The 55,952-nt window shown below is 55.7% G+C and carries 56 protein-coding genes, 2 tRNA genes, 1 other RNA gene and 3 pseudogenes (1 of these 62 running past the window's edge); 32 read left to right on the plus strand and 30 right to left on the minus strand.

The features are described 5' to 3' along the window. Positions 1-106, plus strand: a pseudogene (locus tag VPK24_RS18355) (IS630-like element ISAtsp7 family transposase); the annotation flags it as partial. On the opposite strand, the gene VPK24_RS18360 reads toward VPK24_RS18355, so the two are convergent. From VPK24_RS18360 to VPK24_RS18375, 4 genes are all read right to left on the minus strand, one after another. Further along, entirely contained in the window at positions 59-457 is a 399-nt protein-coding gene (locus tag VPK24_RS18360; protein WP_393015563.1) for a DUF3368 domain-containing protein, read from the minus strand. The pseudogene VPK24_RS18355 and the gene VPK24_RS18360 sit on opposite strands and share 48 nt — an antisense overlap. Then, on the minus strand, positions 454-705 hold the full coding sequence (locus VPK24_RS18365; protein WP_190529399.1) for a UPF0175 family protein: 252 nt from the start codon (positions 703-705) through the stop codon (positions 454-456). Before VPK24_RS18365 ends, VPK24_RS18360 begins: the two co-directional genes overlap by 4 nt. Positions 706-905: 200 nt before the next feature. Beyond that, a complete protein-coding gene (locus tag VPK24_RS18370; RefSeq protein WP_190534191.1) occupies positions 906-1,514 on the minus strand; it encodes a hypothetical protein in 609 nt (202 codons plus the stop codon). 218 nt (positions 1,515-1,732) lie between these two features. Next, entirely contained in the window at positions 1,733-2,296 is a 564-nt protein-coding gene (locus VPK24_RS18375; RefSeq protein ID WP_393015566.1) for a hypothetical protein, read from the minus strand. Positions 2,297-2,803: 507 nt separating this feature from the next. Between VPK24_RS18375 and VPK24_RS18380 the strand changes: the two genes are divergently transcribed. Further along, complete coding sequence (locus VPK24_RS18380; RefSeq protein WP_393015568.1) at positions 2,804-3,838, plus strand: Npun_R2821/Npun_R2822 family protein; 1,035 nt, start codon at positions 2,804-2,806, stop codon at positions 3,836-3,838. A gap of 9 nt (positions 3,839-3,847) precedes the next feature. Here the strand turns inward: VPK24_RS18380 and rnc are convergent, their stop codons facing one another. Both rnc and rnpB read right to left on the minus strand, forming a co-directional pair. Beyond that, positions 3,848-4,708, minus strand: a complete 861-nt coding sequence (rnc, locus tag VPK24_RS18385; protein WP_393015570.1) for a ribonuclease III — start codon at positions 4,706-4,708, stop codon at positions 3,848-3,850. Positions 4,709-4,732: 24 nt separating this feature from the next. Beyond that, an RNA gene (gene rnpB / locus VPK24_RS18390) (RNase P RNA component class A) lies at positions 4,733-5,255 on the minus strand. Positions 5,256-5,518: 263 nt separating this feature from the next. Here rnpB and VPK24_RS18395 point away from each other — a divergent pair. The 4 genes and pseudogenes from VPK24_RS18395 to VPK24_RS18410 all read left to right on the plus strand — a co-directional run. Beyond that, positions 5,519-6,343 (plus strand): annotated as a pseudogene (locus VPK24_RS18395) (Npun_R2479 family HD domain-containing metalloprotein); the annotation flags it as partial. A gap of 394 nt (positions 6,344-6,737) precedes the next feature. Then, complete coding sequence (locus VPK24_RS18400; RefSeq protein ID WP_190355013.1) at positions 6,738-6,983, plus strand: hypothetical protein; 246 nt, start codon at positions 6,738-6,740, stop codon at positions 6,981-6,983. Positions 6,984-7,000: 17 nt separating this feature from the next. After that, on the plus strand, positions 7,001-7,630 hold the full coding sequence (gene ruvA / locus VPK24_RS18405; RefSeq protein WP_099533227.1) for a Holliday junction branch migration protein RuvA: 630 nt from the start codon (positions 7,001-7,003) through the stop codon (positions 7,628-7,630). Positions 7,631-7,799: 169 nt separating this feature from the next. Continuing rightward, positions 7,800-9,227: a WGR domain-containing protein gene (locus tag VPK24_RS18410; RefSeq protein WP_393015573.1), complete on the plus strand. Its 1,428-nt coding sequence runs from the start codon at positions 7,800-7,802 to the stop codon at positions 9,225-9,227. Positions 9,228-9,433: 206 nt separating this feature from the next. Here VPK24_RS18410 and rpmA read toward each other — a convergent pair whose 3' ends face one another. Both rpmA and rplU read right to left on the minus strand, forming a co-directional pair. Further along, positions 9,434-9,706, minus strand: a complete 273-nt coding sequence (gene rpmA, locus VPK24_RS18415) for a 50S ribosomal protein L27 (protein ID WP_099533229.1) — start codon at positions 9,704-9,706, stop codon at positions 9,434-9,436. A 124-nt stretch (positions 9,707-9,830) separates the two neighbouring features. After that, on the minus strand, positions 9,831-10,169 hold the full coding sequence (gene rplU / locus VPK24_RS18420; RefSeq protein ID WP_099533282.1) for a 50S ribosomal protein L21: 339 nt from the start codon (positions 10,167-10,169) through the stop codon (positions 9,831-9,833). Between the two features lie 576 nt (positions 10,170-10,745). Here rplU and VPK24_RS18425 point away from each other — a divergent pair. Together VPK24_RS18425 and VPK24_RS18430 are read left to right on the plus strand one after the other, a co-directional pair. Beyond that, positions 10,746-12,458, plus strand: coding sequence for an adenylate/guanylate cyclase domain-containing protein (locus VPK24_RS18425; RefSeq protein WP_393015575.1), 1,713 nt, complete (start codon positions 10,746-10,748; stop codon positions 12,456-12,458). Beyond that, positions 12,455-14,008, plus strand: coding sequence for a protein kinase domain-containing protein (locus VPK24_RS18430; RefSeq protein ID WP_393015576.1), 1,554 nt, complete (start codon positions 12,455-12,457; stop codon positions 14,006-14,008). Before VPK24_RS18425 ends, VPK24_RS18430 begins: the two co-directional genes overlap by 4 nt. Before the next feature lie 190 nt (positions 14,009-14,198). On the opposite strand, the gene VPK24_RS18435 is transcribed toward VPK24_RS18430, so the two are convergent. Next, the gene (locus VPK24_RS18435) at positions 14,199-14,660 is read right to left on the minus strand and encodes a DM13 domain-containing protein (protein WP_393015577.1); all 462 of its coding nucleotides are present in this window, start codon (positions 14,658-14,660) and stop codon (positions 14,199-14,201) included. Between the two features lie 330 nt (positions 14,661-14,990). Then, entirely contained in the window at positions 14,991-16,169 is a 1,179-nt protein-coding gene (locus tag VPK24_RS18440) for an acyltransferase family protein (RefSeq protein ID WP_393015579.1), read from the minus strand. A gap of 303 nt (positions 16,170-16,472) precedes the next feature. Here VPK24_RS18440 and sipA point away from each other — a divergent pair, with 303 nt between their 5' ends. The 3 genes from sipA to VPK24_RS18455 all read left to right on the plus strand — a co-directional run bounded on the left by sipA (position 16,473) and on the right by VPK24_RS18455 (position 17,972). Continuing rightward, on the plus strand, positions 16,473-16,718 hold the full coding sequence (gene sipA / locus VPK24_RS18445) for a regulatory protein SipA (protein WP_099533234.1): 246 nt from the start codon (positions 16,473-16,475) through the stop codon (positions 16,716-16,718). Between the two features lie 91 nt (positions 16,719-16,809). Continuing rightward, complete coding sequence (gene coaD / locus VPK24_RS18450; protein ID WP_099533235.1) at positions 16,810-17,319, plus strand: pantetheine-phosphate adenylyltransferase; 510 nt, start codon at positions 16,810-16,812, stop codon at positions 17,317-17,319. Continuing rightward, entirely contained in the window at positions 17,277-17,972 is a 696-nt protein-coding gene (locus tag VPK24_RS18455) for a DivIVA domain-containing protein (protein WP_190355007.1), read from the plus strand. The genes coaD and VPK24_RS18455 overlap by 43 nt, the downstream gene beginning before the upstream one ends. 75 nt (positions 17,973-18,047) lie before the next feature. On the opposite strand, the gene VPK24_RS18460 is transcribed toward VPK24_RS18455, so the two are convergent. Beyond that, entirely contained in the window at positions 18,048-18,689 is a 642-nt protein-coding gene (locus tag VPK24_RS18460) for an ABC transporter ATP-binding protein (RefSeq protein WP_393015640.1), read from the minus strand. Positions 18,690-19,646: 957 nt separating this feature from the next. Beyond that, positions 19,647-20,888 carry an FtsX-like permease family protein gene (locus VPK24_RS18465; protein ID WP_393015581.1) on the minus strand — a complete coding sequence of 414 codons (1,242 nt, stop codon included), beginning with the start codon at positions 20,886-20,888 and terminating at the stop codon, positions 19,647-19,649. A 151-nt stretch (positions 20,889-21,039) separates the two neighbouring features. On the opposite strand from VPK24_RS18465, the gene VPK24_RS18470 reads away from it, so the two are divergent. Then, complete coding sequence (locus VPK24_RS18470; protein WP_393015583.1) at positions 21,040-21,555, plus strand: hypothetical protein; 516 nt, start codon at positions 21,040-21,042, stop codon at positions 21,553-21,555. Between the two features lie 56 nt (positions 21,556-21,611). On the opposite strand, the gene VPK24_RS18475 is transcribed toward VPK24_RS18470, so the two are convergent. Continuing rightward, positions 21,612-21,983 carry a hypothetical protein gene (locus VPK24_RS18475; protein ID WP_393015584.1) on the minus strand — a complete coding sequence of 124 codons (372 nt, stop codon included), beginning with the start codon at positions 21,981-21,983 and terminating at the stop codon, positions 21,612-21,614. A 429-nt stretch (positions 21,984-22,412) separates the two neighbouring features. On the opposite strand from VPK24_RS18475, the gene VPK24_RS18480 reads away from it, so the two are divergent. Together VPK24_RS18480 and ruvX are read left to right on the plus strand one after the other, a co-directional pair. Beyond that, positions 22,413-23,189 (plus strand): hypothetical protein, encoded by a 777-nt coding sequence (locus VPK24_RS18480; protein ID WP_393015586.1) that lies wholly within the window; start codon positions 22,413-22,415, stop codon positions 23,187-23,189. A gap of 58 nt (positions 23,190-23,247) precedes the next feature. Further along, positions 23,248-23,691 (plus strand): Holliday junction resolvase RuvX, encoded by a 444-nt coding sequence (ruvX, locus tag VPK24_RS18485; RefSeq protein ID WP_393015588.1) that lies wholly within the window; start codon positions 23,248-23,250, stop codon positions 23,689-23,691. Between the two features lie 110 nt (positions 23,692-23,801). On the opposite strand, the gene VPK24_RS18490 is transcribed toward ruvX, so the two are convergent. From VPK24_RS18490 to VPK24_RS18500, 3 genes are all read right to left on the minus strand, one after another. After that, complete coding sequence (locus VPK24_RS18490; RefSeq protein ID WP_393015590.1) at positions 23,802-24,848, minus strand: hypothetical protein; 1,047 nt, start codon at positions 24,846-24,848, stop codon at positions 23,802-23,804. Next, on the minus strand, positions 24,826-25,797 hold the full coding sequence (locus VPK24_RS18495; protein ID WP_393015592.1) for a 2OG-Fe(II) oxygenase: 972 nt from the start codon (positions 25,795-25,797) through the stop codon (positions 24,826-24,828). The genes VPK24_RS18490 and VPK24_RS18495 overlap by 23 nt, the downstream gene beginning before the upstream one ends. Before the next feature lie 221 nt (positions 25,798-26,018). Further along, complete coding sequence (locus VPK24_RS18500; RefSeq protein ID WP_099533244.1) at positions 26,019-26,663, minus strand: histidine phosphatase family protein; 645 nt, start codon at positions 26,661-26,663, stop codon at positions 26,019-26,021. A 178-nt stretch (positions 26,664-26,841) separates the two neighbouring features. Here VPK24_RS18500 and VPK24_RS18505 point away from each other — a divergent pair, with 178 nt between their 5' ends. Beyond that, the gene (locus VPK24_RS18505) at positions 26,842-27,213 is read left to right on the plus strand and encodes a DUF1818 family protein (RefSeq protein WP_099533245.1); all 372 of its coding nucleotides are present in this window, start codon (positions 26,842-26,844) and stop codon (positions 27,211-27,213) included. Between the two features lie 92 nt (positions 27,214-27,305). Here VPK24_RS18505 and VPK24_RS18510 read toward each other — a convergent pair whose 3' ends face one another. Both VPK24_RS18510 and VPK24_RS18515 read right to left on the minus strand, forming a co-directional pair. Continuing rightward, positions 27,306-27,761, minus strand: coding sequence for a VOC family protein (locus tag VPK24_RS18510; protein ID WP_393015595.1), 456 nt, complete (start codon positions 27,759-27,761; stop codon positions 27,306-27,308). Between the two features lie 25 nt (positions 27,762-27,786). Then, positions 27,787-28,293: a TIGR02652 family protein gene (locus VPK24_RS18515; RefSeq protein ID WP_099533247.1), complete on the minus strand. Its 507-nt coding sequence runs from the start codon at positions 28,291-28,293 to the stop codon at positions 27,787-27,789. 139 nt (positions 28,294-28,432) lie between these two features. On the opposite strand from VPK24_RS18515, the gene VPK24_RS18520 reads away from it, so the two are divergent. The 4 genes from VPK24_RS18520 to VPK24_RS18535 all read left to right on the plus strand — a co-directional run bounded on the left by VPK24_RS18520 (position 28,433) and on the right by VPK24_RS18535 (position 32,615). Then, entirely contained in the window at positions 28,433-28,987 is a 555-nt protein-coding gene (locus VPK24_RS18520; RefSeq protein WP_190355003.1) for a gamma carbonic anhydrase family protein, read from the plus strand. A 147-nt stretch (positions 28,988-29,134) separates the two neighbouring features. Next, on the plus strand, positions 29,135-29,248 hold the full coding sequence (locus VPK24_RS18525) for a photosystem II protein Y (RefSeq protein WP_099533248.1): 114 nt from the start codon (positions 29,135-29,137) through the stop codon (positions 29,246-29,248). 143 nt (positions 29,249-29,391) lie between these two features. Then, positions 29,392-30,843 (plus strand): bifunctional folylpolyglutamate synthase/dihydrofolate synthase, encoded by a 1,452-nt coding sequence (locus VPK24_RS18530; protein ID WP_393015596.1) that lies wholly within the window; start codon positions 29,392-29,394, stop codon positions 30,841-30,843. 347 nt (positions 30,844-31,190) lie between these two features. Continuing rightward, the gene (locus VPK24_RS18535) at positions 31,191-32,615 is read left to right on the plus strand and encodes a type IV pilus twitching motility protein PilT (RefSeq protein ID WP_393015598.1); all 1,425 of its coding nucleotides are present in this window, start codon (positions 31,191-31,193) and stop codon (positions 32,613-32,615) included. Between the two features lie 152 nt (positions 32,616-32,767). On the opposite strand, the gene hflX is transcribed toward VPK24_RS18535, so the two are convergent. Next, complete coding sequence (hflX, locus tag VPK24_RS18540; RefSeq protein ID WP_449283925.1) at positions 32,768-34,558, minus strand: GTPase HflX; 1,791 nt, start codon at positions 34,556-34,558, stop codon at positions 32,768-32,770. Positions 34,559-34,963: 405 nt separating this feature from the next. Here hflX and VPK24_RS18545 point away from each other — a divergent pair, with 405 nt between their 5' ends. Both VPK24_RS18545 and VPK24_RS18550 read left to right on the plus strand, forming a co-directional pair. Next, positions 34,964-35,269: a hypothetical protein gene (locus VPK24_RS18545; RefSeq protein ID WP_393015602.1), complete on the plus strand. Its 306-nt coding sequence runs from the start codon at positions 34,964-34,966 to the stop codon at positions 35,267-35,269. A gap of 172 nt (positions 35,270-35,441) precedes the next feature. Continuing rightward, the gene (locus tag VPK24_RS18550; RefSeq protein WP_393015604.1) at positions 35,442-35,972 is read left to right on the plus strand and encodes an AAA family ATPase; all 531 of its coding nucleotides are present in this window, start codon (positions 35,442-35,444) and stop codon (positions 35,970-35,972) included. A gap of 134 nt (positions 35,973-36,106) precedes the next feature. Here VPK24_RS18550 and VPK24_RS18555 read toward each other — a convergent pair whose 3' ends face one another. Further along, positions 36,107-36,721, minus strand: coding sequence for a hypothetical protein (locus VPK24_RS18555; protein WP_393015605.1), 615 nt, complete (start codon positions 36,719-36,721; stop codon positions 36,107-36,109). Positions 36,722-36,891: 170 nt separating this feature from the next. Next, complete coding sequence (locus VPK24_RS18560; protein WP_393015606.1) at positions 36,892-37,701, minus strand: carbon-nitrogen hydrolase family protein; 810 nt, start codon at positions 37,699-37,701, stop codon at positions 36,892-36,894. Positions 37,702-38,780: 1,079 nt separating this feature from the next. Here VPK24_RS18560 and dnaA point away from each other — a divergent pair. Together dnaA and leuD are read left to right on the plus strand one after the other, a co-directional pair. Beyond that, entirely contained in the window at positions 38,781-40,199 is a 1,419-nt protein-coding gene (gene dnaA / locus VPK24_RS18565; protein ID WP_393015608.1) for a chromosomal replication initiator protein DnaA, read from the plus strand. 292 nt (positions 40,200-40,491) lie between these two features. Further along, positions 40,492-41,085 (plus strand): 3-isopropylmalate dehydratase small subunit, encoded by a 594-nt coding sequence (gene leuD / locus VPK24_RS18570; protein ID WP_393015641.1) that lies wholly within the window; start codon positions 40,492-40,494, stop codon positions 41,083-41,085. A 260-nt stretch (positions 41,086-41,345) separates the two neighbouring features. Here leuD and VPK24_RS18575 read toward each other — a convergent pair whose 3' ends face one another. Continuing rightward, positions 41,346-43,568 (minus strand): recombinase family protein, encoded by a 2,223-nt coding sequence (locus tag VPK24_RS18575; protein ID WP_393015610.1) that lies wholly within the window; start codon positions 43,566-43,568, stop codon positions 41,346-41,348. Between the two features lie 232 nt (positions 43,569-43,800). Here VPK24_RS18575 and VPK24_RS18580 point away from each other — a divergent pair, with 232 nt between their 5' ends. The 3 genes and pseudogenes from VPK24_RS18580 to VPK24_RS18590 all read left to right on the plus strand — a co-directional run. Next, complete coding sequence (locus tag VPK24_RS18580) at positions 43,801-45,288, plus strand: proton extrusion protein PcxA (RefSeq protein ID WP_393015612.1); 1,488 nt, start codon at positions 43,801-43,803, stop codon at positions 45,286-45,288. 34 nt (positions 45,289-45,322) lie between these two features. Next, complete coding sequence (gene ylqF, locus VPK24_RS18585; protein ID WP_393015614.1) at positions 45,323-46,297, plus strand: ribosome biogenesis GTPase YlqF; 975 nt, start codon at positions 45,323-45,325, stop codon at positions 46,295-46,297. 119 nt (positions 46,298-46,416) lie between these two features. Further along, positions 46,417-46,581 (plus strand): annotated as a pseudogene (locus VPK24_RS18590) (secondary thiamine-phosphate synthase enzyme YjbQ); the annotation flags it as partial. A gap of 15 nt (positions 46,582-46,596) precedes the next feature. Here the strand turns inward: VPK24_RS18590 and VPK24_RS18595 are convergent. Both VPK24_RS18595 and VPK24_RS18600 read right to left on the minus strand, forming a co-directional pair. Next, the gene (locus VPK24_RS18595; protein WP_393015615.1) at positions 46,597-47,355 is read right to left on the minus strand and encodes a HEAT repeat domain-containing protein; all 759 of its coding nucleotides are present in this window, start codon (positions 47,353-47,355) and stop codon (positions 46,597-46,599) included. Positions 47,356-47,366: 11 nt separating this feature from the next. After that, a complete protein-coding gene (locus VPK24_RS18600) occupies positions 47,367-48,017 on the minus strand; it encodes a thylakoid membrane photosystem I accumulation factor (RefSeq protein WP_393015617.1) in 651 nt (216 codons plus the stop codon). Between the two features lie 131 nt (positions 48,018-48,148). Here VPK24_RS18600 and VPK24_RS18605 point away from each other — a divergent pair, with 131 nt between their 5' ends. Next, a complete protein-coding gene (locus VPK24_RS18605) occupies positions 48,149-48,391 on the plus strand; it encodes a hypothetical protein (protein WP_393015619.1) in 243 nt (80 codons plus the stop codon). 88 nt (positions 48,392-48,479) lie between these two features. After that, the gene (locus VPK24_RS18610; RefSeq protein WP_099532097.1) at positions 48,480-49,463 is read left to right on the plus strand and encodes a GntR family transcriptional regulator; all 984 of its coding nucleotides are present in this window, start codon (positions 48,480-48,482) and stop codon (positions 49,461-49,463) included. Between the two features lie 139 nt (positions 49,464-49,602). On the opposite strand, the gene VPK24_RS18615 is transcribed toward VPK24_RS18610, so the two are convergent. After that, positions 49,603-50,067, minus strand: coding sequence for a hypothetical protein (locus VPK24_RS18615; RefSeq protein ID WP_393015620.1), 465 nt, complete (start codon positions 50,065-50,067; stop codon positions 49,603-49,605). A 169-nt stretch (positions 50,068-50,236) separates the two neighbouring features. Here VPK24_RS18615 and psb28 point away from each other — a divergent pair, with 169 nt between their 5' ends. Then, positions 50,237-50,578: a photosystem II reaction center protein Psb28 gene (gene psb28, locus VPK24_RS18620; RefSeq protein WP_393015642.1), complete on the plus strand. Its 342-nt coding sequence runs from the start codon at positions 50,237-50,239 to the stop codon at positions 50,576-50,578. 99 nt (positions 50,579-50,677) lie between these two features. Next, complete coding sequence (locus tag VPK24_RS18625) at positions 50,678-51,196, plus strand: MogA/MoaB family molybdenum cofactor biosynthesis protein (protein ID WP_393015622.1); 519 nt, start codon at positions 50,678-50,680, stop codon at positions 51,194-51,196. Positions 51,197-51,450: 254 nt separating this feature from the next. Here the strand turns inward: VPK24_RS18625 and VPK24_RS18630 are convergent. The 3 genes from VPK24_RS18630 to murA form a co-directional block, all read right to left on the minus strand. Further along, positions 51,451-51,531: transfer RNA gene (locus VPK24_RS18630), tRNA-Leu, on the minus strand. A gap of 14 nt (positions 51,532-51,545) precedes the next feature. After that, entirely contained in the window at positions 51,546-52,409 is an 864-nt protein-coding gene (locus VPK24_RS18635) for a M48 family metallopeptidase (RefSeq protein ID WP_393015624.1), read from the minus strand. 59 nt (positions 52,410-52,468) lie between these two features. Further along, positions 52,469-53,815, minus strand: coding sequence for a UDP-N-acetylglucosamine 1-carboxyvinyltransferase (gene murA / locus VPK24_RS18640; RefSeq protein ID WP_393015643.1), 1,347 nt, complete (start codon positions 53,813-53,815; stop codon positions 52,469-52,471). Between the two features lie 400 nt (positions 53,816-54,215). On the opposite strand from murA, the gene VPK24_RS18645 reads away from it, so the two are divergent. Both VPK24_RS18645 and VPK24_RS18650 read left to right on the plus strand, forming a co-directional pair. Further along, positions 54,216-54,299, plus strand: a tRNA-Leu gene (locus VPK24_RS18645). Positions 54,300-54,313: 14 nt separating this feature from the next. Next, the gene (locus VPK24_RS18650) at positions 54,314-55,090 is read left to right on the plus strand and encodes a TrmH family RNA methyltransferase (protein WP_393015626.1); all 777 of its coding nucleotides are present in this window, start codon (positions 54,314-54,316) and stop codon (positions 55,088-55,090) included. 188 nt (positions 55,091-55,278) lie between these two features. Here VPK24_RS18650 and VPK24_RS18655 read toward each other — a convergent pair whose 3' ends face one another. Both VPK24_RS18655 and VPK24_RS18660 read right to left on the minus strand, forming a co-directional pair. After that, on the minus strand, positions 55,279-55,848 hold the full coding sequence (locus VPK24_RS18655) for a biopolymer transporter Tol (RefSeq protein ID WP_393015628.1): 570 nt from the start codon (positions 55,846-55,848) through the stop codon (positions 55,279-55,281). A 28-nt stretch (positions 55,849-55,876) separates the two neighbouring features. Further along, on the minus strand, positions 55,877-55,952 hold the end of the coding sequence (locus tag VPK24_RS18660) for a Ycf66 family protein (RefSeq protein WP_393015630.1). 1,121 nt of this gene lie beyond the right edge of the window; the window shows 76 of its 1,197 coding nt (coding positions 1,122-1,197); its start codon lies beyond the right edge, outside the window — the gene reads right to left on this strand; its stop codon occupies positions 55,877-55,879.

Raw genomic sequence — 55,952 nt, forward strand, 5'->3', positions numbered from 1 at the left:
AACAGAAACTATAGAGGTGTTGGAACAATTAACGAGACTAGCAGCCCGACTAGTGGATTTACAGTGCCTGAGAAACTGGTTTACTAAGTGCTGTTATTGTACCTAGTGATTGCGGCAAGGGCTGTAGTCCGAGCCGAACAGCTTCTTGTCGTCCCAATCGTTCATCAATGAGCAAATCATCGGCTTTAATCTCAAGTGCTAAAGCAATAGCATTGGCTTCTCCTGCATCTAGTCCTCGTTCCTGTTGCAACTGGTTGGCGAGTTGAACATCGGTGAGGGATTGAGTTTGAATCCAGTTCGATTGAAGAGTGGCTGAGATTTTGGGGTCGCTGGCAACTGCTAATTCACTGGCAACAACATCAGGAATAATCACCGTTTGGTAAATGGATTCTAGCAACCAAAGATGATCAATAAGGGCAAGATTGCAAAGGGCCGAAGTATCACTGACAACAATCATAGCCAGCCCCGATCGCGCAGGTGCTGAACATCTTGCTCAAGGTCTTCTACGTCGTAATGAACGCAAATGCCGCGATTTGCCAGCAGCTTTTGAAAGCTCATGATTTCTATCCCGGCAATTTTGCTGGCGCGACCGAGGGAAATTCGCTCTTGTTGAAACAGAGCAATGGCAATTTCTCGAAGCCAGTCGCTCTGGTTAAAAGTTTCTGCCTGACTAAGGCTATCAGGTAGGTTCAGAGTAATTTGCATCGAATTTTCCTCACGGATCATCTGCGGTCTGATTTACCTTTGTATGCTAGCCTAAGCCGTCTTTAGTCTGTAGAGTAAGTATTATTTACCTACACCTAATAGTCGATATAGTCGATCTCTAGAGCAATTTGATCGCATTGCGAGAAACAGCGATCATTGTTTTGAGCATGGATACCGTTTGGCTAGATAGTGATGGCCTGCTAACTACTCCTTTCGGGCAAGGCTTTCTGAGTGGCAATCTGAAAGTCAATACTGCTATACATCTCAAGCCTGCGCTGAAAATTGTTATAGTCTGCAATGCAGTCATTTAACTTATGAAGAATTTTAGATTCCACGAAATATTCAATCGAATATTTATTTTCACGATGTTTGTAAATTGAGATTTCTTGAACAAAAATTGTAATTGCTTCATATAAAATTTTGAGATCTTCTAAAGACTCAACTTTGGTTAAGCGAATTGCAAGCGAACGAAATTCAGAACAAATTTCTGGTGCTTTTTCTTTAGGAATTCCATGATCTTTATAGTAAATTCCCAATAATCTTGCCAAAGATTGAGATTGTTTCGCAGTTTCCTGAATCTTGAATTGGGCTTTCTCGATGGGGGCAAGGAAGCGATCAAGCAATAACTGCTCAACAAACTGATCTCGTAAGTTGGAGTTGTCAATGATTTGCAGCTCCATCATCTCCTTACGAAATTTCATGATCTTTCGCTCATGAGACTGCTGCTTTTTCTGACGTAGTAACCCAATAATTCCACCTAGCATACCGCTGCTACCACTCACAGCCGAAAATGCTTGAACCGGGTTCATATCAGATCTCCAATAAATCTTATCTGCACTGAATTTTAATCAGAAGACCGCCTTAGACCGCAAGCAAATGTGGATTATTAGACAGTCAATCGGGTGAGTATTACCCACCTACACCTAATAACCCATCGCTAAAGCAATTCGATCACACCTTGGGAAGTGGCGATCATTGTTTTGAGCATGGGTAGCATTGGGCTAGATAGCAGTGAGCAGTGCTCGCCTTACTCGCCCTTGCGCTGTTCTACTGACTCGCGCAAATTAACAAAGTCTCTGCCCGTTTCAGTTGTCCACACGTACTCTGACAAATTTTCACCGTGCTCAGGAATTCTGCCAATAACATTGGCTTTCACCTCTATATAACCAATGACACGAAGATAACGAAGTTCGCGATCTAGAATTCCATTAGGCTTTTTATGATATTTGCCAAAATCACCTGAAGCTATTTTCTTTAAGCTTGTGTACGTACCAGAACCCATTGAGAGTAATAATAGATTGTCGATCTTGTCCTCATTAGACTCAATCTTGGCTTGGGCCTCTGTCAAATTATCCTCAGTTGTCTTTAACCTCGAACTGATATCGCTCAGCGCAATCTGTTGTTCATCTCTACTGAAATTAGATTTTGTTACGTCCTCAAGCCGAAAAGAAAAGATTAAGAGAGTTGTGATGGCAATAATAGCGAGCAGGAGACCTGTAGCAAATTGGGTGGTTAGTAGCTTGACGAGTAAAACTGCGTCAACTATAGCTACTCCAATAAAAACTGCCCATGACTTAGTTGATGAAATCATTACTGCTTCATAGCCTCTTCTGCTAGATTGAATCAGTTCCTTCTATTTACTTTTTGGCCCTACCAAGTACGATATCAGACCAAGAGCAAACACCGAATTAGGAGTTGGCAGGATGGGCAAACTCAACCTGATCGCTAAAGCAATCTGATCACGCTATGGGAAGCGGCGATTATTGTTTTGAGCATGGATGCCATTGGACTAGATAGCAGTGGCTAATGCCTGCCCTACTTGCTGTAACGCCTGATTTTGCAATTCTAGTAGCGTCATCACAGCCCTCCCAACAACTCTCTATCAATTGTAATCAATTCTAGAGTGCTGCTGCCCTTGGTCTCAGGAGATCGACCAATCATTATCTCACATCACTTTGTAGGGACACAGCCCCCGAATGGCCAGCGCGGTGATCCCAGGGGCGATCGGTTAAACCTGAATAAGTCGCGATCGGGTGGCTTCCACGGAGTAGCGATCCCAAACGCGATCGAATTCACAAAGACCCGGGGGGGAATTTTTATGGATGGTCTCTACACATTAGCCAACGATGTGGTTCTGGATCAGCTCATTGCCTTTTTGAACAGCGTTGAAGCCAACGGCGGCCGCTTGGCCGATGGCAGTCCTTATCCGGTGCTGGTTTGTCCCTATGACCATCGGATTGATCGCCTGAAAACCGTCTTGGCCGACTGGCCCCATGTGCAAATTTTGGAAGATTGGGACTTAATCGCCCGCTGGGATCAATTTTCCAAATCCGTCATTGAAGCCACCCCCCTGGCCTTGCAGCTTTATGAGCAAGAACCGAATCTTTATGGGCGCACCATGGGCGGGCGACGGCGGTTGGCGGCCTTCGATGGCCCATTCGATCGATTCATTTATCTGGACGCGGATACCTTAGTGCTCCAGCCCCTCGCGCCCCTGTTTGCGGCCTTGGAAACCGCCGATTGGGTCACCTACGATTTTCAGTACAAAGACCCCGCCCATGTGTATCGGGTGGCGAGTCCTCTGTTGCAATCGCTGTTTTCACCGGAGCAAATGCAGCAATCGCTGTTTTGTTCGGGGCTGTATGCCACCAAGCGAGGCGTGTTGACCCTCGATCGCTGCGATGAATTGTTGAAACAGCTTCAGGCCGGCGAGTCAGATGTGCTCTATCCCCGATCGGCCGATCAGGCACTGTTGAACTATTTGGTGATGCGATCGAACCTCAAGGTTCATAACTGTGCGCACCATTGGCCCAAAGAACAGGTCACGGGCAATAGCGTCACTTCAAAACATTTTGTGGAGCGATCGGGGCAAGTGTTCGATCGCGATCGCCCCCTGCTTTATTTGCACTATATCGGTCTATCGTCGTCCCTATTTTCCAGGATTTGCGCGGGCGAAAACATCACCTTTCCCTATCGCGACACCTTCTTGCACTACCGCTATCTCAAGCATCCGCAGCAGCGCCCCCGATTGGTCGGTCGCCCCCGGGCCCATAATGCGCCTCCGAGTTTGTGGGAGCGGGCCCAGCGGAAATTCAAGCAGAAATTTAAACAATGGATGCGCAAGTCAGCCTAATGTTCGCGATCATTCGCGATCGCCGGGCGAATCACCAGGTGAATTGCTTGATTGATCGCCCGGTAAATGGCCTGGCAAATTGCTGGGTAAATCACCGGGTAAGTCACCGGGTAAGTCACCGGGTAAATCACTGGGCAAATCATCCCGATCGCACAGCCATAAAAAGGCTTCCTGGGCTGCGGCCTGTTCCGCCAACTTGCGCGATCGACCGCGGCCTTGGCCCAAACAACGGCCATGGAACCAAACCTGGGCCTCAAAGCGCTGCACATCCCCATGGACGGCGCTCAGTTCCCGCACTCGATATTCCGGCAAGGATTTGTAGCGCCCTTGGGTCCATTCCTGAAGGGCTGCCTTGTAGTTTTGGCGGGCCGGGTCGTTGCGCACCTGGTGGGCGATCGCTCGAAAATGGTCATCGAGCCAAGGCCGCACCAAATCCAGCGATCGCACCGAAAGATATAAGGCTCCGATGGTTGCTTCCAGGGCATCGGCCAAGCGCGATTGTCGCCCTTCCAGATCTCGGGCCGCGCTGCCGCCCATGATCAGGTAGCGCTCCAGATTATAGGTGTCGGCAATTCGCGCCAGCATCCGATCGCTCACCAAAATGGCCCGCGCCGCCGCCATTTCGCCCACGGGCCAATCGGGATAGGTTTCCCACAGCAATTCGGCCGCCGCCGTCCGCACGATCGCATCCCCCACGAATTCCAACTGTTCGTAGTTGGTTTGGGAATCCGCCGTGGGGTGAGTCAGGGCCCGATCGAGCAACACCCAATCGACAGTTGCACCCTCATCCAACCCCATACGCGATAACAGGGCTTCGAGATCCCGTTGTCGGCGGGGATAGCTTAATACGGTTGATGCCAACGAACCCATGAACGCTTTTGGACAACAAATTAAAGGGAGAGGCAGGACGTAAGCCGGGTTCTGTCCTCAATTGGCCTTGGAGCACAGCAAGCCGCACGCCAAGGGCCAATCAATGGGCGGTTATCTATCTGGGACGATCGTTACCGATCGCCTCAAGCGGTTCTCAAAGCGGGACAGGAAAAAGACCAACCCTTGCCCCTCACCTTGCTTCCGGCCGGGGTTTACCGAGCCAGCACCTCTCGATGCTGCTGGTGCGCTCTTACCGCACCTTTGCACCCTTACCGAGCCAGAGCCGTTAACAATTCAGTCACCGAAAACAATCTTCTGCCGCAGCAAAGTGGGACAGTTTGGGTGGGGAATTTTTAAGCGGCTCGGTGGCTCGGCGGTATTTTTCTGTGGCACTATCCTCACGATCGCTCGCACTGGGCGTTACCCAGCAAGCCTGGTCTTTCGGAAGCCCGGACTTTCCTCAGATGACGACCGATCGCCCCTTGAACCGGCCACAGCCAGCCCAAGCGAGATTAGGCTCATCATCCGCAACCGCCTCGCCTACACTCTCCGTCCATCCAGTTTATCGCTTGGTTGCAAAACTGACTCGTGACCCTGACTCGTGGCCCCGAATGAATGCCCGTCCCCCGTGGATCTCGCACCCCCCAGGGCGATCGCCGTTGCCCCCAAACTGGTTCCCAAAGTCTTAGGCTAGGGCCGCGCTGATGGGCAAACCGTTACTCAACAACGGCAAGCCACTCTCAGACTCAGTTACAATCGACTCGGATTCCAACGGATGCGCTGCGATCGCCTCCCGCGACCCCCTCGCCTATGTTGTTTAACGCCACGGAAATTCTGATTGATGCATTTGTCGATCGCCTCAAAGAGGGCTATCGGCGTACCTACGGCGGCTGGAAACCGGAGTACGAAGACATCATTGGCTGGGCCGGCAACATGGCCCTTGAAAATATCGCCAACAGTGACGCGCTTTACCACGACGTGGAACACACCATCCTGGTCACCCTGGTGGGCCAGGAAGTGATCCGGGGCAAACATATTCGTGAGGGGGGCGTGTCGCCAGAAGATTGGCTGCATTTCATCATCTCCCTGCTCTGTCACGACATTGGCTATGTCAAAGGGGTTTGTCGCCTAGACAATGGCCGCTACTACGCCACCGGACGTGGAGATGAGTTGGTGAAGCTGCGGCCGGGGGCCTCCGATGCCAGCCTCACGCCCTACCATGTCGATCGCGCCAAAATGTTCATAAAGGAACGCTTTGGGGGTCACAAATTAATTGACTCTGAGGCGATCGAGCGCAACATTGAACTCACCCGCTTTCCGGTTCCCAAGGAAGAAGATCACCAAGATACCTTGAACTATCCGGGCATGGTGCGGGCTTCAGATTTAATTGGTCAATTGTCCGATCCGCGCTATCTAAATAAAATCAGCGCACTTTATTACGAATTTGAAGAAACTGGCACCAATCAATATTTAGGCTATGCCCACCCGGGTGATCTGCGCAAAAACTATCCCAAGTTCTATTGGAATGGTGTTTTTCCCTATGTGAAAGATGCATTGGAATATTTGCGCCTGACTCAGCAGGGCAAGCAAGTGATTGCGAATCTTTATTCCAATGTGTTTGTGGTGGAGCATGAACCGGAAGATTCCGTGGTTCCGCCCGATTCTGGCGATCGCAAGGATGATCAAAGCAGTCAGCGCAGTGGCGATCGAACCCCTGACCGCAACCCTGACCGCAATCCTGACCGCAATGATGATTTAAATCAGAATTTAGATCATGCCCTGAATGGCGATCTCACTGAACTGAAACGAGAAGAACGCACTGAAGAAGCCCTAGAGGCGTTGAATAGTGCTGCAAAAATTCCGGTGATTCAAACCTAAGCTCAAGCCTGCCTAAGCTCAAGCCTGAAACCATCCGGGAGTTCTGGCCCCAATGGGTGGCGAAACTCCCTCGAACCCGCTAGGACGATTAGGGTAGGATGGCCCCAATCGATCGCCCTAGCAATAGCCCTAACAGAGGAGGTGAATTGCAATGTTTGTCGGTACGCGCATATTCATGGGTGTGGTGTCCTATCTAATCGTGTTGCAGTTGTTGTCACCGGCTTTGCAAGAATGCCCAGATGGCTCCTGCCTGTGGCGGCCGCTGCTGTGGGCTTCTGAATGCTGGCGGCCCAACAATTGCTATGCGCCCTGCGATGCCTATGAATACCGGAGCTGTGGCCCCACGACGGTGACGGAGCGGCCCCGATCGGTGCGGCCGGTGATGGTGGGTAAATAGGCGCGAATGAGGCGCGAATGATTGGATCGTTACGTGGTCAGGTTTTGGCCCTTCAGGTGCAGGGCAATCGGGCGATCGGGCTGTTGGATGTGGCTCAGGTGGGCTATGAAGTGCAACTGTTGCCCCGATCGACCATGGAATGGATGATTGGCGAAACGGTACAGGTTTTCACCCATTTGCAACTGCGAGACGATCGATGGTTGCTGTTCGGGTTTGCCACGGTGGCGGAGCGGGATCTGTTTCGTCAACTGATTGCCGTGAATGGTGTGGGGCCGCAGTTAGCGATCGCCCTGCTCGATCGCCTGGAATTACCGGTGCTGATCCAAGCGATCGTCAGCGGCAACGCCAACCTGCTGGCGAAAACCCCCGGCATTGGCCCCAAAACCGCCGGCCGAATTGCCCTAGAACTGAAAACCAAGTTGGCGGAATGGCGCGATCAATCGGGGCTATCCACCACGCCCGCGGCCGGGCCGGTGGGGCTGGTGCGGGAAGATGTGGAAATGACCCTTCTGGCTTTGGGCTACAGCGATCGGGAAGTGACCCAAGCCCTGGAGGCCGTGGGCCAGCAGACCGCCCTCAGCAAGGAAGGCGATCCGGAGCGGTGGATTCGCGAGGCGATCGCCTGGCTGAGTCAATCGGCCCTTTGAGGCATTTGAGGCGATCGGGTAGCGCGATCGGGTAGCGCGATCGGGGAATTCGGTCATCCTGCCGTCCAAATTGCCCCCCATTGGCAACCGGTTGATCAACCCATCCACAGAAGCTAGGTTGGAGCAAGTCTCCCCGATCGGGCAGATTTCCACTCTCCCTCAGCCCCCCATGAGCCATTCCGTCACCTACCTGGAACTGTCAGAAGCCGACGGCGGATCCCACAAGTTCTATGAAGTCACGGTGCAAGACACCACCGTCAGCATCCGCTACGGCCGAATCGGGGATTCTGGACGGCTGCAAACCCAGGACTATCCCACCCCCGAAAAAGCCCAGGCCGCTGCCCAAAAAAAGATTCAAGAAAAACTGCGCAAGGGCTATGAACCCGCCGTGCAAGGGGGCCGGCCCAAGCGTTCCGTCACGCGCCGCCAGGTCACCAGCAGCCGTTCCACCGCCCGATCGGCCCCCGTGCTGTGGCAATTCAACTCCGGAGCCGCCGCCTTTGGCATTTTCATCGGCCCCACCGCCTGTTGGGTAGGCAATCAATCGGGCCAAGTGTTTGCCCTTGACCTGGAAGGCCAAGTTCTCAATCAATTTCAGCTACCTGACGGTGTGAAATGTTTGGTAGCCGATGATCTGTGGTTCTATGCCGGGTGCGATGACGGAAATGTCTATGACTTGTCGGGAAAACTGCCGCGACTGGCCTATGAAATTGAAGAAAATATCGATATTTATTGGCTCGATATCTATGACGGATGGCTAGGCGTTTCCGATCAAAATGGTCAGGTGGCGCTGTTTCACCCGGAAGATGAAGAGTGCAATTGGACCAGGCTTTCCACGGGCCAAGCCGGTTGGATGGTGCGTTGTGATGACCAAGGGATCTACCACGGCCACAGCAATGGCATCACCTGCTATGACTTTTTGGAAGGGCGCGTGCAATGGCAACAATCCACCAAAGGCTCTGTGCTATTTGGTTGGCAAGGGTGCTCCACGGTTTATGCAGGCACGAGCAGTAAATTGGTTTATGAATTCAGCAAACAGGGTGAATTATTAACCCAATGCCAGTGCGACTCAGCGGTTTATTCTTGCGCGGCTGATGCGGAGGGGCAATATATTTTTGCGGGGGATAATTGCTCGTCAATTTATTGTTTCGATCGCACCGGAACGCGGCTTTGGAAGTTAGCGAGCGGCTGCGGATCGGCCCTGTCTATGCAGTGGCACGATCGCCGGTTGTATTTGGTGACGACCAATGGCTATTTGGCTTGTTTGGATGTGAGTCCCGAGGCGATCGAGGCGGCCCAGCAGGGGCAAATTCCCGCACCGGCTGAAATTCTTGCACCCCAAAGGGCAGGCACGGCGGTTTCGGATGTGGTGGAACGGGTCAGCAGTCCCGGCGAAGGCATCGTGGTGCAATGTGTGCGCGATCGGGACAAGTTGCGAGTGCGGGTTTTGTCCCCTGGTTACCATGCCGATTGGAATGTGCAGTTTCCCCGCAATGTGCGCGAAGAGGGCGCTAAGTATGTGGTGAGCGAGTTGCGGGAATCGGCTCGGGGACAGTTTTATCGCGTTTGCGGGGAAATTAAGCGGCTGGTGGACTAGGAGCCGTGGCCTCACGCCCCAAGTTCCTGCTCTGTCGCTGCAAATGGGAGCAGCAATCGATCCAGCCATAACTTAAGGGACGATCGAGCCTTGGATCCAGAGTTCAAAAAATCCACCCAATGATGGCTGAATGTTCTGATCTTGGATCGCTCGATCGCCCCTCAAAGGCCAATCTAATTAGCGATGCTGAGAGACGGAAAAAGTCCCTAGGCTTCGACAGCAGCAGCAGCAGGATAAACGCTGACCTTTTTGCCGCTCTTGCCGCGACGCTCGAAGGTCACCACACCATCCACCAAGGCGAACAGGGTGTCATCGTTGCCGCGACCCACATTGTTGCCGGGGTGGAACTGAGTGCCCCGTTGACGCACCAGGATGTTTCCAGCGCGGACGATTTGACCGCCGTAGCGCTTCACACCCAAGCGCTTGGAATTAGAGTCGCGACCGTTACGAGTACTACCTGTCCCTTTTTTATGAGCCATGACGAGCTACCTCTAAAAACTTCGGTTGAATTTCGCTACTGTGGGGGCTGCCACTCGATCGCGCCTTGGCCCATGTAACCACCAGCGGGCTGATGGAGACGAACCAAAGCAATTCCCGATCGACTTATTCCGCCGCAACGGTCTTGCCACCGTAGGTGATCGACTCAATCACCAAACGGGTCAATTCTTGGCGATGACCTTGCTTTTTGCGGGTTTTCTTTTTGGGGCGCATCTTATAAACAATAATCTTCCGGCCGCGGAAGTGGCGTAGCACTTTGGCGGTGACGGTGGCCCCTTCGAGGGTGGGTGCGCCGATGTCGATCGTTTCGCCGTCGCGAACCAACAGAACGCGATCGAGCGTAACGGTCTCGTCTACTTCTGCGAACACGCGGTTCACGTCATAGAAACGACCGGGTTCGACACAAAGCTGTGTGCCGCTGGTTTCAACAATTGCGTAGGCCATGAAAGTTCCGAAAATGAGGGTTGCCGTACGGGTAGCTGGCGCGGAGGCTGGCTTTTGCTCGACCCGATCCGAGCAAGATTGCAACGCGACGCGATCGCAGCCGTTTCAAACAAGCGGGGCGATCGGGAGTCGCTAGGTCGTCGTTGGCTGACTAAGCGCCGATTTACCATCATCCCCAAGGCTTGGTGTTCTGTCAACTGCTATTGAATCTGATGGACATTTTGATTGTGGCCGTTTGGTGATGGCCGTTTTGGGCGATCGGCCAATCTCAATCACCCAACCCAATCACCCAACCCAAAGCCCAACTCAATTACCCAACCCAATTACCCAACTCGTGACCCAACTCATGAGACCTAATTCATGATCTGACTAATTCATGACCTGGCTAATTCATGATTGAAAATGCACCATTCACGAACTAATCCATGAACTAATCGTCCTTATCCCGATTTTCCAACGCCGGCCTTGATCGATGTTTCAGCGTTTCTCGCATTAGGATCTCCATTAGCATTGCGTCCGACCGAACCCCAATCGCTCTCTCCCCACTAGGCTCCCCAAGCAAGCGCTCAAAGGATTTTGAATCATCGCTGGCTGGTTAAATTTGGGAAACTTGCGCAACCCGGCTCCCGAGGAGAACTGGTCGGGTCAATTATTGTGGTGGCGATCGCCTACGGACTCGCGGCCTATGTGGCCGTGTCCCTGCCGGGCCTACACCAAATTGGTACGGCGGTTTGGCCCTCGGCCGGCATTGCCCAAGCGGCCCTGATGTTGGGGGGGTTTCGGCTGTGGCCTGCGATCGCCCTCGGCATCAATTTCTATGACCTGATCCATTCGGGGCTAACCATTCCCCTGCTGGGACTGTTTGGCTGCACGGGCGCAACGGTTCAGGCTGTTCTTGGGGTGTGGCTGTTTCGGCGGCTAGGGGGCAGCAATGTGTTCGATCGCGTGTCGAATGTGCTGAAGTTTTTGGTCAGCGGTGTGCTGATTGCCCCCCAAATTAATTGCACCTGCGGTGTGCTGGCCCTGTGCTTAACCGGCAACTTGCCTTGGTCGGAGTTTGCGACGGTGCGTTGGGGCTGGTTTTTGGGCGATGCCATGGGCGTATTGGTCTTTGTGCCGCTGATTTTGATGGTGGCCCAACTCCAGCCGCAAGATTGGCAACGGATCACCCGCCTGCGCCGACACAAAAGCACACGCCGATCGCTCCTGCGCACCCTTTGGCTCGGGCTATTACTCGGCAGTAGCGGCATTGTCTTTTGGGCCCAAACGGAGGCGGATATTGCTCGCTATCCTTTGGAATATTTGCCCTTTCCCCTGGTGGTGTGGGCGGGGATGCAGTTTGGGCCAAGGGCCGCAGCGGTGGGGTCATTTCTGATTTCAGCGATCGCGATCGGGGGCACGGCCTTTGGGATGGGCCCCTTTGTGGCCAAAGCCAGCAGTACCCAACAGGCGGTGCTGTTTTTGCAGGCCTTTTTGGGCGTAATCACGATTACTTCGATGGTGCTGTCGGCGGCGGAATCCGAGCGCTCCCGATCGGCGCGATCGCTCGCGGCGCTGAACCGTGAACTAGAGCAGCGCGTGGCTCGCCGCACTGCCCAACTGGCGGCCCAAACCGATCGCATCAACGACCTGTTGCACAACATCTTGCCCGCTGGCGTGGCGGAACAACTGGCCAGCGGCTCCCAAACCGTGGCGGAAACCTTTAACGATGTCACCGTTTTATTTGCGGATATCGTGGATTTCACCAGCTTTGCCGCCCAGCATCCGCCTACGGTGGTGGTGCAATTTCTGAATGATGTGTTTTGTACCTTTGATGACTTGGTGGAGCAATACGGCCTGGAAAAAATCAAGACGATCGGGGATGCCTACATGGTGGTGGGCGGTGTGCCCAAGCCCCGATCGAACAGCGCCTTTGCGATCGCCCATTTAGCCCTGGCCATGCAACAGGCGATCGGGCAATATCGCAAGCCCGATGGCAGTCCCTTTCGGTTGCGAATCGGCATCCACAGCGGCAGCGCCGTGGCCGGAGTAATTGGCATGAAAAAGCTGGTCTATGACCTGTGGGGCGACACGGTGAATGTGGCCAGTCGGATGGAAACCCTGGGGCAGCCGGGCCGAATCCAAGTCAGCCAAGCGGCCTTTGATCGCCTGCACAGCTATTTCCACTTGGAGCAACGGGGCACAATTGCTGTGAAGGGCAAAGGCGAAATGATCACCTATTGGTTAATCGGTGAACTCAGCAGCCACCAAGATTCAGATCCTGGTTTGCATCCACATTCCCCGCCATGAGCTACTGCTTAAACTCCCGTTGCACGGCCCCCGAAAATGACGATGATGCAGCGAACTGTGCTGCCTGTGGCCGACCGCTGCGGCTGGGCGATCGCTACTTGCCCCAATCCCCGATCGGACGCGGTGGATTTGGCTACACCTTTTTGGCAAAAGACCTAACCCAAGCCGATCGCCCGCCCTGCGTGATCAAACAGTTGGTGGGTTCCTTTGCGCAAGATCCCAAGGCCCGTCGCCTGTTCACCAGCGAAGCCCGACTACTGGCCGACTTGGGATCCCATCCCCAAATTCCTCAGTTTTTGGACTTTGTGGAAGCCGACCAAACCATTTATTTAATGCAGGAATGGATCGAAGGGCCCACCCTAAATCGCGAAGCCCTGGGCGGGCCTTGGTCAGCCAGCAAAGTCGAAGCCCTGCTGCGGGATGTGTTGCCAATTTTGCAATTCGTGCACGATCGCGGCGTGGTACACCGGGACATCAAGCCCAGCAACTTCATTCGCCGCCTGAGCGATCAGCGGATGGTGCTGATCGACTTCGGCATCGCCAAGGTGATTGATCCCTATTGGTGGGACAAAACCGGCACGGTGATTGGCTCCCCGGAATATATCGCCCCGGAGCAACTGGCCGGCAAAGCTCTGCCCGCCAGCGATCTCTATAGCTTGGGTGTCACCTGCTTGCGGTTGCTAACGGGGGTGTCGCCCTTCATGCTGCGCGACAGCACCAGCGATGCTTGGGTTTGGCGAGATTTTTTGCCCCCAAGGGTCACGATCTCGCCCCGATTGGGGACGGTGCTCGATCGCGCCGTTACCCGAGCCACCGGCCAGCGCTACGCCACCGCCGCCGACATGTTGGCCGCCTTGGATCGATCGCCCCAGCCAGCGCCATCCCCCGAAAAGCAACGAGCACGAGTCGATCGCCCCGCCGCATCCCCCAACGACCAACCCACCATCACCACCTTTCCCCTACGACGGCCTAGCAACGAAGTGCCCACCCAAACCGGCTTGGGCAGCAGCAACCAGCCGCCCTTTCGCCCCTTGCCCAGCCTGTCCGCGCCCCAACCCCCTTGGCTAAATCGGTTGTTGCCATCCCGACTGATCAAAACCCCCCTGTGCGATCGGGGCGTGGTGGTTTCCGTGGCGGGCCTCGATTACCATCCCCTAGAGCGGCTCTTAGCCGCCGAGGAATGGCAACAGGCCGACGAACTAACCCGCCAACTGCTCTGTCAGCAACTGGACGGGCGACGGCGTTTTGTGCAAGTGGGCGACATTCCCCGCCTCAGCCGGCCCGATCTGCTGGCGATCGACCTGCTGTGGATGCACTACAGCCACGGCCGTTTTGGGCTAATAATCCAAAGCCGCCTGATCCTTCAAAGCCGGGACTATAACCAGTTTTGCCAGACAGTGGGTTGGCCCGGCAGCCGCTCCGACACCCGAGACGAGACCTTTCAGTTTCGAGCCGATGCCCCGATCGGGCATTTGCCTTCCCGCAACTGGGTGGGTGGCCCCCGATGGTGGAACCATGCCCAAACCCTGGCCGATTACTTAATCCGTTGACGATCCATTGGCACTGGCCGCTCATCACTTGGCCACTAATCACTTGGCCACTAATCACTTGGCCACTAATCACTTGGCCACTAATCACTCGGCCATTAGCTACTTAGCCATGAGCGACATTGTGCTAAATCGCTGGATGCCAATTGGGTTGGGTATGGCTCTGATTCACAACTTCAAAATCAACAGAATCCTAGTTCAGCGTTGCGGCCCCAAAGGTGGCATTGAACTGTTGGCACCAAATGGCCACGGATTGGTATTGCGCCAAATTGAGATTGTTGGGGATCACGTAACGTTGGGAACCGGAGGTTTTTTGCAACGCACTCAACACCACGTATTGACCTTCCGTTAGTTGCATTCCCGGTCGGGCAGATCGATGCAACACCACCTTCAGGGCTGGGCCACTGTCACTGCGGAAGTTGTTGCCAAATTCCAGAATTTTCTGAGAGCCTTCCATGACGATTCGGGCTGTGCCTTGGGTGGGATGCTCCAGGGCCATGAAGTTTCCGGACTTGAGCACCCTTGCCGATTGCTTGGCTAGGGTGACGCGGCTTTGCTGGGCCAGGGTGGCGGAGGGGTTTTGTGCAACGGCCATGGAAGCAACCGGGGCGATCGCGCTCATAGCCAAAACCAACGCTACAACAGTCCGTTTCATAACCATTCAGTCCTTGGAACCTTAAAGATTGGGTGACACTGAGAAACCTGGCGTGGTGGCGGCAAGGCAGCGACCCTGAGGGATCCACAGGGTCTCTACACAGCACCCATGCAACGTTTCCACAGGATCTCTACACAACAAGGTTTGAGGCGATCGCGCTGGTTGGGGTTGCTGGGTTGCCTGTCCACATTTACCAAGGTAGGCGGGCAAGATGAGTCCCAGATGAGTGGGAAATGAGGCGCGGCGATCGGGTCGATCGGGTCGTTGATTGCTCTGCAAATTCCCTAAATTCTCAACGTTGCCCGCCCATCCCCCTCGAGGTTTCAAGCCTCAAACCTTCAGGAACCAGCCCCGGCGATAGAACCCATACATGGCCAACCACCACAGCAGTACCATCGCGATCGCAAACAACAGCGAGCCACTCATGGGGCCCGCCCAGGAAGCGAACAGGGTTTGATAGAGCCATTGGTAGGTGCTGGGGGCATCGGGGCCGTTGCCAATGTGGGTGCGGTTCAGCAGCCGACCCACCAACCCGGAACCCACAAAAGCCGTAATCGCGTTCATCCCAAAAATTTCAAAGGGTCGGCTAATGCTGTGGGCGCGCCGGATTTCCGTGAGGGCATAGCACCCCGCTAGCAAAACGATCGACCAACCGGCGGCATAGAGCGCATAGGAACTGGTCCAAAGTTGCTTATTCAGCGGTAACGCCAAATCCCAGAGGCGACCCAGGGCGATCGCCCCTACGCCGGCCCCCGTCAAGCGCCAGGCGGTTAGGGCTTTGATGGGCTGGGTTTTCAGCCACTGCACCGCCCAATAGCCCGCTAGGGTAGACCCGATCGCGGGAAGGGTGCTCAACAGTCCTTCCGGGTCAAAGGCCACGGTTTGTTGATTCAGGGTGAGTTGGTAAAGATGACTTTCGCCGAGCAGGGTTCGATCGACCCAACCGACGATCGAACCATCGGGCGTGAGCGGCGTGGTGCTCAACAGGGCCCAATAGCCCAACCACAGGCCCGCCACGGCGATCGCTTGGGCCCGTCGAGAGCAGTGCAAAACCAGGAGCGCCGAAGCACCATAGGCCAAGGCAATTCGCTGCAAAACGCCCAAAATTCGCCATTTTTCCCACAGGAGCGGGGCCCCTTCAAACCAAGTCCGCATCAACAGGGTGGAGGCATTCAGGGCTAAGCCTAAGCCAAATAAAATCAGCACCCGTTGCAGCAATTTGCGATGGATTTGCCGCTGTTGGGGGCGATCGAGTGGGGCCTTTTCCGCCACGCGCCCCAAGGAGAAGGCCATGGCTCCCCCAACCACGAACAAAAACAGCGGAAAGACCAAATCTGTGGGCGTGAAGCCGTGCCACTCGGCATGGAGCAGGGGGGGATAAACCTGGGCCCAACTGCCCGGATTGTTCACCAAAATCATGGCTGCGATCGCCAGGCCCCGCAGCAGGTCTAAGCACCGAAACCTTGGGAGTTTGGTAGGTTCGGCGGGTAAAGGGCGATCGACCGTCATGGCAAAACCGGTGGGTTAATCAACCGGCGCAAACAACTGAAAGCAAGAATACAAACTTGCGATACCGGCTTGCGATACTGGCTTGCGATAGGCGCTAGGGGCGATTCGTCTGCAACGGGTTAGCGACTGAAAGCCGGGTGCTAGTCTGGACGGGGGGAATGGGCGATCGGGTTCGGTTGAGTTTTTATTCAGCCATCCCAATTTGCCAGTTCTCGATTCAAATCCCGATTTAAATCTCGATTAAAATTCCAACTCCAGTTCCGACCCGCGTGCAAACCCGCGTTCTAACCTGATTCCTGACCTATGAGCGAATTGCAAGACTCTGACCGTTTCACCCTGGCTGCGGGCGATCGGGTGCGGCTTGTGGCCCTGCCGCCCTACGTCAAAACGGCGGAACCCATGCCAATGTTGCGGCCGCCGTCGGTTTTGACGATCGGGGACTTGGGAACGGTGTTGGGTTGCCGGCCCGGGAACTGTTGGGCCATTCGGTTTGCCAATGGGGCTTATCTGCTGACGGCGCAATATCTAGAACGAGTGCAGACTCCGTGAACGCTGAACCCCAATTCCTAACCCAATTCCTGAAGTAAATTTGCTAAGTCCTCTGAATTTTCTGATCCAATTGAGCTAGAGCAGAGACCATATGGGTGTCAGGGCGATCTATCCGGGGAGTTTTGACCCCATCACCTTGGGGCATTTGGATATCATTGAGCGAGGCTGCCAACTGTTCGATCAGGTGATTGTGGCGGTGTTGCGCAATCCCAATAAACAACCCCTGTTCGAGGTGGCCCAACGGATTGAACTGATTGAGCGATCGACCAGCCATTTAAGCAATGTTAAGGTCGATACCTTCAATGGTTTGACGGTGGAGTACGCTCGACAACAAAAGGCAACCGTATTATTACGGGGATTGCGCGTGTTGTCGGATTTTGAGTACGAGCTGCAAATGGCCCATACCAACAAGACGCTCTCCGAGGCGATCGAGACCGTCTTTTTGGCAACGCGCAATGAGTATAGTTTTTTGAGTAGTAGCTTGGTGAAAGAGATCGCGCGCTTTGGTGGCCCGGTCGATCGCCTCGTTCCCGATCCTGTTGTTGCGGAGATTCAGCGATGTTTTCCTCAGATGCCTCTGGTTTCGCCCCCCAGCCCGTAGCGGATTCGGCAGCTTCGGCGGCGGAACCAGCAGCGAATGAGACGCAATCGGCGGCGAGTTCCCAGGGACGATCGAGCGGTTTTGATGTGCAACGGGCCCTCGATCGGCTCGAAGAAATTGTGCTGGACAGTCCCCGAATTCCCTTCGGGCGACGCACGTTGGTGGATGAGGAAGTGTTGCTGGATCAACTGGATTCGGTGCGGCTGAATTTGCCCGCCGCCTTTCGGGAGGCCGAGGCGATCGTGCGGCAACGGGAGCAAATTCTCTTTGAAGCCCAGCAGCAGGCCAAAGACATCATCGAAGGGGCCAAACAGCAGGCCGCCCGCGCCATTTCCGAAACGGAGCTGGTGCGCCATGCCCAACTGGAGGCGGACTCCATTCGGCAGCAAGTGGAAGAAGAATGCCAGGCCGCGCGCGATCGGCTGCTGAATGAATTAGACCAAACGCGCCAGGCCGCGGCCGCTGAGCTGGAGGAAATGCGGCGGGCCGCCATTTCGGAATGCGAAGCCATCCAAGATGGGGCCGATGATTATGCCGATCGAGTCTTGGGCAGCATTGAGCGGCAACTGGGCGACATGCTGCGAGTCATTCGCAACGGTCGCCAACAGTTACAGCAAGAAGCCGATCGCGCCATGGGCAAGTTGGGCAAATAGCCAAAACCCGTGCGGAGTTGCCCCTAATTGCTCAGTTCAATTGCTCAGTTCAATTACTCAGCTCAATTGCTTGGTTCAATTACTCAATTCGCCATCTTCCAAGTGGGCCACCCGATCGGCAATATCCATAATTCGGAGATCGTGGGTCACAATCACGATCGTGCTGCCATCTTCCTTGGCCAAACTCCGCAACAGTTCCATCACCCCATGACCATTGCGGGAGTCCAACGCGGCCGTTGGTTCATCGGCCAAAATGAGCGGTGGATGGCCCGCCAAGGCCCGGGCGATCGCCACCCGTTGTTTTTCCCCGCCCGACATCACCTTGGGCAGATGATCCGCCCGATGGCTCAAGGCCACGCGATCGAGCAATTTGCGCGCCATCTTCTTGGCCTGAGGGCCGCGAATACCCTTTAAATTCAGGGCCACTTCCACGTTTTCCGCCGCTGACAGGGCCGGAAACAAATTGAACCCCTGAAACACAAATCCAATATTTTGGAGTCGGAAATTAGCCAACTGCTTTGGAGACAACTGGGTAATTGCCTGGCCCAGCAGATCCACATGGCCGCTGGTGGGGGTCAAAATGCCCGCCAAAATTGACAGCAGCGTGGTTTTGCCCGACCCCGACGGCCCCATCAGCAATTGAATGTCCCCCCGCTTCACCCGCAGGCTCACATCCTTCAGCACATGGATGGCTTCATCGCCGCTGCTGTAGCGCATGTCAACATGCCGCGCGTCGATCGCCCAAGTACAATCGCCTTTGCCCTCATGGCAGCGATCGCGACGGATCAGGGGTGGCGACACCGGAGCGGTTAAAGCGGGCGCAGTCGTGAAATTGGTAGACGCGGTCATGGGGGAAACGGCTGGTTTAAGGATGGGAGATGATACCGATTCGATCGAGGTGGGTGGTGGGGGTAGAGCTTAGTGTAAGCGGTTAACCGACCTGGTCGAGGTGACTAATCGATCAGTTCTTGGCGATCGGGAACAGGAGGCCCGTTAACCACTTCATTAATTGTCTATAGCTCTCCATTTTAGAATTGTCTATTTTCAAGGTTGCCCAGGATTGGGGGAAATTTTGGAAATTCGCGACTCCAGGCGATCGATATCTCCAGTTTCAGCCACGGGGATTCATTTATTTCCGTCCATGACAGACAATTTCAGAAGCGGCTACAAAAATAGCCCAATGGGAAAAGCAAGCCGAAAACAGGTCAAAAATCACTCACAGGCGACTCAAAAGCAACGTTAATCAAAACATAGAGTGATCCTCAATTGCCGGAAGATATGAAATAAATGACTAAGATGATGATCAACAAAACAATCAGAGAAAGCATTTTATTGCAAAAAAGAAACGAGAAAATATAGAATTAATATTAAAGCAATCTTAAGTTGATTTTCAAGGAGTGAGAAAACGATAATGAAGCAAGGATTGGGTAATGGGGCGATCGATTAGTTTCTAATTAACTTTTTAATTGATCGGTCTTGATTGACTCAAGAATGCTGATTGATATGAATTGCAAATCATTAAAATCACAAACAATCACGAATGACCGATCAGTAACTCATGCAAAATCGATTCATGATTAATGAATCACTCATGAATGGCTAAGGATGGGGCACACTGGGGCGCACACTGATTGATCGCATCTTAGCGCAATCGCCGGGTCATGATGTCTCTTTCTAGGCCTTGAAAACCACTGCGGGGTCAATGCGATTAACTTTTTGAATTGCAAACAGGGCCGAACTGACGCACATCACCACCGTCACCCCAAAGGTCAAAAAGGCGCTGAGGGGCGTAATGGCAATGACGACACCGGCTGTGGTGGCAAATTGCGCCACGCCCACACAAAGGCCCATGCCGGGTAAGTATCCCAAGACGGCCATCCAAAGGGACTGCTCAACAATAATGCCGCGCAAAACCCAACTGGAAGCGCCCATGGCCTTGAGGGTGGCGAATTCGCGGACGCGCTCGCTGGCGGAGGCGTAAAGAATTTGGCCCACGATCGCGATGCCCACGATCGCCCCGACGATCGCCCCGAGGGTCAAGATAAACCCCACCCCCGTTCGATCGCGCCAGTAGGTTTGCGAGAGGCGGGACAACTCCGCGCGGGTGAAGGCTCGGGAGTCTGGCAAGGCCGCTTCAATGCGGTGCTGGAGGTCTGGGATCGAGCTGCCCGGCTTGGCTCGCACCAAAATAAAGTTCACCGGGTCGGATGCATTGAGCGATCGAGGTGGCACGGGGCGATCGGCTCCGGTGGGCTTGGGGCTGATCCGATTCACACAATCCAGTCCCCCATCGGGCTGCACACTACAGGTCAACCGCGATTCTCGCCCAGCACTCAGCAGGCTGTTGGCCGAAACGGCAGACATAAACAAAAACGGGCTGAACACGATCGATTGCAACCCCTGGCCCACCGCGCCCACCTGCAATGGGGTGGAACCCACCGTGCCCCGATCGCCCACCCGCGACAGCCCCAACTTCCGAAGATTCGTCACATCGGTGATCGCCCGGTAAGGTTGCTGAACTTCGGTTGCTCGGCCTTGGGTCAGGTTCCAGGGTTGAAATAGCACCCCATCCGGCTGATAGCCCAAGGTAATCACCGACTCAATCCGATTGCTGGGGGCGCGCCACAGCACTTTGCCAAAAATCAGCGGCTCCGCCCGTTCCACCCCCGCCAAGCGCTGGACACGGCTCAGGTGGTCGAAGGACAGGGGCAGGGTCAGTTCCAAATGCACCAAGTCCTTGGACGTGACCCAAATATCGGCCTTGGAGCGATCGACCAGCAGCGATGTGGATTCTGTGAAACCGCGAAACACGCCCGTTTGGATCGTCACCAGGCTCACGGCAAACAGAATTCCCGCTTGGGCCACCAACAGGCGCGGAATATCTTCAAATAGATTTTTACGGGCGATCGAGGGCATAGACCACCTAAAAAAGAATCGCCAAGCAGTTCATCAGACCGAGCAATCAGTGCCGTCAGAATCGAGAGATGCGCGCCAACGACCGGAGCGGATAAGCTAGGTGTTCTAGTCAGCTTTTTGTATTGCAGTTTTGACGGTTCATCGACAGCAGATGCGTCCCAAATTAACAGATTTAAACGATTGGTATCGGGCTGAGTTACTGATGCAGCCAGCCTTCCTGCGAACGATCGACAACATTCGCAAGCAACTGGAATCTTCCGGCTGGAAAGGAACCTACGAAGAATTTCCCGTCTTTCCCTACGGCACGTCTGAAGAAATCCAAACCCGTGTCACCCTCTTGCAGCAAGAGTTAACCACCGCCAGCGGCGAACGGGCGGCGGAAATTACGGCGGCGTTGGATGACTTGCCGCAACCCTATCCGGGCTATTGGTTCACCCTGGAGCACGATGGCCAGTCCACGCGCGTTGACGTGTGGGAACTGTGCTACAGCATTTGCTTCCGCGACTACCAAGCCCTCAGCACTCTCAGTGCGGGCGATGAGGTGATGGTCACCATTGATTTGGATTTGATTGGGGAGGATGGGGATGTGGACTGGCATCGGCTGGATGAAAAAGCCCAGCGGGTGGTGGCGCAAGTGTTCGATCGCCTAGCGAACGTGATCAACTAGCAGCCTTCACTGGCATCTTGTTCGTGGGCTGAATGGGGTGGAAGGTTCCGCAGGCCCTAGCGCAACGAATTGAGGTCGATCGCCCCCACGCCGCCCCGCTGAATTTGGCGCAAAATAATTCCAAACTGCCACCAAACCGTCAACGCTCCGCCCACCGCCACCGGCATGGAAAGTTTATAGGACAGGGCGATCGGGAACGCGAAGCACTGCAATGTGGCCGCCAAAAAAAAGCCAGCCCCGCCGGCCATCCCCACAAACGGGAGCCACAACTCAGGCCCTTTCATGGCCGCCGGATCCCGATCGGGTGACTTTAACCAAACTCGTCCCTGTTCGCGCAAACTTCTAGCAAAGGCCAACCCCGACAGCGCTCCCGCCGCAACCCCGGCCGCCAACAACACGTAGGGCGATCCGCCGTTGGTGTAATCCATTGTTTCTATCAATGACGTTCAAAGCTTATATTCCAAGGCGTTTATTCTATCGTCTCTATTGCCAATGTAGACTAGATGTGAACGATGGGTGTTATCTCCAACCGAATGGGTTCAGGCTCACGGAACCCAACCCAACCATACATGGCCCCACGGACCACAATTTTCGCAATTCCCAACGTTGTCAGTGGTCGCGGTGGGGGGTGACTTTGTGCTTGTCTGCGTCTTAGGAAGTTTTGGACCCACCCGATCGCACCGCAGCTACGGTGATTGGCTCAAGGGGGAAAGTTCCCGTTGATTAACAGCGGGGGAAGCGGAAAATTCTCTAAATTCATCGAAAAATTCATCGAGTTCAACAAATTCACCGATCGCCCGTGAGGATTCGTATCTGTGAGTTGCCCAATGAGTCATTCAATGACAACATTGCCTGTCATGACGACCCCCATTATTCCGGTCATTAGCTTGCCCGCCGGGCCCCTTGCCCAGGCCCCGACCACCCCGGCTCCTGCTAATAATTTGTGGCTTATGAGCAGTGGCGCTTTGGCAGTGTTGCTGGTTGCTGGTGGTGTTTATTTCAAGCTGGAAACAGACAAGCTCCAAAAGAGAATTCGTGCAGAAGAATTCCGAGTTCGTGAACTCAAAAAACGCCTTGACTTAGCCCTCAAAAGCATTCACAAGATGGAAGCAAACCCCGATCTTGTGAATTCTCGTGAGTTCAACTTGGATTACTTGCGAATGCGGATGCAGGAGGAGATCTTCCACTTCGCGATCGTGAACCAGATCAAGATGAAGATCAAAACCATGGTGTCCGTGGCCCTGCGGCCGACCCAACAACAGGCCGGCACTCAAAACAATGCGCAGACCAACCAAGGCCGCCAAGTGGATCAGCTCTTTGATGTGGAGTATGAAACTTGCACCGATGGCGTGAAGCGGGTGAAGCGGGTGTTGTTTCGAGTGCAGGTACGCATCACCAAATTGCCCACCCAGCCGACTTCCCGGACGATCGAGGAAATCATCAACTGCCTGGAGCGCTACCTCAGTTTGGCGGATGATGATGACGATCGGTGGCAACCGACGATCCAAGGGCGAATCGTCACCATCAGTTGGGATCAAAAGGCCAAACCCACGCCGCTGTTGGTGTTGGAGCAGTCCGGCGAGGGCATGAATGTCACCCTTAAGACGCGGCGTGCGGCCGGTGCGGCTAAGTAGGCTGGTTGCTGTGTAGGCTGGTTGCTGTGTTTTGGTTCTGAGCAACCGATGAGAGCCTATGGCGGTTGATTTAGGGGCGGTTGATTCGGGAGCGGTTTATTTGGGGTTTGATCCGGGCAGCGCTAAATGTGGATTGGCGGTGCTGCGATCGAGTGGCGAGATTTTGGCCCACGAGGTGGTGCGATCGGACGGGGCGATCGAACAATTGCGCCAATGGCAGCAGCAGTACCAAGCCACGGCCATCATTATGGGTGACCAAACCACTTCCAAGGCCTGGGTCAGCCGTCTGGAACAGGGTTGGCCCGATGCCCCCCCGATCCAACGGGTTGATGAACGCTACAGCACCCTAGCCGCACGCGATCGCTATTGGGAACTCTATCCGCCTCGGGGTTGGCGAAAGTTGCTGCCTCGGGGCCTGCGCCAGCCGCCCCGCCCGGTGGATGATATTGCGGCGATCGTTTTGGTGGAGCGGTTTTTAGCGAATAGCTCTCCCAAGAACTGAGTTTCACAGAGAAACTCCACAGAGAAAATTTCGCAGAGAAATTCCACAGAGAAATTTCACAGAGAAACTCCGCCGGGTGCAGGTGCATTCAGCCTGTTAAAAGCCCAGGGCTAAATCCCGCGCGGCAGATGTCGGACGGCACGCTTGGCGCGATCGGACACGGGCCAACGCCACACGTCTTCAAAGAGCCACACCAAATTGTGCTGGGTGGTTTCGCTGAGGGCAATGATCCAGTTGTCCACGGCTGCTTGGGTGCTGGTGGCATCGGGGCGATCGCGCACGGCGGCCCACAACCGCTTAGCAAAGGTGGGATCGTTGGGACTGTAGCGATCGCGCACTTCCAGCAGCATGGCCGCCCACAATTCCGGCGCACCAATGCAAATTCCCCGCTCGGAACAGAGGGAGTTTTTGGGAGCTTGACCCGATCGCAAGGTGTTGTGCCAATTCAAAGTGCGATCGGCCTGATAACGCCATAGAAGCGATCGCAAATCCTGGCGATAAATTTCAAACGGTGTGCCATACACCGATCCCGGCTCAATTTGCAGCACGTCCAACACTTCCAAACGCATAAAAGCCGCAAACCCGGTGCGTACCGTAACGCTAGCATCGGCTCCCTGATATTCCAGTTTTTTGGCATAGGATTTCAGCCAAAAATTGCGCCCCAATTCATAAATGGGCAGGGTCTCAAACTCGCCGGTTTTCTGATAGTTGTTGTAAAGATCTTGGAAATAAGGAGCCTTTACTTCGATGCCAGTGCTGGAGATGTAGCCACAGCCACCGCCACAGGTTTTGGGAACAATGGCCACCGTTCCCAATTGATCGCGAATGGTGGGGCCGTAGGGGGTGGGTTTGCCGGCCACGGCTTCGGCATAGAAATCATAGGCGCGATCGACCAGTTCAATCAGGGGTTGCAATCGTTCCGGCTCCCAAGTTCCCTCCGGCAACAGCCACACCAAATTGCGGCCGCGATAGGGATATAACTGCAACTCGGTTCGATCGAACGCCACGTAGGGAATAGGAGCCGGCTGGGCTGGTTGGGATGGTTCGATCGCCCCAGCCGCACCGGCCGCCAACCACAGCAACCCCGCCCCCAAACAGCCCAGCCAAACCCGCCGGACTGATCCCCGCCGAGGACTAAGACCGCCGAATCCAGCCATTGAGCGTGAACCGGCCATGGTCAAATTGGCGCGACGGACAAACAACGGGCAGCACTTCATGTTTACATCGACTATCAAAAAAGACGATCCGATTATTCAGCGGTTCAATGGTTTCAAAGCGATCGGACGCGGTTACCATGGGCCCGCTGATATCCGTTTCATACATTCGCAATTCACCACCCGAAAACCGCTTCGGTTCCTGATAGAAATAGTAAACATAGGTCAGGGCGCGTGTGGCCGTTTCCGGACTGCCTGAATCGTTGTGAATTTTATAAAAACAGCCATCATTGTGAGCCGTTAGCTGCATCTCCACTTGTCCCGGCTCAAAGCTAGGCATTCCCAATTGCTGTACAACCGTTGGTAATAGGCCAATTAACCGTTGGCGCAAGAGTTCATAGAGATCTGGATAGAGCGTGGCATACAAAATACTGGAGCGACGGTAATCGCTGGCGTTGGTTGTGGTTTTGGAACCAACGAATTGATCGGCCTTATTCAAGGCCGTGCTGAGGGCAAATTGATGCTCTTCGTGGCTCAGAAAGTTGTCAATTTCTAAAACCGTTGGCTCCAAAATTTGGTCATTGCGAGCCGCTGAAGGAGCAGTCGCAACGGGGTACGCAAGGGACTGATGTTGGGTGGTGGCGGTGCTGTCTGAATGGGGTCGATCGGGGCCGGTGGCGGGCTGGCCCTTGGAAGCGGATCGCAATCTTGCGTCCAGTGGCGATGCTGATCGTGATTCCGGGCCCGGGTTCGTCAGGCGTTGGGTCAGTTGCGGCAATTCCCAACCATTGGTGTTTAGACCTTCGATCGGGTCGGTTCCATGGGCCAATTCCAAAACACGCAGGGCCACCAAGGTTCGATCGCGCAATGACAGTTCAGGAGAGTCCAGCGCTTCATTGAGGGTGCTCACTGCTCGATCGAGCAGGCCCTGCATTTCGTCTGATTGAGTCACCGTTTATGGGGGGAGTTAGGTTGCCAGAGGTTTATCCAGGAATCAACCATCGGCGTTGATTCCTGTGGATTCCTTCCGTCTTATCAGATCGATCGGGAATCTGAGAACTGATTGCGGCGGCCATCTTGATTCACTGGAGGAAAAGCTATGGTGATCGGTCTTGCCCAGATTTCTAGCCAGATTTCTAACCAGATTTCTCGCCCAGATTTCTCGCCATGCTCCTAAGTGGAAGGAAGGGCCCGCAACCGTTCATCCAAATAACTCCGATCGGCCACACTGTGAAACAGGGGGCCCCGATCGCTCATTTCCACCACATTTAGCCCCGCCACCGGCAACGAGAAGCGATCGCGATAGCGACCCACATCAATGCCCATCAGCACACAAAGCAAAATCCGAATCGTTGCCTTATGGGACACCAACAGCACTGAACCCGTGGGGTGACGACGCTCAATTTCGTCCAAAACCAATGAAGCTCGGCGGGCAATGTCCACACCCCGCTCGCCTCCCGTGGGCGCATTCCAAGCCGGATCTGTCAGCCACCGCACATAGTCATCGTGATAGATTCGATCGACCTCGCGGGGATGCAACCCTTCCCACTTTCCGTAGGCAATTTCCCTTAGCCCATCTCGCAACTGCATATTCAGCCCCGTCATTTCGCACAGAGGCGTTGCCGTCTGGATCGCGCGGCGCAGCGGACTGGTGTAAATGGCTGTCCACTCAAGGGAGGCATAGGCGATCGCGAACTTCTCAGCCATTTCATGCCCCTCGGGCGTGAGGCCGGGATCATTTTCAGGCGTGCCGCAATAACCACCGGATGCACTGTAGGCCGTCTGAGCATGACGCAAGAAGAAGAGCTTAAGAGCCATGGTGGAGTTCGATCGACATGGAGCTTCAATGGTTCAATCCTAGATTCCATCCTAGGACTGAAAAGGAGTAGTGGAAAAATTAGACGGTCTCCATGAAGGCACTTTTCAGACATCTACTCGGATCAGTTCAATCCGGGGATAAGCTAAATCCGGCAATTTAGGGCCAATCAACAGCGCTATGGCTAACGATCGAATCTTGAAGTCTGGCCCAGGATGGCGATTGGGCTGGCAGCCTTCGGCCACGAAATTTTCGGGATTGGTGGGCAGTGATGATTGGGCTGTGGAGCTGACGGAGCCGGAGTTAACCGACTTTTGCCGACTGCTCGATCGCCTGGTGGATTCAGTGCGGGCGATCGCCGATGAGTTGATGCCCGAGGAAAAAATTGCTTGCGAGGTGGAGAGCGATCGGCTCTGGCTGGGGGCCGAGGGCTATGCAGATGCTTTTGGGGTGCGGTTTGTGTTGCTGTCGGGGCGGGGTGCTGAAGGGGGATGGCCGCCGGAAGCGGTGGATGGGCTGGTGCAGGCGGCCCGCACGATCGGGCTGTTTTAGCGCCCTTTCTCAAGGCTATCTCTCAACGCCATCTCTCAACGTAATTCCCGAACATCATGCCTCACCAGAACGCCACGATGCTGAACGGTGGCTCAATGTTCAGCGTCGATCGCGGCCTTGGGTAGCGGGAGTTGGGCTTGAAGGCGCAACAGTTCGATCGGCATTCCATCCGGATCTGCGATGAATGCCACCTCATAGACCCGATCGCCAATCATTTGCTGGCAAGGGGCCAACAACAGGGGCAGGGGCTGCGGAGCTAGACGATTGCCCATCAGACGTAACCAATCCGGCAGCGTTTCTGGGCGATCGGGCGATTGGGCCAAATCCAGCGACAAATGGTAGTAGCCCACATAATGCTCATTGCCAAAGGGATCGGGCGGCGATTGGGGTTCCGGCACTTGCAGCAGCTCAATGCGTCCCCCCCAACCTTCCATCCAACAGGCCAGGGTCATGCCCGCCGTGAACCGTTCGGCCATCCCAAACCCGATCGCCTCATAAAACGCGATCGCCCGGTGAATATCCGCCGTTTTTAAGGAAACATGGTGCATTGCGCTGCTACCGACCCCCCTTGGGCTACTCAAACAGCCGGAAATAGGGATAGCGCACCGGCACACCGGGTTCCTTGTCCAACACAAAATTAATCACATCCCAACAGGGATCCGCCGCTTCCGTGGCGCTGAATTCCACCGGCAAGCCATAAAGCCGTGGCCGACCGTCGGAACTGGGATTGCGCGGGTTTGCCCGATCGAGATAGGACGCAATGAGAGTTTGGTAACGATGGGCAACTGTTACCTTCGTGGCCCGAAAGCCTTGGGTATAAAGCCGATCGAGCGCTTCATGAATTTCAAAGCGAATGCCGTCGGGGTGTGTATGCTGGCGATACCATTCACCCTCCCACTGCCGCCAATGGCGACTGGATTGCAAATGCACCAGTTCTTTGGTGTTGGGGTCGGCTTCAAAGGCCCCATGCCGAGGACAAAGGTACGTGTCCGTAAGGGTCAGGGCCGGGATCGGCTGCCGACAATGGGGACACAAAATTTCTGGGCCAAAGATGGGATATTGCAACGTCGGATTCAGCATGGGTTCGATCGAAACCTCGTGCAGGACGGCGGTGGGAGCGGGGGTTCGATCGCGGGCCGTCGCCTCGCTACCCTATTATAGCGATGGCATTTTGGCGGTCTGGGCAAAACAAACGCTTCTTGAAATATTTGTCACGTTTATGTCACGTCTAGAGGCAACAGGGGCGATCGCCCATCCCATTTTGGGCACACCGGACATCGCGGCTGCGGCCTTTGTCGCTCCCAACGCCACCATTATTGGCCGGGTCACCCTGGCCGCCGGGGCCAACATTTGGTATGGCGCGGTGCTGCGGGGGGATGTGGAGCGAATTGACATTGGCGAAAACACCAATGTCCAAGATGGCGCAGTGATCCATGGCGACCCGGGCCAGCCCACAATCCTTGAGGCCGATGTGACCGTGGGCCACCGGGCCATCATCCACTCCGCCCACATTGAACGGGGCTGCACGATCGGGATGGGAGCCATCATTCTCAACGGTGTGCGCGTGGGTGCGGGTAGCATCGTGGGGGCTGGGGCCGTGGTGACCAAAGAGGTGCCACCCCGATCGCTCGTGGTGGGAATTCCGGGCAAGGTCGTCCGATCGCTCAGTGATCAGGAAGTGGCGGAACAAATTGAACATGCGGCCCGCTACGTGAAGTTGGCCCTGGTGCATGGCGGCCAGGGCACGGATCTGGGTTTTCACGGGGCGCACTAGGTAACTCGGCCTACCCCAATGCCCGCCAGTAACCCAGTTCCCAGGATTCCGATCGACTGGTCGCGTTCGGGAGGCCCCAAATGCCCGACAATGGCATTTAATTAAATTGGCTCGCCTGTTTTTAGAACTGTTACGGGAGATCAAGATATGGATTGGCGCGTTTTGGTTGTGGTGTCTCCGCTGCTGCTGGCTGCTGGCTGGGCTGTTTTCAACATTGGTAAGGCAGCCCTCGAGCAATTGCGTCGTCAGCTAGACAGCTAGGTTCGTAAACTCTGGCGGTTTTGTCGCGATCGCCCACAATCGATACCCAATCGCAGAATGGTAGGGGCGCTTTGATGGCGCTCCTACTTGTTTTTGGGCATTTTTGGCCCCCCGCAAGGCGCAATAGGCTAAGGAACAACACCATGACCCCGGCGATCGAACCATCAAACCCAGAGCCGCTAGATTCAGCAAATTCCGTCAGTGCAGCTCATCCGGCAGCCCAGGATCATCAGACCAATCAGGATAATCACGCTCACCAGGCCAATCAGGATCATCAGACCAATCAGGATAATCAGGATAATCAGGTAGGCCAACTAGACCAGCAATTAGCTAGTTTTCAACCCTTCGGCGTGCAGTTGGGTTTAGAGCGGATGCGAGGGGTGCTGGCGGCTCTGGGGAACCCTCAACAACAGGTGCCGATCGTCCATGTGGCGGGAACCAATGGCAAAGGTTCCGTTTGTGCTTACCTGTCCAGCATTCTGACGGCGGCGGGCTATCGCACCGGGCGCTACACTTCACCGCACCTGGTTGATTGGACGGAGCGAATCACGGTGGATCAAGTCCCGATCGAACCGCAAGTTCTGGCTGAGTTGCTGCATGAGGGGGAACAGGCGATCGCCCAAACCGGCATTTCCCTGACCCAATTTGAGCTGGTGACCGTGGCCGCTTGGCTGTATTTTGCGCGCCAGCGGGTGGATTTGGCGGTGATGGAGGTGGGGCTAGGGGGGCGGTTGGACGCGACCAATGTGGTGGACGGGCCGATCGCCTGTGCCATCACCTCGATCGGGCGGGACCATTGGCAGGTTTTGGGCGACAGCTTAGGACAAATTGCCGGAGAAAAGGCCGGCATCCTGAAACCGGGGCGGCCGCTGGTGGTGGCTCCCCTGCCGTCCGAGGCCCGGGCCGTGGTGGCCGATCGCGCGGCCCAACTGGCCTGCCCGATCGATTGGGTGGAGCCGGCCGAGCCGATCGCCCCGCCGGCCGAATCTTGGCCTCACTTACCTTGGGTTCGATCGGGCAATTTAACCTATCCGCTGCCCCTGGCCGGAACTGTTCAGCGCACCAACGCAGCCGTCGCGATCGGGCTGGTGCAACAGTTGCGATCGGCCGGTTGGGCCATTGCCAACCCAGCCATTCAAACCGGCATGGCCAACGCCCGCTGGCCGGGCCGGTTGCAGTGGACAACCTATCAGGGGCGATCACTGCTGGTGGATGGGGCCCACAACCATGACTCGGCCCAAGTGCTGCGGGACTATGTGGATCAGCAAAATTTGGGGCCCGTGACCTGGGTGATGGGTATGTTGAGCACCAAGGACGCGGCCGCCGTGTTGCGGATCCTGTTGCGATCGGGCGATCGGCTCTACACCGTGCCTGTTCCAGATCCCCAGTCGATCGCCCCCGAAGCATTGGTGCATCTGGCTCCCGAGGCGATCGCCCTGGCAGAGGGTCGCCCCTTCACGGATCTGTTGCCAGCTTTGGGGGTGGCCCTGGCGGGCGATCGGCCCGTGGTGCTCTGTGGTTCCCTGTATCTTTTGGGGCAGTTCTTTCGGATCAGCGCCCCCACCATTTCCCCAGCCCTATCAGCCAAAAGCTGACAAATCCATCGGTTTTGGATTAGAAACAAAGGGAGCCTGATCCGCAAAATCACGGAGTTCAGGGAAACCCTCTGGCCGGTTTCCCAGTTCCCCAGCAGCAGGCGGGTATGGGTGGGTCAGGCTAAATGCAAGGGTTTACAACCATGGGCCAAACTGTGGATTGAAAATCGATCGGGGCTGAAACGGGGCAATTCATCTCGAAACGGCGGCCAGTCCGGTCCTGTCAGCCTGGGTTGCGGATGAAGCGGACTTCGCCGTGATGAAGCAGGAAGCCTCCCGATTGCAGCCTTCGTGAGCGAATGGTGGCAATTGCTAGTGAATTAGTGACGGATTTTGGAGGTTTCTCAATGAAAATTGTTCAGGCTCCCAGCCAACCTGTGCGCCCGCTCCAGCGGTTTGTGGTGGCCGGTATGGCAACGCCCGATGATGCGGGCAAACCGTTGGTCGTCAGTCTGAATAATGACTTCAAGATGACAGGGCCGATCGTCGCTAAGGACGGCACTTGGCGCTTAGATTTGGTGTTTCCCAAGCCCGGCAACCATCACCTGAGTGTGAATTTGGGCGATCGGCGGGCGGACTGGTCGTTTCAGGTGATTGGGGAAAATGGCGAAACGGCCCCGCCGGGCCCGATCGTCCCAGAAGCCAGCCCCGTCAGCGGCCGCCGTCCCCTCCCTCGGGCGAAGGCCTCAGAAGGTGCGCCCACCCTGCGGCAGTTAGTGGAAGAAGCCTTTCGCAACAACTACTCCGATGTGCATTTGGCCGTGGGCCGAGAACCGCGCTTCCGCAGCCGGGGGCAAATGCAGCCCACCACCTACCCCACCACGGACGACAACACCTTCATGGCCTGGACGCAGGAGGTGTTGAGTGATGTGGAAATTCAGCATTTTCAAGAAAATTTAGACTTTGACGGGGCGGCCCAATATCCCTTTGCGCGGGTGCGGATCAATTTGTTTGAAACCCTGAATGGGCCAGCGATGGTGTTGCGCTTGATTCCGATGGAAATCAAGACCTTTGAGCAGCTTTGCTTACCGGCGGCCTTTGCCAATGTTTGCCATGCCCACAAGGGGTTGATTTTGGTGACGGGGCCCACCGGTTCCGGGAAGTCCACCACCTTGGCGGCCATGATTGACTACATCAACCGCAACATGACCCGGCACATCATCACGATCGAAGACCCGATCGAGTTTGTCCACCAAAGCCGCAAGTCGGTGATCAATCAGCGGGAGGTGGGGATTCACTCCCTACGGTTTGACAATGCGTTGCGGGCTTCCTTGCGGGAAGATCCAGACGTGATTCTGATTGGGGAAATGCGCGATCGGGAGACGGTGGAAACCGCCCTGAAGGCTGCCCAAACCGGTCACTTGGTATTCGGAACGCTGCACACCAACGGGGCTGTCAAGACAATCGAGCGGATTTTGGCGCTCTATTCACCGGAAGATCGCGAGGCCGTGCGAACCCAAATTGCGGAAGCGATGGTGGCTTGCATTTCCCAAGCCCTAGTGCCCACCACCGACGGCAAACGGGCCCCGGTCTTTGAAGTGCTGATCAACACCGATGCAGTTCGCGATTACATCAAGAAAGGTCAGATTGACGAAGTGGAGGACATCATCCCCCGATCGGAATACGAGGGCATGTGTACGATGAACCAAATTCTCTACAAGCTCTATTTGGAAGGGCGAATCAACGAGGAGATTGCTCTCGCCAATTCGCCCCGCGAGAACGAAATGGCGATTATGTTGCGAGGTGGCTCTCTCTACAGCTCTGCGGTTTAGGTCGGGGCGCAAGGCCTTACGCCCGAAAGCTGCTGTTTGACTGTTGATTAACCCATTGCGACGGTGTGTCCCGCCCGATCGATCGGGCAGGTATCGATCGGGCAGGATTAATCGATCAGGATCGATCGGGCAGGATTAATCGGGCAGGGGGCCTATTCGCCCGTGGCGTAGCGAACTAGGTTCAGCAACTGTTGCCGGAGGGTTTCGAGTCCCAAGCGATCGCCTGCGGAAATAAATACCCCGTGGGGACATTCCGCCTTGGCCTGCTCGATCGCCTCGGAGCTAGCCGCGTCAATTTTGTTGAAAACCAGCAGTTCCGGCCCCGGAACGATCGGCATTTCACCCAAAATTTCATGCACCGCCGCAATATGTCGGGGCCAGGAAGGATGGGATAAATCTACCAAGTGCAGCAGGGCTTCTGCTTCTGTCACCTCCTCCAGGGTGGCGCGGAAGGCATCCATCAAGGGCGGGGGCAGCTCTTGAATAAACCCCACCGTGTCCGTGAGCAGGATCGATCGCCCCTCGGTGGGTTCCGCGAATTCGGGGCTGTCTGGAAATTCCGATTCAGCGATCGGGGCGATCGGGGTGGGCGCAGTCAGGGTCAGGCGGCGAGTGGTTGGATCCAACGTGGCAAACAGTTGATCGGCCGCGTAGACTTCCGCATCGGTCAGCACGTTCAATAGGGTTGATTTTCCAGCATTGGTATAACCCACGATCGCCACGGTCGGCACATCGTGGTGTTGGCGACGTTGGCGTAGGCGGTTGCGGTGGGCCTGGAGTTCGTTCACCTCCCGTTGCAAGCGGGCAATGCGTCGTTGAATCACCCGGCGTTCGGTTTCCAATTTGGTTTCACCGGGCCCTCGGGTTCCAATGCCGCCGCCCAACCGAGACATGGCTTGGCCACGGCCCGTCAGTCGCGGCATGAGATATTCCAACTGGGCCAGTTCCACTTGCAGCTTGCCCGCGCCCGATCGGGCCCGTTGCGCAAAGATATCGAGAATCACCTCGGTGCGATCGACCACGCGCGTGCCGATGAATTTTTCCAAGTTGCGGATTTGGGCCGGGGACAAGTCCCGATCGAACGCCACCAGGTTGGCCCCCAAGCTCTGGGCCTGGAGGGCAATTTCTTCCACCTTCCCTTCACCCACCACGGTTTGGGGATGGGGGCGCGATCGCTTTTGGCGCACCACGCCGACCACGGAACCGCCGGCCGTGTCCACCAACCGATCGAGTTCCGCCAACCCGTCTTCAAAGGCCCTGGGATCCCGATCGCTCGTTTGCACCCCCACCAACAACACCCGATCGCCCGCTTGATCAATCTCTAAGCCGGACACTTCCCGGGCAAACTCGGCCTCCAGCCCCGTCACAAAGTCCAGAAAGTCCTGCTCTGCCAAGTCCTCGATCGGGACAGGGGGTAACACCGTGGTGCTTTGGGTGACGCTTTCGGCTGTCGATTCCGTCCCTCGCACCACCAGCCCCGGCAGATTAGACGGCGGCAACAGATGGGCCACCCGCGCCGATTTCACATAGCCCCCCACACCACCGCCGCGCCGCGCAAAGCCACTACCCGTGAGTGGCAGCCAAACCAACGCATCCAACCGTTGCAGGGCCAAAGCCGTCAAGGCTCCGGTTCCCGGCTGGTCTGACTCGGGCGCGGTGGCCATGCAACGAATTCCGCACAGGCGCTCGGCCCCATAGCGCGGCAATTCCAAAGGCGGGATTTGGGTTTGGCGCGGTGTGCCCACGCCGACTCGAATCACCTGGCCCCGCCGGTTAAAGTAAACGCAAAGGGGTTTTTCCAGTTCGGTGCTGATGGCGGCCAGGCGCTGGGCAAATTCCGGCGTGGTGAAGCGATCGCCGGGCACGCGCTGATGATAAAGCCGCTTCAGTTGTTTGAGTTGGTTGGTTTTGAGACCTTTCAGATCTCCATGAATGGTTTCGATAAGCCACCTCAGAATGCGACAAAAAAATGGAACAAAATAGAACGGCAAAACGAACCAGATTCCCAAACGGCGATCGCCGCACATCTCCCACCTGGGAGGGGCGATCGGGCGGTGGAGAATGGTTCAATTTTAGGCGGGCCGGGCCGGCTAAGGCGAGGGTGATTCCTGATCCTTAGGCGGTTCAACGGCTCAACCATGCTCAAACGATGTTCTATATTGTTAACCTACAGCGTTAGACTGCTCATTGCTCGGTGATGGCAGTCCTGCCAGATCTCTAACAATTTATTGAAGTTAGTTCCTTAGAAGCAGCAATATTCCATATTCAAGAAATGGTTTAGGAAGTTTTATATTGAGAATTTCACTTCAATAGTATTTAAATCTAATGATAATTGAAATGGGAGATGGATGAATAAAGGCACAAAAAAGTCTAAGTTTTATTTTGATCCCGAGGGCAATTGGGGATGTCTTTGGGAGGATAAATATGGCAGTGGTGGAAACTTAGAATCTTGTCTTGATATGGTTTCTGACTATATCGAAAGCGATGACTGCGATATAAATCAAGTTCGCTATCAGTTACTCGCGAAAGGTCATGCCAGCGGTAATTGGTGGTCAATTTGGTATGAGGAAGTTGAGAACGATGAGATTGAACTAGAAGATAGTTCTGATTCTGAGCAGGAATCGTTGTGTTATTCCTATGAGGATTTTGATTAAGTTCTGAGCATGACCTGCGGATTCATCAGATTTGACAGCAAAAGCTCAATCTAGCAATTCGAGTCCAGTAGATTGATCAAAGTTGCTTAGGCGAAGTGTAAAGATCTCGACGAGCGCTGATCCGAACCGTTAACCTGTGGCGTTAACCGGTTGATTAGCCCATTCCAGCGCCATGCCACTTCCCGATCGCCCCGTTGCTGATCTCCCTGCCTCTGGTCTGCCCACGACTCGCCTGATCGTGCTGATTGGGCCGCCGGGCTGTGGCAAGTCCACCCTGGCCCGCCAGTGGCAAGCCGCCGCTCCCGATCGACATTGGATTTCCACCGATGCCATTCGGGCTGAACTTTTTGGTGATGCGGCTGTTCAGGGCGACTGGTCAGCCATTTGGCAGGTGGTGTGCGATCGACTGCAAACCGCGATCGTCAATGCAGCCGATGCCGTTTACGATGCCACCAACGCTGACCCGCGCCAACGACAGCGAATCTTAGAAACCGCACGGGAATTGGGGTTTAGCCAGATCATCGGCTGGTGGGTACAAACTCCCTTGGAGCAATGCTTGGCCTGGAATGCCCAGCGCGATCGGCAGGTTCCCGCCCATGTCATTGAACGGATGGCCCAACAATTGGATCGATCGCCCCCAGAACTGGCAGAAGGCTTTGACCAACTGGAAATCATGACTCTGACTAGTAATTTGCCCAGGTAGCCCCGCGACCCCAAGCCTGAATCATCCTTTGAGCACTCAGCCCAATCAGTGGTCATGGATAAGCACTAATAACTAGGCACTAATAACTAGGCACTAATAACTAGGCACTAATAACTAGGCACTAATAACAAGCACTAATAACAACGGGTTGGAGGCGAAAGTTGGCGCGATCGAGCCATGCCCGCTTCCACCCAGTCAATCGCCTCAATCTCAATCTGCCAACGGCTATTGCTACTGGTCACAGCTTCTAAAGCAATTGGTTTGTCCTTGCGATCAAACATCCCGCGATCACCCACACCCAGCAGTGACTCATTTAATGAGCGTCCATCGCGACTCAAAATACTGGACTCTGATTTCACGACATAGCGCACTGTCACATTGTTCACCGGTCTGCCCGTTTGATTTTGCACAGAACCCATGAGATGAACAATTAAGCGTTGACTCGGGCCAGCCTGCTCAGTGCGACGTTCTGCTTCAACGCGGCATTGCAACAGCTCCACATTGCCGCCGCCATTGGCACTAGTGGCCGCCGGAGGTGGCCCCATCGGCGCAGATGCCGGAGCGCTGCTTGGGGCCGTTGGATTGTTACCCGGCCGACCACACCAAGCACTGAGATCCCGGCGGTTGCCAGCCGCATCGGTGAAGTAGCACAGGGGGTCTGTGTCCTGGCCCTGGGCTGATTTTCCGAAGCTCACCGTAAGCAACAATGCCGTTACCATCAGGGTTGAAAGCTGAACTCGGGGAACCATGGCAGCTTGGAACTCAAAAGCTTACATAAAGTGATTTGTTTAATAATATCTGGGTTTTCGCAGGGAAGGGAATTTGCCAATAATTTAGAAAATCAAGGTTTGGGGGCGGGTGTTGCGCCCCCGTTATTTGGATGGGTTGTTTGGATGGGCGTTAATTGGCAAATGGGCATTTAGCCGAAAACGCGGTGCTCCAGGCAGGGCATTTGGCGACGGACTTGGGCCAATCGATCGGGGTTGATTTCCGCGATCGCGAGGCCCACCGGATCCCCCGCGTCGGCCAAGATTGTGCCCCAAGGATCGATAATCACCGCGTGGCCATGGGACTGGCGGCGGCCGTAGTGGAGGCCCGTTTGGGCCGGGGCGATCGCGTAACAGGTGTTCTCGATCGCCCGGGCTTGCAGCAACACTTGCCAATGATCCTTGCCCGTGTAGGCCGTGAACGCTGCGGGCACAAACAACACATCTGCGCCCTGTTTGGACAGGTGACGATATAGCTCCGGAAACCGCACGTCATAACAAACCGAGAGGCCCAAATTGCCCAAATTGTCCGATCGATAGAGGGGCGGCAAGTGGGAACCGGCCAACACCGTTTGCGATTCGCGGTAGGTGTTGCCGTCTGGCAAATCCACATCGAACAAATGCACCTTTTCATACCGCACCACGGAGCCATCGGGATCCACCAGCAGCGCCGTGTTGGCTACCTGGTTGTCCGGCACTGGCACGGGAAATCCACCCCCCAAAATGGTGACCTGATATTTCTGGGCCATGGTTTTCAGGAATTTTTCGCTGGCGGCGGCGATCTCGCTGGCCTGGGCGAGTTTTTCGCTTTCTTCGCCCAAAAAGGAGAAGTTTTCCGGTAGGCCAATTAGTTCTGCCCCCCGGTTCACGGCCAGATCAATTAAGTCTTCGGCTTGGGCCAGGTTGTGGGCCAGATCGGGCTGGCTGTTCATTTGGACTGCCGCCGCCAGGTAGGACTTCATAGGCTCAGATCGGTTTAACAACAGGAATTAGGGAATGGGTGGCCAGCGAGGGGTGAACCGCCAGGGGATGTGGCTGGCTGGGGTGACTGCTGGTTGGCGAAGTCACACCGGCCAATCCTCCAGGACAGGTCAATAGGCGGGATCGGGCAGCTCACGGGGGCGATCGCCCCGGAAAAGCCTTAGAGGCCGTTTGAAAAGCCAAAATTGCTACTCAGTAAGCCCTAGTGATCGACGTAGACAAGGAGCTTAAGCCCCTTGCCCCCACAACTATTGGTGCTTGACCCGTGCCAAAAGATACTTTTTAGACACCCTCTTAGGGTTTGATGCGACTCCCCTACAGGGTTTCATCTCAGGCTCAAGGCAGATGGCCCGCATTAGATTATCCGTAAATTCTTCCCATTCGTTGCGTTCAGTTACACCAAGTCATTTTTCTTTGATGAATTGTTTAAGAAATTCCGGCCGATCGCCCCTTGGCCCGATTCATGATAGGTTTATGGCTCTTTGCTGGACACTAGATGTCAGCGAGCAGACCCTTCATGCTGCATTTCGCTGCTGGAGTTGTGGTGATGATTGGAGCGCGATCGACCAGACCAGCATGGAATCAGGGTCTTGATGAATCTGATGACGGGCCGATCGGCCCAGTCCAATGGACTGACTGAGCACTGACCCAGTGCTGACCGAAGACGGCTGAAGGAGCACTGCCAGCCTACTGAAGAAGCCAACGCAATGGCTCGCCATGGCGTGAGGGTGACCCAACTGCCCGATCGCTGCCCTGGTTTTTGGGGCTGTTGTGTTGATTTTGACCGGGTTTTTGTGTGCTGGGTCGGGTTCGATCCGTTCAATCGAACAAAGACGGCTAGAATAACTTCGCTGCACTGGTTGCCGGTTGTGGCGATCGCTGCCATCCCAGCAGTCAATGCTATGCAGTCAACCTATGCAGTCAACCAGTGCAATCGAATGGTTGCCATCGAACTGAAGTCGCGGGGCAATACACCGTTGGGGGTGTTGGGCACGGGTGGAATCGCTACCGGTGACCTGCGATGGGGGTTCGATCGAGATTCGTCCAGAGGATGTCCACCGTGGAAAAATCGCTCGATGCGTTCTGGGGTCAGGTTTTGGATCAGCTCCAAAACCAACTGAGTCGGCCAACGTTTGAAACTTGGATCAAAACGGCCATCGCAGAGCGCTTAGACGATCAGGCTTTGGTGGTGCGGACTCCCACGCCCTTTGCTCGCAATTGGCTGCAAAAGTATTACCTAAAGGCTATTTCCCAGGCGGCCCGCGAAGTGTTGGGCCATGAGGTGGAAATTCAGATCGTGGCGGCCCGGGGTGATGAAAGCGTTGGCGGGGCGATCGACCCGGAGGCCTTTTTGCCGCCACCGGAGCCGATCGCCGATCCCCCCAGTGCCCCGCCGATCGCCAGCCCTGCCCCCAGCGATCGGGGCCGCACCGCCACGGAACTGAACCCGAAATATACCTTTTCGCGCTTTGTGGTGGGGGCCAACAACCGCATGGCCCACGCGGCTTCCCTGGCGGTGGCCGAGTCGCCGGGTCGGGAATTTAACCCCCTGTTTTTGTGTGGGGGAGTGGGACTGGGCAAAACCCATTTGATGCAGGCGATCGGTCATTACCGCCTGGAAACAGATCCAAATGCCAGAATTTATTACGTTTCCACCGAACAATTCACCAATGATTTGATCGCCGCCATTCGCAAGGACGGAATGCAACGGTTTCGGGAGTTTTACCGCGCCGTTGATGTGCTCATTGTGGATGACATTCAATTTATTGAAGGTAAAGAATATACCCAAGAAGAGTTTTTCTATACCTTCAATACGTTGCATGAGGCGGGCAAGCAAGTGGTGCTAGCGAGCGATCGCCCGCCCAGTCAAATTCCTCGGCTGCAAGAGCGGCTTTCGTCCCGGTTTTCCATGGGCTTAATTGCCGATATTCAACCGCCGGATTTTGAAACCCGGATGGCCATTTTGCAGAAAAAAGCTGAGTATGAAAATATTCGGATGACCCGCGATGTTATTGAATATATTGCCGCTAGCTATACCTCCAATATTCGGGAACTGGAAGGGGCCCTAATTCGCGCGGTGGCCTATATTTCAATCTCAGGATTGCCGATGACGGTGCAGAACATTGCGCCGGTTTTGAACCCGCCCGTGGAAACGGTGGAAGCTTCGCCCGAGTCGGTGATTCAAATTGTGGCGGATGCGTTCAATATCTCGATCGAGGATTTGAAGGGCAATTCTCGCCGCCGGGAAATTAGCCAAGCCCGTCAAATTGGGATGTATTTGATGCGGCAACATACGGATTTGAGTTTGCCTCGAATTGGGGAAGAATTTGGCGGTAAAGATCACACCACGGTGATGTATAGCTGCGACAAAGTGGCGCAATTAAAGGATGCGGATCCAGAGTTTGCCCAAAATTTGCGCCAACTGAGCGATCGCATTAATTTGGCAGCTCAACCTCCGGCTCCACCAACAGCGAGTTAAGGGTATTCAGTTAAGAGTATTGGTGCAAGGGCATCGAGTTAAGGGCATCAAGTTACAGCTCTTACCTCAATTACTAAGCATAGTCGCCCGTAGGGTGGGCACTGCCCACCAAACCGTTGCTTCATGGCATCTGCAATATGGCGTGCCAATAATTCTAGGTAAAGGCTGTAAGGGCATGGGGTTACGATTCAGGGTTCAACTCAGCCCTCTGAACTAAATCATCCGATTGCGGTAGGATAATTCCATTCTGTTTCATGATTATCAGCAGCCTTTTAGCAGTCCTATGAGCGAAATCAACAGTCAAGTTCAGCGGGTTTCGGGTACTGGTTTGCCGTTACGCGGTGATGACATTGACACCGATCGCATCATTCCGGCTCGCTTTCTGCGCTGTGTCACCTTTGATGGGTTGGGTGAATATGCCTTTGCGGACGATCGCACCCAACTGAACGGCGAGCATCCTTTCGATCAGGCTCAATACCAAGGGGCCAAGCTGTTGGTGGTGAATCGTAACTTTGGCTGTGGTTCCAGCCGTGAACATGCGCCCCAGGCGATCGCCCGTTGGGGCATTGGGGCGATTGTGGGCGAAAGTTTTGCGGAAATCTTCTTTAGCAATTGCGTGGCGATCGGGATTCCCTGCGTCACGGCTAGCCATGAGGATGTGTTGGCGTTGCAAGGGGCCATTGAAGCCAACCCCAGCGCCTCGGTGTCCTTGGATTTGGTGAATCTGACCGCTGCGATCGGGGACTTAACCATCACTGTCACCATGAAGGAAGGGCCGCGCCAGGCCTTCCTCAGCGGCATGTGGGATAGCTGCGGTCAATTGGTCAGTCAAGGAGAAGCCGTGCAGGCCACTGCTGGCCGTTTGCCTTACCTGGCTTGGGCTTAGGGCCTGTCGTCATTTCCATCGCCGTAGGGGTTGGGTCTCCCAACCCTAACCCGGGCGATCGCTTTAACCCTGTCCACCCCTGGGAACGCCCAAGGATCACGGGAACTGGGTGGGGAGACCCCGCCCCTACGACTGATCGGTTGGGAGAACGAGATCATTAGGGTTTCAGGCGATTTGACGACCAGCCCTAAGCCCCTTGCCCTCCACGATCTCGCCACGGTGGAATCAGGGTTGCAGACGAACGGGCAAGCCCCGATTTCCTAATTGCCAACTCCAAGCTCGCTGGCATCGATCACCGGGCGCATGGGGCCCAACTGGTCTTGGCCGGTGACGGATAGATCGCTGTGGCACAGATAAAGCTGATCGCGGCAACGTCCCAATAGGTCATGCACCACCCGATCGAACCGATCGAGGTCTGCTTGTTCCTCGTCGTCTGGGGTGCGGCGGCGACCGTTCCAATCTTGCAAAAACAAGGGTGAGCCGAACAACACCGCTGCGCCCCCCCGGGGCCAAAGAGGCGAAGAGGCATCTAGCCAAAAGTGCCAGCGGTGGGAAAGGCGAGCGGTGCGGTACTGGAAAATATTGGCGAGGGTGATGCCGCTGGGGGCCGGGTTCAGCACTTGGCTGGGGAAGGGGTTGGCGGCGATCGTGCCGCGTCGTAACAGAGCAATGAATTTGTGGATGGTCTCCGTTTCCGGTGCTTGGGGATCAATGCGGTGGCTGATATCCCAATAGCGATGGGCGGCTTCTAGGAGTTCGCGCAGGGCGGCCAATTCGGCGGGATCCAAGCGTCCCCCATGCCACAAAAACTGCTGAACGGCGCGATCGAGCACAATTAGGGGGCTGCGAATCAGGCGCTGGCGGAGTTGTTGCTGTTGCTCGCTAATCCACGATCGCAGCTTTTGATAGGCCATGGTGGCTCGGTAGCCCAACCGATCCCAACGGGCAAAGACTTCCACGGGCAACAGTTCCGGCCGCTGTCGATCGGGACGGAAGCAGTGATCGGCAATCAGGCCAGCACGCACGGGATCGATCGCCCGGCGCAGGCCCGTGGGGCTGGTTTCCGCCAAGTCCGGCAACGCCAAGTCCAACTCCGCTGCTGGCCTGATCGACCCGGCCCCGGTGACCGCCGGTTCCGGGGCGGCCAACCAAGGATCCGGTTCCGTGCTCAGCCCCACCAACATTTCCGCCACATCTTCCCGATTGAGCCAGTCGCCCAAACCCGAATAAACCAATGTCCAAAGGGTCAGAAGCGATCGCACCGTGGGCGAACTAATCAAAGGGCGCTGGTTGCCCAACAGGGTCACGGGTAACCCCCGATCGCGCAGGATGGTGGCCAGGGTGTAGCCCGCGATCGAGTCCAAACCGGGACTAATCACCGCAATGTCCTGGGGTTGGAGGGTTTCCGTTTGGACGGCTTGCACAATGGTTTCGGCCGTTTCCCGCAGCAGTTGGGCCCGAGCAATGGTGGTCAGCACTTGCACCGTGGGGGGCCAGGCTTCGGCCCAAGGGGCGATCGCAAAGGGTTCCCGCGCCACCGTAGTCAGCAATGGAGCCACCCGTTGCACCAAATCGTGATTCGCGCGTCCCAAATCCAAATGATCGGTGCAGCGATCGGCTAAGGGCTGCAAGGCCGCAGGATCCGCGCCCAACCCCAAGCGGCTGGCCCCGTCCCGATTGTGGGTGTAGCCGGCCCAGGCCCCGCCTTCTTGCAACAGGGTCAGCAGCCGTCCCGCCAGGGCCGGAAAGTCATCGGTGTCATCGGCCAACACCACTTGATAGCGTCGTTGCAGTCGATCGAGATAGCGCGGATCCGACAGCAAAAAGTTGCCATAGAGCCAACTCACCAGCCCGTAGGTGAGCAGACCGCGCCGCAAGCACCAGTCTCGCCACTCCACGATCAGAGCACCCGCCCGATCGACCCAATTTCCCGGCAGTTCCACCGCCGCCGCTGGCCCCAGACCTTGTACCAGGCGATCGGGAATTTCCGCCAAATCCGTGCCGCTGTTGGCTGCTAACTGCAACAGATCCAACAGCCGCCGCACAGCCCGCTCTCGCAATAGCTGGGCGATCGGTGAATCGGGGTTTTCATCCAGCGCCTGGCCCCACAACTGCCCCGCCAGTTCCTGTTCATTTTCCGGGCGCAACAGCAGTGGAAATTGCGGCACAAACCCCGCCCGCTCCGCCAGCAACGGATAGAACAGCATCACCTCTTGCTCAAAAAAGCCCAGGGGAGTGGTGCAGTCGATGGCTGGCCAACCCACCGCCGCCAATCGCTCCATCAGGGCCCAACGGGTTTCGCTGCTGGCCGCCAGGGCCAACACCCGGCTCCCCGGGGGCAACTGATCCCGCAATCCCTGGAACCAATCCACCAGGGTTTGGGTTTTGCCGCTGAGGGCCCCGCCTGTGATCCAAATTGATCGGGCGATCGAAGCCGGGCGATCGGGCGCAAACGTGGCGGAGGCCGGGAAATGGTTAGCCACAAGCACGGAAAAATGATGGTTTTGCTATGATACCGATCGCCCAGTGATTCCAAACGATAACCCCAATACCCAAGCCTCAAGCCCCGCCCCAGGGTTGTTCTTTGGGTCTCGTTGTGCAACGGCGGTTGTGGGGTTAAATAATGGCTCGGAATTCCCTGCATCTTCGTCAGGGAAAGATGTTAGCCTGTCAGCCCGATCGCTGGTCACAGCATTTAAACCGCTTTTGAACAATATGAAGAATCGGTGGCTTCCAGGTTTGCGATCGCTCTGGGCGAATGCGGGGAGTTGGTACGAGTCCACCCCAGAACGGGCGCTCAACCAGGCCTATGAAGCGGCCCTCGCCATTCGGGCCCTAGAGGATCGCTACTTTGAGGGCAATCCAATCGACCTCGACAGCACCCGCTACGGCGAAAGCACCTGCGATTACTTTCGCACCGAGCTGCAAAAACAACTGAAGATGATTGATTTGCGGTTGTGGGAATTCAACAGTAGCAATGCTTTTTTGGATTTTGGCACCAAAACGATCGGGATTCCCAGTCGCAAAACCGAAGCGGGCCTGAGCAATCCCAACGCCCCGATCGCCACCAGCACCGACGCGAGCGGCCGGCGATTTTCGGAACCGGGCGATCGCTCCTTCATCGTGCTCAAAAAACTGGAGCTAATTGACAATACCTTAGATCGCTATGTCCACGGTCGATCGGTCGATCGCCTGGAACTCAACAGCGACAACCTGCCCGCCACCTCGGAGGAATCGCCGTCCGTCACCGCCAACACCACCACCGCCCCCCTAGACCAGTCCCGATCGTGGCAGGCCGCCGCCAACGCCGCCAAAATTCGCCCCAAGCGGCCCTCCAGTTGGCGAGCTGGGGCCCTGAATGTGGCCACGCGCAACATCTCCGGCGGAATGCGCAAACCCTCCGCCACCGGCAGCACTGGCCTCATTCCCCGATCGCTCCTCACCACCTTCGATCGCGTGCGGCGCGACCTGGACGATCGTTCCGAAGAAGAAGTGCTGCAAAACTATCGCACCTCCAAAGTTCGAACGATCGTTTCACTCAAATTCATCTTGCTGCTGATTTTGGTGCCCCTGTTGGTGCAGCAGATGTCCAAAAACTTCCTGGTGGGGCCGATCGTCGATCGGGTCTATCACCCCAGCATCAACAACGTCTTTCTCAACATGGACATGCAAGAAGAAGCCATGGTTGAGCTAGAGCGCTACGAAAACTTCCTGCACTTCCAGTCCCTCTTGGGCAAAACTCCCAAACTCACCCCCGAAGAAATTGAGGAAAAAGTTCAAGAAAAAGCCGAAGAAATTGCCAATGAATCCTGGGTTCGCAGCGCCGATGCCCTCAAAAATGTCTTTTCCGATTTCCTGTCTCTGGCCGGGTTTGGGCTAGTCATTGCCTATAGTCGCGAAGAAATTGCCGTTCTCAAGTCCTTCATTGATGAGATTATGTATGGTCTGAGCGACAGCGCTAAGGCCTTCGTGATCATTCTTTCAACCGATATCTTTGTGGGATATCACTCGGCCCACGGCTGGGAAGTGGTGGTCAGCGGCATTTCTCGACACCTGGGGCTACCGGAAAATAAAGACTTCATGTTTTTGTTTATTGCGACCTTTCCGGTGATTTTGGATGCCGTGATTAAGTATTGGATTTTCCGATATCTCAATCGCATTTCGCCTTCCGCCGTTGCCACTTACAAAGACATGAACGAGTAGCCCGTTTCCAGTTCTTCTCCACCCTTGCCCGCCCATGATTACCCCAACCATTCAGTGGTATCCCGGTCACATTGCCAAAGCCGAAAAAGCCCTTTTGGAGCAACTCAAATTGGTGGATGTGGTCTTTGAGGTGCGGGATGCGCGGATTCCCCTGGCCACCCATCACCCAAAGTTACAAAGTTGGCTGGAGCGCCCCGGCACTAAAACCGGCCGCGTGTTGGTGCTGAATCGGGTGGACTCCATCCCGGGGCCCGTTCGCCAAAATTGGGAACAGTGGATGCGATCGCAAGGGGAAACACCCTATTTCACCGATGCGCGCCAGGGTCAGGGGGTCAAGTCGATCGCCCATGCGGCCCAGGATGTGGCGGCTTGGGTGAATGAGCGGCGGTTGCAACGGGGAATGCGGCCGCGGCCGGTGCGGGCAGCGGTGATTGGATTTCCGAATGTGGGCAAGTCGGCGCTCATTAACCGGTTGGTGAAGCGGCGCGTGGTGGAAAGTGCGGCCAAACCGGGGGTAACGCGCCAATTGCGGTGGGTACGAATTTCTTCGGAGCTGGAATTGCTGGATGCGCCGGGCATTTTGCCCGCCAATTTGGTGGATCAGTCGGCAGCCGTGAAGTTAGCCATTTGCGACGACATTGGCCAAGCGGCCTACGACAACCAAAAGGTGGCGGCGGCTTTGGTGGATTTGCTGTGTGGGTTGAATTTGGATCCGCAACCGACGCTCGAAACCTCGGCGGATATTTCGCCAAAAACTTCGCCAGAATCCTTAGAATCCTTAACAGAAATCTCCACAGCACCTCCGACAGCAATGGTGCGATCGACGGGCGATCGAGCGCTGGAGAAACGCTATGGCTTGGCTCCGGGACTCCTGAACGGCGAGGACTATGTACCCGCGTTGGCGGAATTTCGTTATCAGGGCGATCGGGAGCGGGCGGCCCGTACCCTGTTGCAAGACTTTCGGAAGGGTGCGTTGGGTAATTTACCCCTGGAATTGCCGCCCAGTTAGCAATCCAAATTAATTCGAATTAATTTGAATCAACCCAATTCAAATCCATTCAGCCCTCTTCGATCCTGTTCGATTTTGTTCGATCCTAGTTGATCCTGATAATTTTTCTTTTCATTCTCTTGTTGCAGAATCTGAAGGTTTGGCTGAAAGCTTTGGCCCCGCCAATGGGTTCCTATCGCCACAACGATCTGCATTTGCGAGATGTGCCGGAAGATGAACCGATCAATGCCCATTCCCACCTGATGGCGATCGCCCTGAGCAACTCTCAGGTGATTCCTCTGGTGATTTTAACGGCTCGGTTATAACCAGCCTTCCTGCTCCAGTTCCGCAATGATTTGCAGGGCACGGGAATCTCCCAGCTTTAGGAGGGCCGATCGCGCGTCTTCCTTGATGCCGAGTTCGCGATCTTCCACCAGGGCTTCAATCAACCCATCCACGGCTCCCGCATAGATCGCATTGGAGGGCAAGTCGCGGCACAGTTGCCCCAGGGCCCAAGCACAGTTACTGCGCACGGCCGGAACAGGATCTTGGCGCAGGGCCACAATCAGCGGCGGTACGGCCCCCACGATCGCCTCATAACCCACGGCTCCCATTTGCCCCAGGGAACTGGCCGCCCACAGGCGCACGGCCGCAATATCCCGCTGCAAGGTTTGCACCAACGGAGCCAAGGCCCGGCGATCGCGCCCATTGCCCAGGGCCCAGACAATGCCTTTGCGGACGTAGCCATTCCAGTCCCGTTGGAGTTGGCCAATTAAGGGGTCGATCGCCTCTGGATCTGGATTGCGGCCCAAGGCATAGGCGGCGCTCATTCGCACTAACGGACAAACATCGTTAATGAGTAGAATCAACCGTTCGCTAGCCCTGGGGTCTTGCAACTCACAAAACGCCCTAGCCCCCACCGCCCGCTGGGTCGGATCCGGATCTTGCAACAGTTGCAACATCACGTCTGGATCGGGGAGCGGCGCGGCTTCGTTCGGGGGCGGGGTTTCGAGAATGTTCAGATCGTCTGACTCTGCTGAATCTAAGTCGAGTAACCCGAGGTCATCATTCACCGGCATAGCAGTCCTCCTTAGCGATCGCGGTTGGTCGATTGCGCCTTGGAGGCCGGCTTGGCCGATTCTGGAACCAATTCCACATTCACCTCATTCACTTCCCGGCGGCGCAGTTCCACGGACTCCGAACGTGGCAGTAGGTTAAACACTGCTCGGAACTGATCGTCGAGTTCCTCAAAGGACACTTGACCGGCGCGATCGAGCAATACTTTTCCCGATTGATCAATTAAAACCGTTTGGGGCACAACGCCACGGTAGTAGTGCGCCGGTTGCAGTGGATCCGCCACTGGCTCTAAGGGCAGAGAATCGGCCGCAATGGGCAAAAAGTCCGCTACTTTGCCGTAAAACGCCTGCAACTGAGAAATGGTGGAGGAAAATCGCTTGCAATCGCGACTGTCGTCCACAAAAAACACCAACAGGGTGGGTCGCTGTCGTTCCCGCGATTGGGCCAAGGTCACCCGAGGCGGCACCAAAGAGCCATTGCCCGCATAGAGCGCAAAAATATTGCCATCAAAATTATCGTCATTCAATGCGGCCTGGGCTGGCAGGGCCCCCAAGGCCCAGCCCCCGATCGTTAACGACAGCAGCAGGGCGATCGCCTGGGCCAGCCCCTGTCGTCCCCACCAGCGAGCAATGATGCTGCCCAGTGCCAAACCCCGAACCCACATGACTATCCGTGACATTGAAACCGTGACATTTAAATCGTTAAAAAACGCAAGACAAAAACGCGAAACAGACAGCGTATAAGCCCCTTGCAGAGCCTATCCTATCGCGAACCGCGAAACCCCCCACGTCTGAATTGTGGCCCAATGATCCGATCGGTCGCCGCAGCCCTGGGACAATTGCGCAGGTCTACCGGGGTCTCTCCGGGCGATCGCGCCAGGCTTCGTTGGCGGAAGATGTGCCACCCAACGGGCCGATTGGAATTTCCATGGGTATGATGGGGGGCAAGATCAGCCCAAAACCAGCCCTGCTCCGGTCAGTTCTCCGCTTTTTCACCGAAGGGATCCTGGTCGGAAAGCTGGGTCAAGGGTTTCCGTGACTACTCCTCTTCAACGCCTTTCTCCCCTACGCTTACCGTTTTCTGTTCCATTCATTAACCCATTGAGCGAGCGGCTCTAGCTTTAGCTATGGTTCGGTTCCGTATTCAAGCTGACAGTGATATTCCGGCATCCACGCAGTTGTTTAACCAAATTCGGTTTGCGATCGCTTCGCGGCAGTTTCCGCCGGGGCACCGCTTGCCCAGCACCCGCCAACTGGCCATGGAAACGGGCTTGCATCGCAACACCATCAGCAAGGTCTATCGCCAGCTTGAAGATAACGGCCTAGTGGAAGCCCAGCCCGGCTCTGGCATTTATGTGCGAGCCTTGGGTCATGAAGGTGGGGCCCAACTCCGATCGCCCGTTTTTGACAAAAACCCCGAAGCCTATCAACTGGTGAAGCAAAGCCTCGATCGGCTAATCGAAGCCGGTTGCAGCCTCAGCACCGCTCGGGAACTGTTTTTGGGAGAAGTGGATTGGCGGTTACGATGCAGCGCCCGCGTCATTGTCACCGCCCCTCAACAGGATTTGGGGGTGGGCGAAATTATGGCCGGTGAAATTGAGCAATCACTGCAAATTCCCGTGCAATTGGTGGCCATGGAAGATTTGCCAGCCGCGCTCGATCGCACCGCTTCCGCCACCGTGGTCACCAGCCGCTACTTCATTGGCGATGCGGAAAAAATCGCCGCCCCCAAATCGGCCCGCGTCATCCCGGTGGATATTTATGACTATGCCGAAGAAATTGAATTCGTGAAGAATCTCCCGGCCGGTACGCGGATCGGTCTGGTCAGCATCAGTCCCGGTTGGCTGCGGGCTTCGGAAGTGATTGTTCATAGCTTCCGGGGCGAAGAAATTTTGGTGATGACCACCCTTCCCAGCGACACCTATAAGCTCGGGGCATTGGTCAAAACCGTGCGCTATATCGGGTGCGATCGGGACAGCTTCCCCAAGGTCAAGGCTGCCGTTTCCGCGCACCGAGAAGACATCATCCGCCCCCCGCAGGTGATCTGTTGCGAAAACTACATCGGCAGCCAATCCATGAACCATCTCCAACGGGAGTTAGGCCTGGCCTAGCAACGGTCAAATCCAAGCATTGACCAGGCGATTATTGGCCGTAGTAAACATTGGCCGCAGCAAAATTACTGGCCATAGCAAAATTAGTGATTGGCCGTAGTAAACATTGGCCGCAGCAAAATCACTGGCCATAACAAAATTACTGACCACGATAGTTGGACAGTCGCGCCAGGGTTGCCAACGACTGGACACCCGGATATTTGCGCCCCCGAATTTCCCAGGTAGGATAGCCCTCGATCCCCGCCTGTGTGCACAGTTGCGGCTGCGGGTTGCGGCCTTGGGGGTCGCACTCAATGTAGCGAATTTGGTTGAACGCCTGACCAAATAATTCCTTTTGACTTTGGCAATGGCCGCACCAGTAGGCTCCATACATTTTTGCGCCAATTTGCCGCAGGTGCTGGGCCAAGCCTCGGGGGGAAACCGCCAATATCCCTTCCCAGGATTGTTCGATCGCCCCTTGAATGGCGGGAGCTGCGGCCTTGGCCGGGTTGGCTGGGGGGGCTGCTTCTGCCAGGGTCGCCACCAGGCCCGCTCCGGCCAAGGTGGCCGCACAGCCCAGTCCAATCCAGACCTGATTTGTTAGCAAGTTGCGGTTGGGTTTCATAACCAGTCCTGTTGTGCTCGTTGGAGTGCGGGTTTGTAGGCGTGGGTTTGTAGGCATTAATGCGCGGCGATCGGCAGCGGTTGCCCATTTGGTGGGGTGGAGGTTTTGTGCGATGATCGAACGACGCTTTTTGGCGGTTCATCACGCTTCAACTACCAGTTTTAACAATATGGCAGTCATTCAATTCATCCGAGGCATTAACGAAGAGGTGGTACCTGATGTTCGCTTGACACGATCGCGTGATGGGAGCAACGGCCGCGCCATCTTTATCTTTGATAACCCTAAAACGTTGGCTGCATCCGCCGATCAAGAAATCACCGGCATGTACCTGATCGACGAAGAGGGTGAGTTGATGACCCGTGATGTGAAAGGCAAGTTTATTAACGGTCAGCCGTCGGGCATTGAAGCCTACTACGTCATGACCTCGGAGAACGATTGGGAACGGTTCATGCGGTTTATGAATCGCTACGCTGAAGCGAACGGCTTGGGCTTCACGAAGGCTGACAGCTAGCGATCGCCCAACTACTCAATTAGCTACTCAATTGCGCCTAGCCACTCAGCGCCCGACCATTCCACCATCCCAGAACCATGCCCGAGGGGGTGATCGCCCATGAGTCAGCCACAGTCCCTGGAGGGGCCCCATCCCGATCGCGAGTCTCTTCAGGTGCGTTGTGCGGTAATCACCGTCAGTGATACGCGCAATTTTGAGACCGATCGCAGTGGGCAACTGATTCGCGATCGCCTGACCTGGGCGGGCCACTCGATCGTGACCTACCAGATTTTGAAGGATGAACCGGCGCTGATTGCAGAAACAGTGTTGCAACTGTGCCAAAACCCGGATATTGATGCCCTGCTGCTGAATGGGGGCACGGGCATTGCGCCTCGGGACACAACCTACGACGCGATCGCCCGGTTGCTCGACAAGACTTTGCCCGGATTTGGTGAACTGCTCCGGCAACTGAGCTTTGCAGAGGTTGGCTCACGGGCCATGGCTTCCCGGGCGATCGCTGGGGTTTGTCAAGGAAAGTTGGTGTTTTCGATGCCCGGATCGAGCAATGCGGTTAGCCTTGCCCTAGATTCTCTGATTCTGCCGGAGCTAGTTCACTTGGTGACTCAGCTTCAGAAATAGCGGATAGAGATTCTGGGTTACAGATCGAAGTTACAGATCAAAAATATGGATCAAAAATATGGATCGAAATGTTGATTTAGGAAGCTTCCTGGGTTGAATCAACCCGAGCTTCATTCGATCTTGCTTAATTCAATCTTAATTAATCACGAATTTGTTAATCACGAATTTGTTGATCAGTTGGGTGATCTGATCAATCGAGCGTTTAATTCGATTGATTTTTAACTTGATTGATTTTTAATTTGATGAATCAAAAGTGGGCAAGGAGAGATTCGAACTCTCATGGATTTCTCCGCCGCATTTTGAGTGCGGTGCGTCTACCGTTCCGCCACTTGCCCGTAGCGCTCTGCAATTATAGCGGATTTTTTGAAAAATGGTGCAACAAATCTCGATATTCTCGGCTGTGGGCCCAACGATCAATTTCACGGGCCCGTAACACGGGAACGGGATGGGTCAAAGTTGCGGTGCGAGCGCGTTTGAGGGCGGCTCCCAGTTGAGATTGGTCGATCGCGTCATAGGCCCGGGCCTGGGCCAGGAATGCTTCGACATTCAACAGGGGTGCAAGATTAGGCGAGCCACCCGCCAATTTCATCAACACCGAAGCCACCACCGTAGGATCTTGCACGGCCAACAGGGCCGCTCGATCGCAGGTGAATTCTGCACAACGAGACCACTCCAGCAGCCGCTCCTGCAAGCCCTGGGCGAACCACCGTCCCCACTCGGGCACTTGTCCCGCCGCCAACACCAGCACGTTAGCCAGGGTCAGATAGAGGCTATGTTCACATTTGAGATGCCCCAGCTCGTGGGCAATCACCGCCTGGGTTTCCAGGGGGGTGAGCAAGTCCAGCAGGGCCGAGTGAATGACCACGAAGGGCCGCCGCCCTCGCATCGCAAAGGTGTAGGCGTTGGGAACCGGGTGTTGGCGCACGTAAAGCTGCGGTGCTTCCAGATCTAGCCGTTGGGCTGCCTCTTGCAACAGGTGGTGCAGGTGGGGCAGTTGGTGGGGCCCCACCAACAGGCTGGCGGCGATGTTTTCGAGATACATCACCTCCTCCGCGATCGGTCCCACCAGATTGCGCACCAGCAGATCCAGACCCGGCCAGCGATCGAGCGCTTGGGTTGCTGCCAAATCGAGGGGATGTCGAAATTGGTTGGCGCGCAGCCCCAACAGCCGCAGGGGCGCTGGGGAGGTGGAATGCTCGGAACCGTCAGCCATTGTGTTGGAAAAGGGAGGATTTGGAGGACGGGCCGCGGGGGCCTGGCTCTGGCTTGAGTTTAGCTCACGGCTGCGGGCACTGCGCCCTCTGCAAAATCATTCAGGCGCTGGATGTTGGCCCCGATCGAGCGAAGTTTGTTCTCAATGTTTTCATAGCCCCGATCGAGGTGATGCAGGCCGCGGATGGTGGTTTTGCCCCGGGCCGCCAAGCCCGCCACCACCAGGGCTGCCCCCGCCCGCAAATCCGAAGCGGTGACCGGCGCACCGGACAAGAACGGCACTCCCTTGACGATCGCCACCCGGTCTTTGACCCGAATGTTGGCCCCCATGCGATTCAGCTCTGCCACATGGCGCAGACGGTTTTCAAACACCGTTTCGGTAATGGTGCTGCTGCCTTCGCAGAGGGTGAGCAGGGCCATGAATTGGGCTTGCATATCCGTGGGAAAACCGGGGAACGGCAGGGTTTCCAAATCCGTTGCAAACAGACCTTGGCCGGGAAAAACGCGAATACTGGTTCCCTCGATCGCCGTTTGCACCCCGATCGCCTCTAGCTTGGCCAAAGTGGCGCTCATGTGGTCGGGAATCACTGGCCCCACCAACAGGTCTGAGCGTGTGGCCGCTGCCGCCACCAAAAACGTTCCTGCTTCGATTCGATCGGGAATGACGGAATGTTCGGTGGAATGGAGCTTTTCCACGCCCTCAATCACCACCGTGTCCGTTCCTGCACCGCGAACCTTCGCCCCCATCGCGTTGCAGAAATTCGCCAAATCAATAATTTCCGGCTCCCGCGCCGCATTTTCCAGAATGGTTTCCCCTTCCGCGAGGGTGGCCGCCATCATCAAGGTTTCCGTGGCTCCCACGCTGGGATAGTCCAGATAAATGCGGGCCCCCGTGAGGCGCGACTTACCGCGAATGCTGGCGAATACAATCCCGCTGTCAATATGCACATCGGCCCCCATGGCCTGGAGACCCCGTACATGGAGTTCCACGGGCCGCGCCCCGATCGCGCAGCCGCCGGGCAGGGGGAACCGGGCCTCGCCCATCCGGGCCAACAGGGCCCCAATGGCAAAGAAGCTAGCCCGCAGTTGGCTCACCAACTCATAGGGAGCTTCGGCGCGGTTGATGTGGCGTGCGTCAATTTCCCATGTGTCGCCCAGGCAGCGGGTTTTCAGCCCCAGCGCTTCCAACACCTGACCCATCCGCGCCACATCCACCAGCAAGGGCACGTTACGGATTCGGCATTCTCCGGAGCACAGTACCGTGGCCGCCAACAGTACGAGGGCGGAGTTTTTGGCTCCACTGACTGAGACATGGCCGCTGAGTGGCTGACCACCCAAGATTTCTAGGATGGGTTCATCCGCTTCGCGGGAAGCAGAGAGGGGGGAAGTGCTAGACGGGGAAACTATGGCCGTGGTCCTCCAAAAACGCGCGCCAAGCTGAAATGTTGCGAGAATGCAAATTTCGTTTAGATTCTACACAACTCAACTTCCCTGGCAATGTTCTCCAGATCCTGAAACCCACGTATGGGGGGCGATCGGTCAATTCCGGTTTCGGCGCTTTCCCAGCAAGCTGAACCCCAGCCAGCGCGATCGGGCGGGGTGAGTCTAATGAATTGTCAATTCCCTTCGGAGGGGGGGATAACTAGCGCCTGAGTGGGTGCTTGAACGGGAGCAAACATGATGGGCGATCGCTCGCAATCCGATCTTCGTGGATCCCACTTTTTTAATGCTGCTCAAAAAAATCCAAAAAAAATTTCTAAAAGGGGTTGCGCTCCAGACTGAAAGTGCTAATATTGATTCCGCGCAAGCGGAACTGGCGGAATTGGTAGACGCGCAAGATTCAGGTTCTTGTGTTCGCAAGGACTTCCGGGTTCAAGTCCCGGGTTCCGCATTTTAAACGCCAACATGATTACAAGCGTCAAAAATTCACTGGTTAAGCAGCTTAAAAAGCTTCATCAAGCCAAGGGAAGACGCGAAGAAAATCAATTCTTAATCGAGGGAACTCATCTGTTGCAAGAAGCAATTGCAGTGGGTTATTCCCTCGATTTTGTTTGTTGCACACCCACTTGGCAAGAAAAATATCCAGCGGATTTTGCGCGGGCGGCGGCCCACGCCCCGATCGAGCTGGTGGCCGAGCCAGTGCTCCAAGCGATTGCCACCACGGTGAACCCCGACGGGGTGGTAGCGGTGGCCCAACGTTGCCCGATCGCCCCTCAGCGATCACTCCAGATTGCTTTGGGCTTGGAACGGCTTCAGGATCCCGGGAACCTGGGCACGATCGTGCGGGCGGCGGCGGCGGCCAGTTGTGACCAAATTTGGTTAAGTGACGACAGCGTTGATCTGGATCATCCCAAGGTGTTGCGCTCCACGGCGGGTCAGTGGTTCCGAATGCCGATGCAGGTGGCGGAAGATTTGCGATCGACTGTGCGCGACCTGAAGCAACAGGGTTTCAAGATTGTGGCTACAGTACCCACGGCCGACCTCAGCTATTGGGAGGCGGATTTGCGATCGCCTGTGATGGTGTTGTTGGGCAACGAGGGCGCGGGTCTTTCTCCGGAGCTAATTGCTGAGGCGGATACGGCTGTGCGCATTCCCCTTGCGCCGGGGGTTGAGTCCCTGAATGTGTCGGTGACGGCGGCGCTCCTGTTGTACGAAATTCAACGCCAGCAAACCCGGGCCTAGAAACCCATTTCAGCCCAGAGCTTCACCCAAGCGTTTCTCTCCAAATTTTCAACCAGAATCTTCAACCCAACTCTTCAACCAGGGTCTTCAATCCAAAACTTTAACCAAAATCTTTAACCAAAATCTTTAGCCAGAATCTTTAACCAGAATCTCAGACCCCAGCCTGTAGGGTTGAGAGCTGAGAAGTGCTAGGGTTTCGTGCTGGGTTGGGGTTGTCCTTCTGGCAAATCCAGTTCGATGTTGGTTCCCCGATCGAGCACTTCAATATCCCACTGGCCTCGGGCCCCGCTTTCAAACACAATAAAGCGACCATCGGGACTGATGCGGGGCGATCGCACCCAACCGCGATAGCCCTGGGTGAGCACTTGAACCTGGCCCGTCGCCCGATCGTATAGCTCAACTTCCGGGCGGGCGTAGTCGCTGGCCAGATAAACCAAATAGCGACCGGTTTGGCTGAGGCTGGGTTGCTCGGCGATCGCGTCTCGGCGGTTTAACCGAGGCAGCTCAATGAAGCGGCGCTGCTGCAAGTCAAATAGCAAAATCTGGCGGTTGCCCCCTCGGTTGGAAACAAAGGCCAACATCCGCCCATCGCCGCTGAGACTGGGCTGCTCATCGGCATAGCGGGAATTGAGGGTGAGGGGAACGTTGAGGTTGGCTCCGTTGCCACAAGCAACCAGGAGCGCGGCTGTGCTGAGAACAACCGCGCTCCGGCTTAGGGCCCGTTGACCCAATCTGAGGGACGATCGCAAAACGGACAAGGGCGTTTAGGGGAAGTTTCGCTGGAGGTTAGCGTTCAAACTTAACGGGGCGATCGAAGTCGTCTTCGTAGCGATCGCTGCCATTACCGTCGGAAAAACGGGCT

This window comes from Limnothrix redekei LRLZ20PSL1, from assembly GCF_043235035.1.
GTDB lineage: Bacteria > Cyanobacteriota > Cyanobacteriia > CACIAM-69d > CACIAM-69d > CACIAM-69d.

Coding starts and splice junctions, on each gene's coding strand:
- VPK24_RS18360 (WP_393015563.1), bottom strand. CDS start 457: ATGATTGTTGTCAGTGATACTTCGGCCCTTTGCAATCTTGCCCTTATT.
- VPK24_RS18365 (WP_190529399.1), bottom strand. CDS start 705: ATGCAAATTACTCTGAACCTACCTGATAGCCTTAGTCAGGCAGAAACT.
- VPK24_RS18370 (WP_190534191.1), bottom strand. CDS start 1,514: ATGAACCCGGTTCAAGCATTTTCGGCTGTGAGTGGTAGCAGCGGTATG.
- VPK24_RS18375 (WP_393015566.1), bottom strand. CDS start 2,296: ATGATTTCATCAACTAAGTCATGGGCAGTTTTTATTGGAGTAGCTATA.
- VPK24_RS18380 (WP_393015568.1), top strand. CDS start 2,804: ATGGATGGTCTCTACACATTAGCCAACGATGTGGTTCTGGATCAGCTC.
- rnc (WP_393015570.1), bottom strand. CDS start 4,708: ATGGGTTCGTTGGCATCAACCGTATTAAGCTATCCCCGCCGACAACGG.
- VPK24_RS18400 (WP_190355013.1), top strand. CDS start 6,738: ATGTTTGTCGGTACGCGCATATTCATGGGTGTGGTGTCCTATCTAATC.
- ruvA (WP_099533227.1), top strand. CDS start 7,001: ATGATTGGATCGTTACGTGGTCAGGTTTTGGCCCTTCAGGTGCAGGGC.
- VPK24_RS18410 (WP_393015573.1), top strand. CDS start 7,800: ATGAGCCATTCCGTCACCTACCTGGAACTGTCAGAAGCCGACGGCGGA.
- rpmA (WP_099533229.1), bottom strand. CDS start 9,706: ATGGCTCATAAAAAAGGGACAGGTAGTACTCGTAACGGTCGCGACTCT.
- rplU (WP_099533282.1), bottom strand. CDS start 10,169: ATGGCCTACGCAATTGTTGAAACCAGCGGCACACAGCTTTGTGTCGAA.
- VPK24_RS18430 (WP_393015576.1), top strand. CDS start 12,455: ATGAGCTACTGCTTAAACTCCCGTTGCACGGCCCCCGAAAATGACGAT.
- VPK24_RS18435 (WP_393015577.1), bottom strand. CDS start 14,660: ATGAAACGGACTGTTGTAGCGTTGGTTTTGGCTATGAGCGCGATCGCC.
- VPK24_RS18440 (WP_393015579.1), bottom strand. CDS start 16,169: ATGACGGTCGATCGCCCTTTACCCGCCGAACCTACCAAACTCCCAAGG.
- sipA (WP_099533234.1), top strand. CDS start 16,473: ATGAGCGAATTGCAAGACTCTGACCGTTTCACCCTGGCTGCGGGCGAT.
- coaD (WP_099533235.1), top strand. CDS start 16,810: ATGGGTGTCAGGGCGATCTATCCGGGGAGTTTTGACCCCATCACCTTG.
- VPK24_RS18455 (WP_190355007.1), top strand. CDS start 17,277: ATGTTTTCCTCAGATGCCTCTGGTTTCGCCCCCCAGCCCGTAGCGGAT.
- VPK24_RS18460 (WP_393015640.1), bottom strand. CDS start 18,689: ATGCGCTACAGCAGCGGCGATGAAGCCATCCATGTGCTGAAGGATGTG.
- VPK24_RS18465 (WP_393015581.1), bottom strand. CDS start 20,888: ATGCCCTCGATCGCCCGTAAAAATCTATTTGAAGATATTCCGCGCCTG.
- VPK24_RS18470 (WP_393015583.1), top strand. CDS start 21,040: ATGCGTCCCAAATTAACAGATTTAAACGATTGGTATCGGGCTGAGTTA.
- VPK24_RS18475 (WP_393015584.1), bottom strand. CDS start 21,983: ATGGATTACACCAACGGCGGATCGCCCTACGTGTTGTTGGCGGCCGGG.
- VPK24_RS18480 (WP_393015586.1), top strand. CDS start 22,413: ATGACGACCCCCATTATTCCGGTCATTAGCTTGCCCGCCGGGCCCCTT.
- ruvX (WP_393015588.1), top strand. CDS start 23,248: ATGGCGGTTGATTTAGGGGCGGTTGATTCGGGAGCGGTTTATTTGGGG.
- VPK24_RS18490 (WP_393015590.1), bottom strand. CDS start 24,848: ATGGCTGGATTCGGCGGTCTTAGTCCTCGGCGGGGATCAGTCCGGCGG.
- VPK24_RS18500 (WP_099533244.1), bottom strand. CDS start 26,663: ATGGCTCTTAAGCTCTTCTTCTTGCGTCATGCTCAGACGGCCTACAGT.
- VPK24_RS18505 (WP_099533245.1), top strand. CDS start 26,842: ATGGCTAACGATCGAATCTTGAAGTCTGGCCCAGGATGGCGATTGGGC.
- VPK24_RS18510 (WP_393015595.1), bottom strand. CDS start 27,761: ATGCACCATGTTTCCTTAAAAACGGCGGATATTCACCGGGCGATCGCG.
- VPK24_RS18515 (WP_099533247.1), bottom strand. CDS start 28,293: ATGCTGAATCCGACGTTGCAATATCCCATCTTTGGCCCAGAAATTTTG.
- VPK24_RS18520 (WP_190355003.1), top strand. CDS start 28,433: ATGTCACGTCTAGAGGCAACAGGGGCGATCGCCCATCCCATTTTGGGC.
- VPK24_RS18525 (WP_099533248.1), top strand. CDS start 29,135: ATGGATTGGCGCGTTTTGGTTGTGGTGTCTCCGCTGCTGCTGGCTGCT.
- VPK24_RS18530 (WP_393015596.1), top strand. CDS start 29,392: ATGACCCCGGCGATCGAACCATCAAACCCAGAGCCGCTAGATTCAGCA.
- VPK24_RS18535 (WP_393015598.1), top strand. CDS start 31,191: ATGAAAATTGTTCAGGCTCCCAGCCAACCTGTGCGCCCGCTCCAGCGG.
- VPK24_RS18545 (WP_393015602.1), top strand. CDS start 34,964: ATGAATAAAGGCACAAAAAAGTCTAAGTTTTATTTTGATCCCGAGGGC.
- VPK24_RS18550 (WP_393015604.1), top strand. CDS start 35,442: ATGCCACTTCCCGATCGCCCCGTTGCTGATCTCCCTGCCTCTGGTCTG.
- VPK24_RS18555 (WP_393015605.1), bottom strand. CDS start 36,721: ATGGTTCCCCGAGTTCAGCTTTCAACCCTGATGGTAACGGCATTGTTG.
- VPK24_RS18560 (WP_393015606.1), bottom strand. CDS start 37,701: ATGAAGTCCTACCTGGCGGCGGCAGTCCAAATGAACAGCCAGCCCGAT.
- VPK24_RS18580 (WP_393015612.1), top strand. CDS start 43,801: ATGAAGAATCGGTGGCTTCCAGGTTTGCGATCGCTCTGGGCGAATGCG.
- ylqF (WP_393015614.1), top strand. CDS start 45,323: ATGATTACCCCAACCATTCAGTGGTATCCCGGTCACATTGCCAAAGCC.
- VPK24_RS18595 (WP_393015615.1), bottom strand. CDS start 47,355: ATGCCGGTGAATGATGACCTCGGGTTACTCGACTTAGATTCAGCAGAG.
- VPK24_RS18600 (WP_393015617.1), bottom strand. CDS start 48,017: ATGTGGGTTCGGGGTTTGGCACTGGGCAGCATCATTGCTCGCTGGTGG.
- VPK24_RS18610 (WP_099532097.1), top strand. CDS start 48,480: ATGGTTCGGTTCCGTATTCAAGCTGACAGTGATATTCCGGCATCCACG.
- VPK24_RS18615 (WP_393015620.1), bottom strand. CDS start 50,067: ATGAAACCCAACCGCAACTTGCTAACAAATCAGGTCTGGATTGGACTG.
- psb28 (WP_393015642.1), top strand. CDS start 50,237: ATGGCAGTCATTCAATTCATCCGAGGCATTAACGAAGAGGTGGTACCT.
- VPK24_RS18625 (WP_393015622.1), top strand. CDS start 50,678: ATGAGTCAGCCACAGTCCCTGGAGGGGCCCCATCCCGATCGCGAGTCT.
- VPK24_RS18635 (WP_393015624.1), bottom strand. CDS start 52,409: ATGGCTGACGGTTCCGAGCATTCCACCTCCCCAGCGCCCCTGCGGCTG.
- VPK24_RS18650 (WP_393015626.1), top strand. CDS start 54,314: ATGATTACAAGCGTCAAAAATTCACTGGTTAAGCAGCTTAAAAAGCTT.